Source organism: Klebsiella sp. 141198 (assembly GCF_050600785.1).
GTDB classification, from domain to species: domain Bacteria; phylum Pseudomonadota; class Gammaproteobacteria; order Enterobacterales; family Enterobacteriaceae; genus Klebsiella; species Klebsiella aerogenes.
Genome location: NZ_JAQIRM010000009.1, coordinates 1 through 56,511, shown reverse-complemented (window position 1 = coordinate 56,511; position 56,511 = coordinate 1). Strand labels below are relative to the sequence as shown.

General features: G+C 56.1%; 56 protein-coding genes, 3 pseudogenes and 1 other annotated feature (1 of these 60 only partly in view). Of the genes and pseudogenes, 35 read left to right on the top strand and 24 right to left on the bottom strand.

Features of this window, described 5'->3' with window-relative positions; genetic code table 11:
• A protein-coding gene (gene yieH, locus PGR10_RS23910; protein WP_113374101.1) for a 6-phosphogluconate phosphatase crosses the window boundary here: on the bottom strand, positions 1-510 show its 5' portion. It extends 156 nt beyond the left edge of the window; 510 of the gene's 666 nt are visible here — the first part of the coding sequence; its start codon is at positions 508-510; the stop codon falls past the left edge of the window.
• A 170-nt stretch (positions 511-680) separates the two neighbouring features.
• On the opposite strand from yieH, the gene PGR10_RS23905 reads away from it, so the two are divergent.
• Positions 681-2,018: an NCS2 family permease gene (locus PGR10_RS23905; protein ID WP_015369021.1), complete on the top strand. Its 1,338-nt coding sequence runs from the start codon at positions 681-683 to the stop codon at positions 2,016-2,018.
• 45 nt (positions 2,019-2,063) lie between these two features.
• Here PGR10_RS23905 and PGR10_RS23900 read toward each other — a convergent pair whose 3' ends face one another.
• The 10 genes and pseudogenes from PGR10_RS23900 to PGR10_RS23855 all read right to left on the bottom strand — a co-directional run.
• Positions 2,064-2,630 carry an NADPH-dependent FMN reductase gene (locus tag PGR10_RS23900; protein WP_045378124.1) on the bottom strand — a complete coding sequence of 189 codons (567 nt, stop codon included), beginning with the start codon at positions 2,628-2,630 and terminating at the stop codon, positions 2,064-2,066.
• Positions 2,631-2,667: 37 nt separating this feature from the next.
• A complete protein-coding gene (locus tag PGR10_RS23895) occupies positions 2,668-3,252 on the bottom strand; it encodes a 4'-phosphopantetheinyl transferase family protein (protein ID WP_183269086.1) in 585 nt (194 codons plus the stop codon).
• A gap of 309 nt (positions 3,253-3,561) precedes the next feature.
• On the bottom strand, positions 3,562-4,521 hold the full coding sequence (gene yidZ / locus PGR10_RS23890; RefSeq protein WP_087858870.1) for an HTH-type transcriptional regulator YidZ: 960 nt from the start codon (positions 4,519-4,521) through the stop codon (positions 3,562-3,564).
• Positions 4,490-5,674: an MFS transporter gene (locus PGR10_RS23885; protein ID WP_087858871.1), complete on the bottom strand. Its 1,185-nt coding sequence runs from the start codon at positions 5,672-5,674 to the stop codon at positions 4,490-4,492. The genes yidZ and PGR10_RS23885 overlap by 32 nt, the downstream gene beginning before the upstream one ends.
• A gap of 197 nt (positions 5,675-5,871) precedes the next feature.
• Positions 5,872-7,236, bottom strand: a complete 1,365-nt coding sequence (gene mnmE, locus PGR10_RS23880; RefSeq protein WP_087858872.1) for a tRNA uridine-5-carboxymethylaminomethyl(34) synthesis GTPase MnmE — start codon at positions 7,234-7,236, stop codon at positions 5,872-5,874.
• A gap of 140 nt (positions 7,237-7,376) precedes the next feature.
• The gene (gene yidC, locus PGR10_RS23875; RefSeq protein ID WP_015369027.1) at positions 7,377-9,023 is read right to left on the bottom strand and encodes a membrane protein insertase YidC; all 1,647 of its coding nucleotides are present in this window, start codon (positions 9,021-9,023) and stop codon (positions 7,377-7,379) included.
• A 2-nt stretch (positions 9,024-9,025) separates the two neighbouring features.
• Positions 9,026-9,283 (bottom strand): membrane protein insertion efficiency factor YidD, encoded by a 258-nt coding sequence (gene yidD, locus PGR10_RS23870; protein WP_015703903.1) that lies wholly within the window; start codon positions 9,281-9,283, stop codon positions 9,026-9,028.
• Positions 9,247-9,606: a ribonuclease P protein component gene (rnpA, locus tag PGR10_RS23865; protein WP_015703902.1), complete on the bottom strand. Its 360-nt coding sequence runs from the start codon at positions 9,604-9,606 to the stop codon at positions 9,247-9,249. The genes yidD and rnpA overlap by 37 nt, the downstream gene beginning before the upstream one ends.
• A 15-nt stretch (positions 9,607-9,621) precedes the next feature.
• Positions 9,622-9,762, bottom strand: a complete 141-nt coding sequence (gene rpmH, locus PGR10_RS23860; RefSeq protein ID WP_015369029.1) for a 50S ribosomal protein L34 — start codon at positions 9,760-9,762, stop codon at positions 9,622-9,624.
• A 217-nt stretch (positions 9,763-9,979) separates the two neighbouring features.
• Positions 9,980-10,030 (bottom strand): annotated as a pseudogene (locus PGR10_RS23855) (hypothetical protein); the annotation flags it as partial.
• 351 nt (positions 10,031-10,381) lie between these two features.
• Between PGR10_RS23855 and dnaA the strand changes: the two are divergent.
• The 13 genes from dnaA (at position 10,382) to PGR10_RS23790 (ending at position 26,360) form a co-directional block, all read left to right on the top strand.
• On the top strand, positions 10,382-11,782 hold the full coding sequence (gene dnaA, locus PGR10_RS23850) for a chromosomal replication initiator protein DnaA (protein ID WP_015703901.1): 1,401 nt from the start codon (positions 10,382-10,384) through the stop codon (positions 11,780-11,782).
• 4 nt (positions 11,783-11,786) lie between these two features.
• Positions 11,787-12,887, top strand: a complete 1,101-nt coding sequence (dnaN, locus tag PGR10_RS23845) for a DNA polymerase III subunit beta (protein WP_045378110.1) — start codon at positions 11,787-11,789, stop codon at positions 12,885-12,887.
• Between the two features lie 138 nt (positions 12,888-13,025).
• Entirely contained in the window at positions 13,026-14,099 is a 1,074-nt protein-coding gene (gene recF, locus PGR10_RS23840) for a DNA replication/repair protein RecF (RefSeq protein WP_045378107.1), read from the top strand.
• Positions 14,100-14,127: 28 nt separating this feature from the next.
• Entirely contained in the window at positions 14,128-16,542 is a 2,415-nt protein-coding gene (gene gyrB / locus PGR10_RS23835; protein ID WP_087858873.1) for a DNA topoisomerase (ATP-hydrolyzing) subunit B, read from the top strand.
• A 202-nt stretch (positions 16,543-16,744) separates the two neighbouring features.
• Positions 16,745-17,557, top strand: a complete 813-nt coding sequence (gene yidA, locus PGR10_RS23830; RefSeq protein ID WP_015369035.1) for a sugar-phosphatase — start codon at positions 16,745-16,747, stop codon at positions 17,555-17,557.
• 319 nt (positions 17,558-17,876) lie between these two features.
• Positions 17,877-18,890 carry a hypothetical protein gene (locus tag PGR10_RS23825; RefSeq protein WP_430924224.1) on the top strand — a complete coding sequence of 338 codons (1,014 nt, stop codon included), beginning with the start codon at positions 17,877-17,879 and terminating at the stop codon, positions 18,888-18,890.
• Positions 18,887-20,023, top strand: coding sequence for a BamA/TamA family outer membrane protein (locus PGR10_RS23820; RefSeq protein ID WP_430924223.1), 1,137 nt, complete (start codon positions 18,887-18,889; stop codon positions 20,021-20,023). Before PGR10_RS23825 ends, PGR10_RS23820 begins: the two co-directional genes overlap by 4 nt.
• A 233-nt stretch (positions 20,024-20,256) precedes the next feature.
• A complete protein-coding gene (dgoR, locus tag PGR10_RS23815; RefSeq protein ID WP_015369039.1) occupies positions 20,257-20,946 on the top strand; it encodes a D-galactonate utilization transcriptional regulator DgoR in 690 nt (229 codons plus the stop codon).
• On the top strand, positions 20,943-21,821 hold the full coding sequence (locus tag PGR10_RS23810) for a 2-dehydro-3-deoxygalactonokinase (RefSeq protein ID WP_430924222.1): 879 nt from the start codon (positions 20,943-20,945) through the stop codon (positions 21,819-21,821). The genes dgoR and PGR10_RS23810 overlap by 4 nt, the downstream gene beginning before the upstream one ends.
• Positions 21,805-22,422: a 2-dehydro-3-deoxy-6-phosphogalactonate aldolase gene (locus PGR10_RS23805; protein ID WP_430918427.1), complete on the top strand. Its 618-nt coding sequence runs from the start codon at positions 21,805-21,807 to the stop codon at positions 22,420-22,422. Before PGR10_RS23810 ends, PGR10_RS23805 begins: the two co-directional genes overlap by 17 nt.
• The gene (gene dgoD / locus PGR10_RS23800; RefSeq protein WP_016946147.1) at positions 22,419-23,567 is read left to right on the top strand and encodes a galactonate dehydratase; all 1,149 of its coding nucleotides are present in this window, start codon (positions 22,419-22,421) and stop codon (positions 23,565-23,567) included. The genes PGR10_RS23805 and dgoD overlap by 4 nt, the downstream gene beginning before the upstream one ends.
• Before the next feature lie 177 nt (positions 23,568-23,744).
• On the top strand, positions 23,745-25,082 hold the full coding sequence (locus tag PGR10_RS23795) for an MFS transporter (protein WP_047037691.1): 1,338 nt from the start codon (positions 23,745-23,747) through the stop codon (positions 25,080-25,082).
• A gap of 51 nt (positions 25,083-25,133) precedes the next feature.
• Positions 25,134-26,360: a DUF3748 domain-containing protein gene (locus PGR10_RS23790; protein WP_213794857.1), complete on the top strand. Its 1,227-nt coding sequence runs from the start codon at positions 25,134-25,136 to the stop codon at positions 26,358-26,360.
• Between the two features lies 1 nt (position 26,361).
• Here PGR10_RS23790 and PGR10_RS23785 read toward each other — a convergent pair whose 3' ends face one another.
• Positions 26,362-26,691 (bottom strand): YceK/YidQ family lipoprotein, encoded by a 330-nt coding sequence (locus PGR10_RS23785; protein WP_162750188.1) that lies wholly within the window; start codon positions 26,689-26,691, stop codon positions 26,362-26,364.
• 233 nt (positions 26,692-26,924) lie between these two features.
• Positions 26,925-26,999, top strand: a sequence feature (ROSE (Repression Of Heat Shock gene Expression) occurs in the 5'-region of heat shock genes and acts as an RNA thermometer to modulate expression.).
• On the opposite strand from PGR10_RS23785, the gene ibpA reads away from it, so the two are divergent.
• The 6 genes from ibpA (at position 26,993) to PGR10_RS23755 (ending at position 31,021) form a co-directional block, all read left to right on the top strand.
• A complete protein-coding gene (ibpA, locus tag PGR10_RS23780) occupies positions 26,993-27,406 on the top strand; it encodes a small heat shock chaperone IbpA (RefSeq protein WP_015703892.1) in 414 nt (137 codons plus the stop codon). (Overlaps the previous feature by 7 nt.)
• 116 nt (positions 27,407-27,522) lie before the next feature.
• Entirely contained in the window at positions 27,523-27,951 is a 429-nt protein-coding gene (gene ibpB, locus PGR10_RS23775; protein WP_015369047.1) for a small heat shock chaperone IbpB, read from the top strand.
• A 123-nt stretch (positions 27,952-28,074) separates the two neighbouring features.
• A complete protein-coding gene (locus PGR10_RS23770) occupies positions 28,075-29,736 on the top strand; it encodes a putative transporter (RefSeq protein WP_045395952.1) in 1,662 nt (553 codons plus the stop codon).
• Between the two features lie 100 nt (positions 29,737-29,836).
• Positions 29,837-30,184, top strand: a complete 348-nt coding sequence (locus tag PGR10_RS23765) for a YidH family protein (protein WP_015369053.1) — start codon at positions 29,837-29,839, stop codon at positions 30,182-30,184.
• Complete coding sequence (locus PGR10_RS23760) at positions 30,174-30,536, top strand: DUF202 domain-containing protein (protein WP_015703888.1); 363 nt, start codon at positions 30,174-30,176, stop codon at positions 30,534-30,536. Before PGR10_RS23765 ends, PGR10_RS23760 begins: the two co-directional genes overlap by 11 nt.
• On the top strand, positions 30,533-31,021 hold the full coding sequence (locus PGR10_RS23755) for a hypothetical protein (RefSeq protein ID WP_047044633.1): 489 nt from the start codon (positions 30,533-30,535) through the stop codon (positions 31,019-31,021). The genes PGR10_RS23760 and PGR10_RS23755 overlap by 4 nt, the downstream gene beginning before the upstream one ends.
• On the opposite strand, the gene dsdA is transcribed toward PGR10_RS23755, so the two are convergent.
• Positions 31,018-32,346: a D-serine ammonia-lyase gene (dsdA, locus tag PGR10_RS23750; RefSeq protein WP_271032433.1), complete on the bottom strand. Its 1,329-nt coding sequence runs from the start codon at positions 32,344-32,346 to the stop codon at positions 31,018-31,020. The two genes, PGR10_RS23755 and dsdA, sit on opposite strands and share 4 nt — an antisense overlap.
• 16 nt (positions 32,347-32,362) lie before the next feature.
• The gene (gene dsdX, locus PGR10_RS23745) at positions 32,363-33,700 is read right to left on the bottom strand and encodes a D-serine transporter DsdX (protein WP_045389052.1); all 1,338 of its coding nucleotides are present in this window, start codon (positions 33,698-33,700) and stop codon (positions 32,363-32,365) included.
• A 223-nt stretch (positions 33,701-33,923) separates the two neighbouring features.
• Here dsdX and dsdC point away from each other — a divergent pair, with 223 nt between their 5' ends.
• Complete coding sequence (gene dsdC, locus PGR10_RS23740) at positions 33,924-34,847, top strand: DNA-binding transcriptional regulator DsdC (RefSeq protein WP_430924239.1); 924 nt, start codon at positions 33,924-33,926, stop codon at positions 34,845-34,847.
• A gap of 35 nt (positions 34,848-34,882) precedes the next feature.
• Here the strand turns inward: dsdC and emrD are convergent, their stop codons facing one another.
• The 5 genes and pseudogenes from emrD to PGR10_RS23715 form a co-directional block, all read right to left on the bottom strand.
• On the bottom strand, positions 34,883-36,067 hold the full coding sequence (gene emrD / locus PGR10_RS23735) for a multidrug efflux MFS transporter EmrD (protein ID WP_430924221.1): 1,185 nt from the start codon (positions 36,065-36,067) through the stop codon (positions 34,883-34,885).
• 175 nt (positions 36,068-36,242) lie between these two features.
• On the bottom strand, positions 36,243-37,076 hold the full coding sequence (locus tag PGR10_RS23730; protein WP_430924219.1) for an EamA family transporter: 834 nt from the start codon (positions 37,074-37,076) through the stop codon (positions 36,243-36,245).
• Positions 37,077-37,143: 67 nt separating this feature from the next.
• On the bottom strand, positions 37,144-37,590 hold the full coding sequence (locus PGR10_RS23725) for a GNAT family N-acetyltransferase (RefSeq protein WP_087858886.1): 447 nt from the start codon (positions 37,588-37,590) through the stop codon (positions 37,144-37,146).
• A gap of 89 nt (positions 37,591-37,679) precedes the next feature.
• The gene (tisB, locus tag PGR10_RS23720) at positions 37,680-37,799 is read right to left on the bottom strand and encodes a type I toxin-antitoxin system toxin TisB (protein ID WP_004145059.1); all 120 of its coding nucleotides are present in this window, start codon (positions 37,797-37,799) and stop codon (positions 37,680-37,682) included.
• A gap of 370 nt (positions 37,800-38,169) precedes the next feature.
• A pseudogene (locus PGR10_RS23715) lies at positions 38,170-38,338 on the bottom strand (hypothetical protein).
• Positions 38,339-38,350: 12 nt separating this feature from the next.
• On the opposite strand from PGR10_RS23715, the gene ivbL reads away from it, so the two are divergent.
• The 7 genes from ivbL (at position 38,351) to uhpT (ending at position 45,653) form a co-directional block, all read left to right on the top strand.
• Positions 38,351-38,446 carry an ilvB operon leader peptide IvbL gene (ivbL, locus tag PGR10_RS23710; RefSeq protein ID WP_016162016.1) on the top strand — a complete coding sequence of 32 codons (96 nt, stop codon included), beginning with the start codon at positions 38,351-38,353 and terminating at the stop codon, positions 38,444-38,446.
• Between the two features lie 104 nt (positions 38,447-38,550).
• Positions 38,551-40,239, top strand: a complete 1,689-nt coding sequence (gene ilvB / locus PGR10_RS23705) for an acetolactate synthase large subunit (protein ID WP_430924218.1) — start codon at positions 38,551-38,553, stop codon at positions 40,237-40,239.
• 3 nt (positions 40,240-40,242) lie between these two features.
• The gene (ilvN, locus tag PGR10_RS23700) at positions 40,243-40,530 is read left to right on the top strand and encodes an acetolactate synthase small subunit (protein ID WP_430924217.1); all 288 of its coding nucleotides are present in this window, start codon (positions 40,243-40,245) and stop codon (positions 40,528-40,530) included.
• A 150-nt stretch (positions 40,531-40,680) separates the two neighbouring features.
• Positions 40,681-41,274 carry a transcriptional regulator UhpA gene (uhpA, locus tag PGR10_RS23695; protein ID WP_015369064.1) on the top strand — a complete coding sequence of 198 codons (594 nt, stop codon included), beginning with the start codon at positions 40,681-40,683 and terminating at the stop codon, positions 41,272-41,274.
• A 17-nt stretch (positions 41,275-41,291) separates the two neighbouring features.
• Entirely contained in the window at positions 41,292-42,776 is a 1,485-nt protein-coding gene (uhpB, locus tag PGR10_RS23690; protein ID WP_430924237.1) for a signal transduction histidine-protein kinase/phosphatase UhpB, read from the top strand.
• An 11-nt stretch (positions 42,777-42,787) separates the two neighbouring features.
• On the top strand, positions 42,788-44,116 hold the full coding sequence (locus PGR10_RS23685; RefSeq protein ID WP_308958080.1) for an MFS transporter: 1,329 nt from the start codon (positions 42,788-42,790) through the stop codon (positions 44,114-44,116).
• A gap of 145 nt (positions 44,117-44,261) precedes the next feature.
• A complete protein-coding gene (uhpT, locus tag PGR10_RS23680) occupies positions 44,262-45,653 on the top strand; it encodes a hexose-6-phosphate:phosphate antiporter (RefSeq protein ID WP_015369067.1) in 1,392 nt (463 codons plus the stop codon).
• A gap of 80 nt (positions 45,654-45,733) precedes the next feature.
• On the opposite strand, the gene PGR10_RS23675 is transcribed toward uhpT, so the two are convergent.
• A complete protein-coding gene (locus tag PGR10_RS23675) occupies positions 45,734-46,600 on the bottom strand; it encodes a DUF6708 domain-containing protein (protein ID WP_430924216.1) in 867 nt (288 codons plus the stop codon).
• A gap of 21 nt (positions 46,601-46,621) precedes the next feature.
• Positions 46,622-47,479 (bottom strand): DUF6708 domain-containing protein, encoded by an 858-nt coding sequence (locus tag PGR10_RS23670; protein ID WP_430924215.1) that lies wholly within the window; start codon positions 47,477-47,479, stop codon positions 46,622-46,624.
• Between the two features lie 270 nt (positions 47,480-47,749).
• On the opposite strand from PGR10_RS23670, the gene PGR10_RS23665 reads away from it, so the two are divergent.
• Positions 47,750-48,202: a DUF1198 family protein gene (locus tag PGR10_RS23665; protein ID WP_004901545.1), complete on the top strand. Its 453-nt coding sequence runs from the start codon at positions 47,750-47,752 to the stop codon at positions 48,200-48,202.
• Between the two features lie 211 nt (positions 48,203-48,413).
• Positions 48,414-49,598 carry a purine ribonucleoside efflux pump NepI gene (nepI, locus tag PGR10_RS23660; RefSeq protein ID WP_430924214.1) on the top strand — a complete coding sequence of 395 codons (1,185 nt, stop codon included), beginning with the start codon at positions 48,414-48,416 and terminating at the stop codon, positions 49,596-49,598.
• 5 nt (positions 49,599-49,603) lie between these two features.
• Here the strand turns inward: nepI and phnX are convergent, their stop codons facing one another.
• Positions 49,604-50,413: a phosphonoacetaldehyde hydrolase gene (phnX, locus tag PGR10_RS23655; protein WP_045389061.1), complete on the bottom strand. Its 810-nt coding sequence runs from the start codon at positions 50,411-50,413 to the stop codon at positions 49,604-49,606.
• Between the two features lie 9 nt (positions 50,414-50,422).
• Positions 50,423-51,526, bottom strand: coding sequence for a 2-aminoethylphosphonate--pyruvate transaminase (gene phnW / locus PGR10_RS23650; protein WP_213317683.1), 1,104 nt, complete (start codon positions 51,524-51,526; stop codon positions 50,423-50,425).
• A 141-nt stretch (positions 51,527-51,667) separates the two neighbouring features.
• Between phnW and phnR the strand changes: the two genes are divergently transcribed.
• The 5 genes from phnR to phnV all read left to right on the top strand — a co-directional run bounded on the left by phnR (position 51,668) and on the right by phnV (position 56,357).
• Positions 51,668-52,387, top strand: coding sequence for a phosphonate utilization transcriptional regulator PhnR (gene phnR / locus PGR10_RS23645; protein ID WP_430918415.1), 720 nt, complete (start codon positions 51,668-51,670; stop codon positions 52,385-52,387).
• A gap of 178 nt (positions 52,388-52,565) precedes the next feature.
• On the top strand, positions 52,566-53,579 hold the full coding sequence (phnS, locus tag PGR10_RS23640) for a 2-aminoethylphosphonate ABC transporter substrate-binding protein (protein WP_213794866.1): 1,014 nt from the start codon (positions 52,566-52,568) through the stop codon (positions 53,577-53,579).
• Between the two features lie 5 nt (positions 53,580-53,584).
• Positions 53,585-54,697, top strand: a complete 1,113-nt coding sequence (gene phnT, locus PGR10_RS23635) for a 2-aminoethylphosphonate ABC transport system ATP-binding subunit PhnT (RefSeq protein WP_430924213.1) — start codon at positions 53,585-53,587, stop codon at positions 54,695-54,697.
• On the top strand, positions 54,697-55,557 hold the full coding sequence (gene phnU / locus PGR10_RS23630; protein WP_087858896.1) for a 2-aminoethylphosphonate ABC transporter permease subunit: 861 nt from the start codon (positions 54,697-54,699) through the stop codon (positions 55,555-55,557). The genes phnT and phnU overlap by 1 nt, the downstream gene beginning before the upstream one ends.
• Positions 55,558-55,559: 2 nt before the next feature.
• Complete coding sequence (gene phnV / locus PGR10_RS23625) at positions 55,560-56,357, top strand: 2-aminoethylphosphonate ABC transport system, membrane component PhnV (protein WP_004145044.1); 798 nt, start codon at positions 55,560-55,562, stop codon at positions 56,355-56,357.
• Positions 56,358-56,414: 57 nt separating this feature from the next.
• Here phnV and PGR10_RS23620 read toward each other — a convergent pair.
• Positions 56,415-56,511 (bottom strand): annotated as a pseudogene (locus PGR10_RS23620) (carbohydrate porin); the annotation flags it as partial.

The following is a 56,511-nucleotide window of genomic DNA, read 5'->3' as shown; positions in this document are numbered from 1 at the left end:
CGCGCTGGAATCATCGACCAGAATACAATTTTCGACTTGTACCTGCATGGCCTCTGCCGCATGGAACATCAGCGCCGGGTCGGGTTTCCAGCGCTGAATGTCGTAACCGCTGTACAGCCGGTCTGGGAAGTGGTGCAGCATCTGCGTTCTACCGAGCGAATGTTGCATTTTACTGACCGGGCCATTCGACACCACGCACATGGGGATCTTCACCGCGTCCAGCAGCGCAGCGGCGCCGGGGATGATCTCCAGCTCGCTATCGAACAGACGGGCGACTTCGGCGCGGTACACCGGCTCCAGGGTTTCTTTTTTCAGGTTAACGCCATATTCAGCGTTGATGGTGTCGATAATCTCGTACAGCTTAACGCCTTTGAAGCGCTTAAAAATTTCGGCTAAATCCAGCGTAATACCGAATTCCTGAAACATGTGAACATAGGCGCGTGAGCAAATCACCTCGCTATCGACCAGCGTGCCGTCACAATCGAAAAATACTGCTTGTGGTTGGGTCATACTTTTTCCAGTTTAACAAGTTTAACGTTTTCGTAATGCTCAATGCCGCGACGCAATCGTTGCCGTATAAGCAAAATAAATGAAAAAAATTACCATACAACCGCGCCTGGTGCCGTAATTTGGTATAGGATAGCCTCGAATTTTCCCTCCTTTACGTTCGGAAACCGATAATGAGTCAACAACCAACCAGCCAGTCTTCTGGCCAGGGTCTGCTGGAGCGCGTATTTAAACTGCGCGAGCACGGCACCACGGTGCGCACTGAAGCGATCGCCGGTTTCACCACGTTCCTGACGATGGTCTACATCGTCTTCGTGAACCCACAAATTCTTGGCGTGGCGGGTATGGATACCAGCGCTGTCTTTGTGACCACCTGTCTGATCGCGGCCTTCGGCAGCATCCTGATGGGGCTGTTCGCGAATCTGCCGGTGGCGCTGGCGCCAGCGATGGGTCTGAATGCCTTCTTTGCCTTCGTGGTGGTTCAGGCGATGGGCCTGCCGTGGCAGGTGGGGATGGGCGCGATTTTCTGGGGCGCCGTCGGCCTGCTGCTGCTGACCCTCTTCCGCGTACGCTACTGGATGATTGCCAATATCCCGGTGAGCCTGCGCGTCGGTATCACCAGTGGAATCGGGCTGTTTATCGGCATGATGGGCCTGAAGAACGCTGGCGTTATCGTGGCGAACCAGGACACGTTGGTCAGCATCGGCAACCTGACTTCCCATAGCGTGCTGCTGGGCGTGCTCGGGTTCTTTATTATCGCTATCCTGGCATCGCGTAATATTCATGCCGCCGTTCTGGTCTCTATCGTCGTTACCACCCTGTTGGGCTGGATGCTCGGCGATGTGCACTACACAGGCATCGTCTCCGCGCCGCCGAGCGTAACCTCGGTTGTGGGTCAGGTCGATCTGGCCGGTTCGCTGAACCTTGGCCTGGCGGGCGTGATCTTCTCGTTCATGCTGGTTAACCTGTTCGACTCCTCCGGCACCCTGATTGGCGTCACCGATAAAGCCGGGCTGGCGGATGCGCAGGGTAAATTCCCGCGCATGAAGCAGGCGCTGTTTGTCGATAGCGTGTCGTCCGTCGCCGGCTCCTTTATTGGCACCTCTTCGGTTACGGCCTATATCGAATCCTCCTCCGGTGTTTCCGTTGGCGGGCGTACCGGCCTGACCGCCGTTGTCGTGGGTATCCTGTTCCTGCTGGTCATCTTCCTGTCGCCGCTGGCGGGGATGGTTCCGGCCTATGCTGCCGCCGGGGCGCTGATTTACGTTGGCGTGCTGATGACCTCAAGTCTGGCGCGCGTGAAGTGGGATGACCTGACGGAAGCGGTACCGGCGTTTATCACCGCGGTGATGATGCCGTTCAGCTTCTCGATTACCGAAGGTATCGCCCTGGGCTTTATTTCCTACTGCGTGATGAAGATTGGTACCGGCCGTCTGCGTGAACTCAGCCCGTGCGTGATTATCGTTTCGCTGCTGTTCGTGCTGAAAATTGTCTTTATCGATGCGCATTGATCCGCACACATGATGAGAAAGCCCGGCATCGCTGCCGGGCTTTTTTTATGCTTTAACCCGCTGAATATAATCGCCAAAGGCGGTCAATTGGCCGCGCAGATGGTCCAGCGTGCTCTGATCGACCACTTCCCCTGCCTGCGGATCGACTTTGTTCTGAATCACGCCGCCCATAAACTCCGGCTTGTTCATCACCATCGCATCGAGGAAGACCAGAATCTGGCGCAGATGATACTGACAACGCGCCCCGCCGATAGCGCCCATTGAGCTGGTCTGGATCAGCACCGGCTTACCGGCCAGCGGCTGTTCCGGCAGACGTGAGAGCCAGTCGATGGCGTTCTTCAGGCCGCCGGGTACCGAGTAGTTATATTCCGGGGTAACGATCACCACGCCGTCCGCTTCGCGGATTTGTTTCGCGATCTCCTGCACGCTCTGCGGGAACCCCTCTTCCTGTTGGATATCGGCATCGTACAGCGGAATATCGCCGATCGACGGCAGCGCGGAGATTTCCATGCCCGCAGGCGCAATGCCCGGCAGCGTGCGCGCAACCATGGCATTGAAAGAACCTTTGCGTAGACTTCCGAGTAACGTAACAACTTTCAACGTATCAGACATGAGTGCTCCTTTGCATCATGATGGCCGGCTAAACCGGTCAGTTGAGGGAGAATACTTTTTCTACCGGTAAGCTGGTAAAGCGCATCAGGCGCGCGTCAGTCTCTTTGGCGCGCGTTTGCGCATCAGGCAGGCAGCGCCAGCCCTCTTTACTATCAAATTCCCAGACCTTCAGCGGCCCGATATTCGGGGTGACGGCGATTGACCACACCAGCAGCGTCTCAGCATCGCAGATGGCTTCAATCGATTGGGTGCCAGCGGTACGCAGGCGACCAGACCCCGGCAGCAGTTGTACTCGCACGGGGGCTTCACCGGTGAGCTTCAGCACGCTTCGGCGCAGCGCCACCAGTTGAGCGCGGGCTTCATCCGGATCGTGCTGGATGTTAATCCATAAATTCTCATTGCTATTGAAGACATAGCGATCGGCGGCATGCAGAGGATGGACGCCACGCGAGGCGTGCTGCAGTTCCATATCGAGACCGCAGTCACCTTCGGTCGTCAGCGCTACGCCGACGATATTCCCGGCATAAGAGATGGAAAAGCGGGGAAGGTGGGGATCGCGAAATACGGGCCGTCCACTGGGTTCGCTGATGATTTCCGGCAGCTCGCCGATACCATAAAGCATGAAAAGCAGTTCAGCGAGCAGCGAACGCGAGGCGCGATAGCGGCTCTGTCGGTATTCGGGTAGGTTACGTGCGGATTGATGACATGCCGCCGACAAACGCGTCGATAGCGGCTCCCTGGTGTTGAGTATCCCTCTTGCAAAATGCGTTGCCATTCGTCGCTCCGTGATTAATGGTCAGAGATAAAAATTGTGAATGATATTATCGCTCACAATGAGCAGGTTTTAATGCGGAAATTCTTCCTTGAGAAGGGATAATGTCTGACTTTTACAATTTCTTGCGCAACAACGTGAGGATGATGGGCAATTTCCCTACAGCGTATTGGAATAGAGCTGTTTAAGGGTCTCTCTGAGCCATACGATCTTTGGATTATAGCTATTACGCTTATGCCACAGCAGGGTGAACGGCACGCGCATTTTTTCCAGCAGCTGCGGCTCCAGCGGCAGCGGGCGTGATACCAGCGGCAGATGATGCTGCTGATTATAGTGCTGACAATAGCGCGGCGCGGTGGCTATCATGGTGTGATTCGGCTGCGCCGCCATGAACAGCGACTGTTCAAAGCCGGGCAGAGTCAGCGCGACGGTCCGTTTGTAGCCCAGGTCATGCAGCACATCATCCAGCGCCCAGGTGTCGCTTTGTTCCCAGCAGATATTGATGTGCGGATAGCGCAGGAAAGCCGCCAGGTTCCACTCTTCATTGAGCGCCGGATGATCGGCGCGCAGCCACACCTGCGGCAGGTCGCTAAACAGGACATCAAAATCGATATACCACGGCAGCAGGCTCAACTGTTCGCGCGAACGCGGATGGGTTTCCCGGCCGCAAAAACCGATATCAACCTCGCCGCGAATAATGGCATCCAGCGAGTCGTAATCCCAGTTGCGTAAACGGATCAGCGCCTGTGGATAACGTTGATAAATTTGCTGGGAGAGGGTGTTGAACAGGATCATCAGCAGCGGCGATTCCGCCGCCAGCTCGAACTTCAGGCCGCTTGGCATGGTATGGTGCGGTTTATCGAGGATCTGATTGCCCATCTGCATCCAGTCAGCAAGATCCTGCTCCATGCTGCTCATTAACGGCGTTGGCGCCAGCCCTAGCGGTGTTTTAACAAACAGCGGATCGTCAAACCAGGCGCGTAGCTTGGCCAGTGATTTACTCACCGCAGACGGCGAAACGTTCATCCGTTTCGCCGTGCGGGTGACGCTGCGCTCCTGGGTCAGAAGCTGCAGACATAGCAGTAAGTTAAGATCGAGACTCGACAGGGATTTCTTCATTATCTTGCGTCGCGCGCGCCGGCGAGACGACCAGTATCAGAACAATACTGACTATGCTACAGGCAATGAGTATCCCGATCAGCATATTCATGGCGCTCAGCCCGATGATAGCCGCCAGCCAAATCCACAGCGAAGAACCACAGACCTGAGCGATGCCGAGAGCGGAGCTGGCGACGCCCGCCCGCAACGTGAAAGGCCCCAACGCCTGGCTCATCGCGACGCCAAAGCCAACCGAGAAACCCGCGCAGATCATGCCTAATCCCAGCATGGTGATGGGCTGGCTGGCGGCGAGGCTCAATACCACGCCAGCGACAAGGAACAACGTCTGCGAGGTCAGCATCAGGGTGCGCGGTTTAAACAGCGTCAGGGCAAACGGCGTGGAGAACGACACGGCCATGCTGACCATTGCCATCAGCGCCATCGCCATTGAATAAGTTCCGCGGTCGAAACCCATTTCTTCCATCATCAGTACCGGTGAGACGTTTACGTAGGTCAGAATTGCGGTGACGCTGAGAGTCGTAATGACTATACGGCTGAGGAAAAAACGGTTTAGCAGCGACTCTGCGGCGCCATTGTGCTGTGCGCCTGCCTGAAAATGCGTTGCCGGGCGCGTCTCACGCAGGATAAACACCGACAATAACCCTACCATCACCCCCATGCCTGTCATGGTGTAGAACAGGCTCTGCCACGGATATTTCAACATGATCAGATGGCCAAGTACCGGCGCGAGGACGGGAATAATGCAGGTAATGCCATTAAGCAGCGACAGTACCTTGGCGCGGCGGCGCTCGTCCAGCGTATCGCGCAGAACGGCAAAAGCGACGACGTAGCAGCTTCCCGCGCCGATCCCCTGGATAAAGCGGCCGATCAGAAAATGCGTGCTGTTATGCGCCTGCGAGCACAGTAGCGAGGCCAGTATGAAGGTGATGGCGCCGAAAATCGCGACCGGTTTACGCCCGGATTTATCCGCCGCGCGCCCGGCAAAAAGCATCGCGGTAGCCATGCCGGCTAAATAGACCGAAAAGGCGATATGCAGCTGCGCCTCGCTGGCGCCAAGATCCTGGGCGATACGCGGTAGGCCGACCAGATACATATCAATGCCGGATGGATAGAGCAGTACCAATGCGAAACTGCAGATAAGAAAGCGTGCCATAGGACCCTCGCAATAAGAATGGCGTACAGCATAGTGGCTAGCGCCAGGGAGTACGAGTTGCCATTTGGACAACACTCTTTTCCTGAAAGGAAAAACGGGTTATTGCCTCACAGAGTTGATGTGATTAAGGCAATCAAATAAAAAAAACCGCCATAACAGAACGTTATGGCGGGTTAGTAGATGCTTACCAGTAACGCTTACTTACCGATACAGAAACTGGAGAAGATGCGGCCCAGCAGGTCGTCAGAGGTAAATTCGCCGGTGATTTCGCTTAATGCCTGTTGCGACAGACGCAGCTCCTCCGCCAGCAGCTCCCCGGCCCACGCGCCCAGCAGCTGGGCCTTGCCCTGCTGCAGATGGTTCGCCGCCGCTTCCAGCGCCTGCAGGTGGCGACGACGGGCGAGGAAACCGCCTTCCATGTTGGTATCGAAGCCCATGCTCTGCTTAAGGTGGTTGCGTAGCACCTCGACCCCTTCACCGGTACGCGCCGACAGGCGGATCAGTGAGTGGCCATTTACTTCGCTGAGCCCCAGCGCTTCGCCGGTGACGTCGGCTTTATTACGCACCACGGTAATCGGCAGCTTAGCCGGCAGGCGCTCGATAAAGTCCGGCCAGATCTCCGCCGGGTCAACGGCGCTGGTGGTGGTGCCGTCGACCATAAACAGCACCCGATCCGCCTGTTCAATTTCCTGCCAGGCGCGTTCGATGCCGATGCGCTCCACTTCATCGCTGGCGTCACGCAGGCCTGCGGTATCGATGATATGCAGCGGCATACCGTCGATATGAATATGCTCGCGCAGCACATCGCGGGTGGTGCCGGCGATATCGGTGACGATCGCCGCTTCACGGCCGGCCAGCGCGTTGAGCAGGCTGGATTTACCGGCGTTAGGCCGTCCGGCGATCACCACTTTCATCCCTTCACGCAGCAGGCTGCCCTGACGGGCTTCGGCGCGGACGGCGTCGAGATCGGCGATCACGTCGTTCAGTTGGGCTTCAATTTTACCGTCGGAGAGGAAATCAATTTCTTCATCCGGGAAATCAATCGCCGCTTCCACGTAGATGCGCAGGTGAGTGAGTGCTTCCACAAGATGGTTCACACGCGCGGAGAAGGCCCCTTGCAAGGAGTTCAACGCCGAACGGGCCGCCTGCTCTGAGCTGGCGTCGATAAGATCGGCGATGGCCTCTGCCTGCGCCAGGTCGAGCTTGTCGTTGAGGAACGCGCGCTCGGAAAACTCCCCCGGATTGGCGATGCGAACGCCGGGCAACGTCAGAATACGTTTGAGCAGCAGATCCAGAATGACCGGGCCGCCGTGGCCCTGCAGTTCGAGGACATCTTCGCCGGTAAAGGAGTTCGGCCCCGGAAACCACAGCGCAATCCCCTGATCCAGCGGCGTACCGTCGGCGTCTTTGAACGGCAGATAGTCGGCATAGCGCGGCTTCGGCAGCTTGCCGAGTACCGCCTGCGCGACGTCGCGCGCCTTAAGGCCGGAGATACGCAGGATGCCCACACCCCCGCGTCCCGGTGGGGTTGCCTGGGCGACGATAGTGTCGTTATGGCTCATGATATGTCTCTTCAAATCGCAATAAAAAAAGGCGGTCATTCGACCGCCTTTTGATTGTAGGCCTGATAAGCGTTAGCGCCATCAGGCAACCCGGCGCGCATTGCCGGATGGCGGCTTCGCCTTATCCGGCCTACACCGAATCAGGATTTTTTCTTCTCGCGGCTATGCAGGCCACGCTTCTCCAGACCACGGTAAATCAGCTGCTGCTGAATAATGGTTACCAGGTTGCTGACGATGTAGTACACCACCAGACCAGACGGGAACCACAGGAAGAACACCGTGAAGATGACCGGCATAAAGGTCATGATCTTCTGCTGCATCGGGTCGGTCACGGTGGTCGGCGACATCTTCTGGATGAAGAACATGGTCGCGCCCATGATGATCGGCAGGATGTAGTACGGGTCTTGCGCGGACAGGTCGTGGATCCACAGGATAAACGGCGCATGACGCAGTTCAACCGAGGCGCTCAGCATGTAGTACAGCGCAAGGAAGATTGGCATCTGAATAATCAGCGGGAAGCAGCCACCCAGCGGGTTAACTTTTTCTGCTTTATACAGCGCCATCATTTCCTGGCTTTGACGTTGTTTATCGTCGCCCAGACGCTCGCGCATTGCCTGAATCTTCGGCTGCAGCATACGCATCTTCGCCATGGAGGTGTACTGCGCTTTAGTCAGCGGGTACATGATGCCACGAACGATAAAGGTGATGACGATAATCGAGAAGCCCCAGTTGCCGAGGAAGCCGTGGATGAATTTCAGCAGCTTAAACAGCGGTTGGGAGATGAACCACAGCCAGCCGTAGTCGACGGTCAGATCCAGGTGCGGCGCGACGGCAGCCATTTTATCCTGCAGAGCCGGGCCGACCCACAGCACGCTTTCCAGCTTGTCGGTTTGACCTGGCTGCACCAGTACCGGCTGCGATTTGTAGCCGATAGCGACAACGCCATTACCGAGGTTAGCGGTATAGAAGTTGTTGGTGCCGTTGTTATGCGGAACCCACGCGGTGGTGAAGTACTGCTGCAACATCGCCACCCAACCGTCTTTGGTGCTGACGTTCAGGTTTTCGTTGTCGACGATAGTATCGAATTTATATTTTTCGTATTTCGAATCAGCAGTGGAGTACGCCGCGCCACGGAAGGTGTGCATGGTAGACAGACCGCCGGTTTGCGTATCGCGGCTTGATGGCAGCGCTGCTGTTTGCTTCAGCTGACCGAAGGAGGAGATCTCCAGCGGTTTTTCGCCGACGTTTTTCACGTTGTAGCCAACGTTCACCGCATAATCACCGCGTTTCAGGGTGAAGGTTTTGGTGAAGACGTTGCCCGCTTTGTCGGTGTAGGTCAGCGGAATAACGATTTCGTTCTGGCCGTCAGCCAGTACATACGCATCTTTATCAGCGTTATACAGCGGACGCGGGCCGTTAGCCGGGTTATCCGGGCCGTCACGACCGGTTAAGCCGCTCTGTGCCTGATAGATAAACTGTGGCGTGGTTTCCAGTAACTGGAACGGTTCAGTAGATTTCAGCGCTTTCGGGTAAGCCGGAAGCAGCGCTTGCTCAACATCACCACCGCTGGTGTTGATGGTCAGATCAAGCACATCAGTTTTAACCGTAATCAGTTTCCCCTGGCCACTGGCCGGTACGCCCTGGTCTGCGGCGCTACCCGCTGCTGTGGTCGTAGTCTGCGTGGTCTGCTGCTGGGTTTGCGGATTTTTGTCCTGCTCCCAGGCTTGCCAGATCATGAAAGACACGAACAACAAAGCGATGATAAGAAGATTGCGTTGCGAATCCATCGTTAGTGTTCTCTGGTATCAAATGGTCCAGGCGGGACGGGGTCGTCACCACCAGGGTGTAAAGGGTGGCATTTTAATACGCGTTTCACCGTCAACCAACTGCCTTTTATCACTCCAAACCTGCGCAATGCCTCAATTCCGTATTGAGAACAGGTTGGCGTGAAACGACAGTGCGGCCCGAGTAGCGGACTAATCAGGCGCTGATAGACCCTGATAAGGCCTATCAGGACCCGCGAGCCAGGCGACAATGGCGGCGCCATAATTTTTCCAACGCTTCCGAGAGAGCACGGTTATCGAGGTCGGCAACCCCTTTCTTTGCCACCACCACGAAATCCATTGGCGGGAGTTCATGTTGACGTAAACGGAAGCTTTCACGCGTCAGACGTTTAATCCGATTGCGTTCATGCGCGCGCTTAACGTTTTTCTTGGCGACGGTAAGACCGATGCGGGGATGCCCCAGCGAATTCAGGCGGCCGAGGATGGTGATTTGCGGCGTGCCAGCCCGTTGTGGCTGCTGGAAGACGAAAGTGAAATGACTGGGAGTTAACAAACGTAACTCCCTGGGAAATGCTAGCTTAACCACGCAGGGTTAGCTTTATTACTTGGAAACGGTCAGACGAGCGCGGCCTTTAGCACGACGACGTGCCAGAACCTGACGACCATTTTTATTAGCCATACGAGCACGGAAGCCGTGAGAACGGTTGCGCTTCAGTACAGACGGTTGAAAAGTGCGTTTCATGGCGATTTCTACCTAAACTTGAATAAATTCACTGACTTTTGCGTAGACCCGAACGAACTTCGAACGACTTACGCCTCAGCGTGGGTGATTAAAGAGGCCGGATTGTAATAATTGTACACTCCGGAGTCAATTCTCTTTCCTTATTTCTCGCACCTTGCCGCACAAAAAATAAGCTGAGACGAGTTGCGAAAACGGGCGTTACGCGCCGGGTGGGGGATTATACGGCCTGGCGGGTAAAGCGCAAGGATCGTAAAGGATCTTTGTTAGATCAATTCTATCCAAAACCGGCATAGCTCATTAATTTTTCCAATATGCGGGCGAAATCGTGCCGCACTCTCGCCAGGATCGATTACACTTACCCGGTTTCGATCCTCCTGTGGATAAATCGGGAAGAATCTGTTGAGAAACACAAGATCTCTTTCTCAGTTTAGGCTATGATCCCCGGTCCCGATCGCGATCCACGGATCCGTCCCGGGTAAAACCGCAAATAGCGGTTCGCACGTCACCCCTTTTGCGCAGGGGCTTTTTCGGCTTATGCAGGGTCTTGCGACGTGTGCCAACAATCACGATTGTTTCAGTTTTTCTTTTATATCGATTTTATGTTCGAGTGGAGTCCGCCGTGTCACTTTCGCTTTGGCAGCAGTGTCTTGCCCGATTGCAGGATGAGTTACCAGCCACAGAATTCAGCATGTGGATCCGCCCATTGCAGGCGGAACTGAGCGATAACACGCTGGCACTGTATGCGCCAAACCGTTTTGTGCTCGATTGGGTAAGGGACAAATACCTTAATAATATCAATGGGCTCCTCAATGACTTTTGTGGCGCGGACGCCCCACAACTGCGCTTTGAAGTGGGCGCGAAGCCTGCGGCGCCGTCCCACCAGGGGACGGCCAACGTCGCCACGGCGATCCCGGCCGCTCAGGTGCAAACCGCGCGCGTCGCGCCTGCTGTCGCCCGTCAGGGCTGGGATAACGTTCCGGCGCCGGCAGAGCCAACCTACCGTTCCAACGTCAACGTCAAGCATACGTTTGATAACTTCGTCGAAGGTAAATCTAACCAGCTGGCACGCGCGGCGGCGCGTCAGGTGGCCGATAACCCTGGCGGCGCGTATAACCCGCTGTTCCTTTATGGCGGCACCGGTCTGGGGAAAACCCACCTGTTACACGCTGTCGGCAACGGCATTGTGGCGCGTAAGCCAAATGCTAAAGTGGTTTATATGCACTCCGAGCGTTTCGTGCAGGACATGGTTAAAGCCCTGCAGAACAACGCCATCGAAGAATTTAAACGCTATTACCGCTCCGTTGACGCCCTGCTGATCGATGATATTCAGTTCTTCGCCAATAAAGAGCGTTCACAGGAAGAGTTCTTCCACACCTTCAACGCCTTGCTGGAAGGTAATCAGCAGATCATCCTCACTTCGGATCGTTATCCAAAAGAGATCAACGGCGTAGAGGATCGTCTGAAATCGCGCTTTGGCTGGGGCCTGACGGTGGCGATCGAGCCGCCTGAACTGGAAACCCGTGTTGCGATCCTGATGAAAAAAGCCGATGAAAACGACATCCGCCTGCCGGGCGAAGTCGCGTTCTTTATCGCCAAGCGTCTGCGTTCGAATGTGCGTGAGCTGGAAGGGGCGCTGAACCGCGTCATTGCTAACGCCAACTTTACCGGCCGGGCTATCACTATTGATTTCGTGCGCGAAGCGCTGCGCGATTTACTGGCGCTGCAGGAAAAATTAGTCACCATCGACAATATTCAAAAGACGGTGGCGGAGTATTACAAGATTAAGGTAGCGGACCTGCTGTCCAAACGCCGCTCCCGTTCGGTGGCGCGCCCACGCCAGATGGCGATGGCGCTGGCCAAAGAGCTGACCAACCACAGCCTGCCGGAAATCGGCGATGCGTTTGGCGGCCGCGACCATACCACCGTGCTGCACGCCTGCCGTAAGATTGAGCAGTTGCGTGAAGAAAGCCACGATATTAAAGAAGATTTTTCCAATTTAATCAGAACATTATCCTCGTGACGCTATGAAATTTACCGTAGAACGTGAACATTTATTAAAACCGCTGCAACAGGTGAGCGGTCCGTTAGGTGGTCGTCCGACGCTGCCGATTCTCGGTAACCTGCTGCTTCAGGTCGCGGACGGCACGCTGTCGCTAACCGGTACCGATCTGGAAATGGAAATGGTCGCGCGCGTGTCGCTGATTCAGCCGCACGAAGCGGGCGCCACCACCGTTCCGGCGCGTAAATTCTTTGATATCTGCCGCGGCCTGCCTGAAGGCGCGGAGATCGCCGTGCAGCTTGAAGGCGACCGTATGCTGGTGCGCTCCGGCCGCAGCCGCTTCTCGCTGTCGACCCTGCCAGCCGCCGATTTCCCGAATCTCGACGACTGGCAGAGCGAAGTGGAATTTACCCTGCCGCAGGCGACGATGAAGCGCCTGATTGAAGCCACCCAGTTTTCGATGGCGCACCAGGACGTTCGTTACTACTTAAACGGCATGCTGTTTGAAACCGAAGGTAGCGAACTGCGCACCGTCGCCACCGACGGCCACCGCCTGGCGGTTTGTTCAATGCCGCTGGAAGAGTCGCTGCCGAACCATTCGGTGATTGTGCCGCGTAAAGGGGTGATTGAGCTGATGCGTATGCTCGACGGCGGCGATACGCCGCTGCGCGTGCAGATCGGCAGCAACAATATCCGCGCTCACGTCGGCGATTTTATCTTCACCTCGAAGCTGGTTGATGGCCGTTTCCCGGACTATCGCCGCGTATTGCCGAAAAACCCGGATAAACACCTTGATGCCGGCTGCGACATTCTCAAGCAGGCTTTCGCCCGCGCGGCAATCCTCTCGAATGAGAAATTCCGCGGCGTACGGCTGTACGTCAGCGAGAACCAGTTGAAAATCACCGCTAACAACCCGGAACAGGAAGAGGCGGAAGAGATCCTTGACGTGACCTACGCCGGAACGGAGATGGAGATTGGCTTCAACGTTAGCTATGTGCTGGATGTGCTCAATGCGCTGAAATGCGAGAATGTGCGCATACTGCTGACGGATTCCGTATCGAGCGTGCAGATTGAGGATGCGGCTTCACAATCCGCCGCCTATGTTGTCATGCCTATGCGGCTGTAGAAAATATCGGGCTATCTTGCTTGTTATTCTGGCTCCGGGCAGTGCTCGCAATCCTCACGTACTTTAGTACGCTCCGGTTGCTGCGCGCTGGCCGAAACCAGACTAACTGCGCCGATAACGCCCTGGTTATGAGCTGATATGTCGCTATCCCGACTCCTAATCAAAGATTTCCGCAATATTGAAAATGCGGATCTCGCTTTATCCCCCAGCTTTAACTTCCTGGTTGGCGCAAACGGCAGCGGCAAAACCAGCGTGCTGGAAGCTATCTATACGCTCGGCCACGGCCGTGCGTTTCGCAGTTTGCAAATTGGCCGGGTGATTCGTCACGAGCAGGATTCGTTTGTCCTGCACGGGCGTTTACAGGGCGAAGAGCGCGAAACCGCCATTGGCCTGACCAAAGACAAACAGGGCGACAGCAAGGTGCGTATCGACGGCACCGACGGCCACAAGGTGGCGGAACTGGCGCACCTGATGCCGATGCAGCTAATCACGCCGGAGGGGTTTACTTTACTCAACGGCGGCCCCAAATACAGAAGAGCGTTCATTGATTGGGGATGCTTTCATAACGAAGCCGGATTCTTCACCGCCTGGAGCAACCTGAAGCGCCTGCTGAAACAGCGCAACGCCGCGCTGCGCCAGGTGAGCCGCTATGCGCAACTGCGGCCGTGGGATCTGGAATTAATTCCGCTGGCGGAACAAATCAGCCGCTGGCGTGCCGAATACAGCGCCGCTATTGTCGAAGACATGGCGGATACCTGTCAGCAATTTTTACCGGAATTCACCCTCACCTTCTCTTTCCAGCGCGGCTGGGAAAAAGAAACGGACTACGCCGAGGTGCTGGAGCGGAATTTCGAACGCGACAGAATGTTAACCTACACCGCCCACGGCCCGCATAAAGCGGATTTTCGCATTCGCGCCGATGGGGCGCCGGTGGAAGACACCTTGTCGCGCGGGCAGCTTAAGCTGCTGATGTGCGCCCTACGACTGGCGCAGGGCGAGTTCCTGACCCGCGAAAGCGGGCGGCGCTGCCTGTACCTGATAGATGATTTTGCCTCGGAGCTTGACGATGCCCGGCGCGGGCTGCTTGCCAGCCGCTTAAAAGCCACGCAATCGCAGGTTTTCGTCAGCGCCATCAGCGCTGAACACGTAATGGACATGTCGGACAAAAATTCGAAGATGTTCACCGTGGAAAAGGGTAAAATAACGGATTAACCCAAGATTAAATGAGCGAGAAACGTTGATGTCGAATTCTTATGACTCCTCCAGTATCAAAGTCCTGAAAGGGCTGGATGCGGTGCGTAAGCGCCCGGGTATGTATATCGGCGACACGGATGACGGCACCGGTCTGCACCACATGGTATTCGAGGTTGTGGATAACGCTATCGACGAAGCGCTCGCAGGTTACTGTAAAGACATCGTTGTTACTATCCACAGCGATAACTCCGTCTCCGTACAGGATGACGGTCGCGGCATCCCAACCGGCATTCACCCGGAAGAGGGCGTCTCCGCGGCGGAAGTTATCATGACCGTCCTGCACGCCGGCGGTAAATTCGATGATAACTCCTATAAAGTGTCCGGCGGTCTACACGGCGTAGGCGTCTCGGTGGTTAACGCCCTGTCGCAGAAGCTGGAGCTGGTTATCCAACGCGATAACAAAGTCCACAAACAAATTTATGAGCACGGCGTGCCGCAGGCGCCGCTGGCGGTAACCGGCGAAACAGAAAGCACCGGTACCATGGTGCGTTTCTGGCCAAGCCTGGAAACCTTCACTAACGTCACTGAATTCGAATACGAAATCCTGGCGAAACGTCTGCGCGAGCTGTCGTTCCTGAACTCCGGGGTCTCTATCCGCCTGCGCGATAAGCGCGACGGCAAAGAAGACCATTTCCACTACGAAGGCGGCATCAAGGCGTTTGTTGAGTATCTCAACAAGAACAAAACGCCGATCCACCCGAATATCTTCTATTTCTCCACTGAAAAAGACGGTATCGGCGTTGAAGTGGCGCTGCAGTGGAACGACGGTTTCCAGGAAAACATCTACTGCTTTACCAACAACATTCCGCAGCGTGACGGCGGTACTCACCTGGCGGGCTTCCGCGCGGCGATGACCCGTACCCTGAACGCCTACATGGATAAAGAAGGCTACAGCAAAAAAGCGAAAGTCAGCGCCACCGGCGACGATGCGCGTGAAGGCCTGATTGCCGTGGTTTCCGTGAAGGTGCCGGATCCGAAGTTCTCCTCTCAGACCAAAGACAAGCTGGTCTCCTCTGAGGTGAAATCGGCGGTTGAGCAGCAGATGAACGAACTGCTGAGCGAATACCTGCTGGAAAACCCGTCCGATGCGAAGATCGTGGTCGGCAAAATTATCGACGCCGCGCGTGCGCGTGAAGCCGCGCGTCGCGCCCGTGAAATGACCCGTCGTAAAGGCGCGCTTGACCTGGCAGGCCTGCCGGGCAAACTGGCGGATTGCCAGGAACGCGACCCGGCGCTGTCTGAACTGTACCTCGTGGAAGGGGACTCCGCGGGCGGCTCTGCGAAACAGGGCCGTAACCGTAAGAACCAGGCTATCCTGCCGCTGAAGGGTAAAATCCTTAACGTCGAGAAAGCCCGCTTTGATAAAATGCTCTCTTCTCAGGAAGTGGCCACGCTTATCACCGCGCTGGGCTGCGGCATCGGCCGCGATGAGTACAACCCGGATAAACTGCGTTATCACAGCATCATCATCATGACCGATGCGGACGTCGACGGCTCGCACATTCGTACCCTGCTGTTGACCTTCTTCTATCGTCAGATGCCGGAAATCGTGGAACGCGGCCACGTTTACATTGCTCAGCCGCCGCTGTACAAAGTGAAGAAAGGCAAGCAGGAACAGTACATTAAAGACGACGAAGCGATGGATCAGTACCAGATCTCCATCGCGCTCGACGGCGCGACCCTGCACACCAACGCCAGCGCACCGGCCTTAGCCGGCGAGTCACTGGAAAAACTGGTGGCCGAGTACAACGCGACGCAGAAAATGATTGGCCGCATGGAGCGCCGTTTCCCGAAAGCGATGCTCAAAGAGCTTATCTATCAGCCGACGCTGGCCGAAGCCGATCTGAGCAACGAGCAGACCGTCACCCGCTGGATTAACCAGCTGATCAGCGAGCTGAACGAAAAAGAGCAGCACGGCAGCCAGTGGAAGTTTGATGTTCGTGAAAACAGCGAGCTGCAGCAGTTCGAGCCGATCGTGCGCGTGCGTACCCACGGCGTCGATACCGACTACCCGCTGGATAACGAGTTCATCACCGGCGCGGAATACCGCCGTATCTGCACCCTCGGCGAGAAGCTGCGCGGGCTTATCGAAGACGACGCGTTTATCGAACGCGGCGAGCGCCGCCAGCCGGTAGCCAGCTTCGAACAGGCGCTCGACTGGCTGGTTAAAGAGTCGCGTCGCGGCCTCTCTATCCAGCGTTATAAAGGACTGGGCGAGATGAACCCGGATCAGCTGTGGGAAACCACCATGGATCCGGACAGCCGCCGCATGCTGCGCGTCACCGTGAAGGATGCGATAGCCGCCGACCAGCTGTTCACCACCCTGATGGGCGATGCCGTTGAACCGCGTCGCGCCTTTATCGAAGAGAACGCCCTGAAAGCGGCGAACATCGATATCTAAGCCTGTATTTCCCCGGTGACATGATGTCTATCGGGGCTACGGTTTTGCTAAACCCGGTACGCGTTGCGCTGCCGGGTTTTTCTTTTGCGGCAAAAGGGGAATCCGCCTGCGCAATCCATCCTCGTTTTCTCCCGCTGCGAGAGCTGTTTTTTGAGCGGAATCGCGTTAGCATGAGTGAAGACTCATCTTACCCGGGGATCCCATGGCTATTAAACTGATTGCAATTGATATGGACGGCACGCTGTTGCTGCCTGACCATACCATTTCTCCGGCGGTGAAAACCGCCATCGCGGCAGCGCGCGCCCGCGGCGTTAACGTGGTGCTGACGACCGGCCGCCCCTACGCTGGTGTCCATAGCTACCTGAAAGAGCTGCACATGGAACAGCCGGGCGACTACTGCATCACCTATAACGGCGCGCTGGTTCAGAAAGCCAGCGACGGCAGCACCGTGGCGCAAACGGCGTTAAGCTACGATGATTATCGCTTCCTTGAGCAACTCTCTCGCGACGTTGGCTCGCACTTCCACGCGCTCGATCGTAATACGCTTTATACCGCGAACCGCGATATCAGCTACTACACGGTGCATGAATCCTACGTGGCGACCATTCCGCTGGTATTCTGCGAAGCAGAAAAGATGGACCGTAATATTCAGCTGCTGAAGGTGATGATGATCGATGAGCCTGCCGTTCTCGATCGGGCCATCGCCCGTATTCCGGCGGAAGTGAAAGAGAAGTATACCGTGCTGAAAAGTGCGCCGTACTTCCTCGAAATCCTCGATAAACGCGTCAATAAAGGCACCGGCGTGAAGTCGCTGGCCGATACGCTGGGCATCAAGCCGGAAGAAATTATGGCGATTGGCGATCAGGAAAATGATATCGCGATGATTGAATTCGCCGGCGTCGGCGTGGCGATGGATAACGCCATCCCGACCGTTAAAGAAGCGGCGAATTTCGTCACTAAATCGAACCTTGAAGATGGCGTTGCCTTCGCCATTGAAAAATACGTTTTAGCCTAAGTGCATTCCAGGCCCGGAATTCTCCGAGCCTCAGACTGCTGACAAAGAAGGAAAAAGCGTGGTTTTTCCTTCTTTGTGGTTATCAGCCGAAAATCAATAAATTGATTTTCCATGTTTTTTGTCTGGTGCAATCTGTAAGTGCAACGGTTGCATGAGGTTTGTCATCAATCTCAGGCCCGGAATTCTCCGGGCCTGTCTTCTCTTTTTTCATGAATAGATGTTAATCCGCATTTAAATCCCTTAATCAGAGCAGGGGATTCTATAAGCTACCCGCCCCATTTTATGAATTCTGTTCTTAAGAACTAACATCATATTTCCTATGAATAAAAATCTCTTTTTGATGTTGGTTGCGCTGCCTTTTCTCTCTTTTCAGGCCTGCGCGGCCGCAGAACCAACGACTCAACTTGAACCCGTATACGCCTGGCACGGTAGCGAACCGGCGGATCTGCCCGCGCCTGACAATAGCCAGGCCGCGGCGCCGGAATCGACGTCGGTCTTGCCTTTTTTAGGCGATGAAGCCAGAAAGCACGGCTACGTCCTGCCGCTGCCGTTTGGCGTCGGTGTTAACTATATGGATATGCGGCAAAATATTAATGTCGATAGCATTAATTTTACCGGTTTATCGTTAGGTAATTTTTCACTGGATAACGCCTTCCAGATTGGCGTCGGTAATACGCGGGAAAGCAGTAAAACCGAGACCCTTAAGCTGGATGCCTGGCTGCTGCCGTTTATGAACGTCTATGGCCTGGTTGGACATACTAAAGGCCATTCAATCTCGCAAATCGCCGTCGGTCTGAAAGGGCCGAATGGTAAAGTCGTGCCCATGCCAGGTATGCAGGATCTTGATTTTCGCCTTGATTTTAAAGGCACGACTTACGGCGTTGGCACCACGCTGGTGGGCGGCGTCGGCAACTGGTTCACGGTATTAGACGCCAACTATACGCAGACGCGTTTTGATATTCTCGACGGCAGCATTGATGCTTTTACCTTTTCGCCGCGTTTGGGCTATCGTTTCAATACGCCCTCGGTAGATGCGCTGCATCTGCCCAACGGGAAGCTGAATATCTGGGTTGGCAGCATGTATCAGGATGTGCAGCAGGAATTTAAGGGCAGCCTGAACGATCTGTCGATGCCGTCGACGATGCTGCAAAACATGGTCAATCTGGCTAACAAGAACGGTAACGGTCGCTTTGATGTGAAACAGCATCTGCAGTCGCCGTGGAACGTGCTGGTGGGCGCGCAGTATGAGATGACCCGGAACTTTAATATCACTACGGAGTTTGGTTTTGCCGAACGTAACAGTTTCTTTATCGCCGGCGAGTATCGCTTTTGAGACGACTGTTTAGCGCCATCCTGCTGCTAACATGCCTTGTTATTGGGCAGGCGCAGGCACAGGCGCTCAGCCGCGAAAAAATCGACGGCTGGTTGCAAAACCTTGGCGCCAGCGACAAGTTCGACGCCAGCAAAGGCATCGACTGGGGCGTCATGCCAGGGCCATTTTATACGCCGGAGCTGGGGCTTGGATTGGGTACGGCCGTTGCGGGCATGTATCGCCCGGACCCAAATGACACCATCAGCCAGAACTCCACGCTGACGCTTAGCGGCTACGTTAGCTCCACCGGCGCGTTTGGCCTCAGCGTTAAAAACTATGCTTTTTTCGACAACGATTTGTGGCGGGTATTTGTTGAAGGCTCGATGGCCAACACGCCGACATACTACTGGGGACAAGGTTTTCACGCCGGCGACAAAGACAATGAGAAAGAAAAATATACCGCCCAGGTGCTGACTCTGCGCCCGATGGTCTACCGGCAGCTCGTCGATAATGTCTACCTGGGGGCGGGGTGGTCGCTGGCGGCGCAAAATGCCGATGAGATGGACCATGACGATCTGCCGAAAATAGAAAACACCCCGCAGGGGCCGTCGGTATTCAGCTCCGGCGCCAGTATTGATATCAACTGGGACGATCGCGATTTTGTTCCCAACCCACGCAAGGGCCAGTACGCCGATTTTCGCTATACCCATTATGCGCCGGGACTCGGCAGCGATACGCGTTTTGATGAGTTTCGCCTGCACTATAGCCGTTATCAGGCCCTGAGCGATAAAAGCGTGCTGGCCTGGGAAGCGGATGGCACCTTCACCCAGGGCGATGTGCCGTGGAGCATGATGCCGCTGCTCGGCAGCGATGAACGTATGCGCGGCTACTACCAGGGGCGCTACCGCGATAAAAACGTGGTCAGCTCTCAGCTGGAATACCGTCGTCAGTTGACGTGGCGACACGGCGTTGTTGCCTGGGTCGGCGCGGGCACCATGGGGCCATCCATTGATTCTCTGAATGATGGGCGCTGGCTACCTTCGGCGGGCGTCGGCTACCGCTTTGAATTCAAACCTCGCGTTAATATTCGCCTCGACTACGGTATCGGTAAGGGCAGCAGCGGCTTTTACTTCCAGGTCGGCGAAGCATTCTAACTCTTATTTACCCTCCTTTCCTGCTTTGACGGCTCAATTTGTCGTGGGCACAGGCATTTTTATTTTTATGGATTGTTCTTTTTGTGATCTAAATTGTAGTACAACATAATAATATTGTACTACATTGAGCTCATGGCGACGATGCCTGACATCACGCTAGTAGTACAAAAGTGAGGCGAAATTCAGCAGCGACGGTAAAGTAGAGCACTACACATAGAGCATAAGGACTCTCCATGACTCTCAATAAAACCGATCGCATCGTGATCACGCTGGGCAAACAGATTGTCAGCGGTAAGTACGTACCGGGTTCAGCGCTACCGGCCGAAGCGGAACTGTGTGAAGAGTTTGAAACTTCGCGCAACATCATCCGTGAAGTATTTCGCTCGCTAATGGCGAAGCGGCTGATCGAAATGAAGCGTTATCGCGGCGCGTTTGTCGCTCCGAGAAACCAGTGGAACTACCTCGATACTGAGGTTCTGCAGTGGGTACTGGAAAATGATTATGACCCGCGTCTTATCAGCGCGATGAGTGAAGTGCGCAACCTGGTCGAGCCCGCTATTGCCCGCTGGGCGGCAGAGCGCGCCACCTCGAGCGATCTGGCGGAAATCGAGTCGGCGCTCAATGACATGATCGCCAACAACCAAAACCGGGATGCCTTTAACGAGGCCGATATTCGTTACCACGAAGCGGTGCTGCAGTCAGTACATAACCCGGTTTTGCAGCAGCTTAGCGTGGCGATCAGTTCGCTGCAGCGGGCGGTATTTGAACGGACCTGGATGGGCGATGAAGGCAACATGCCGAAAACCCTCCAGGAACATAAAGCGCTATTTGACGCCATTCGGCATCAGGATAGCGACGCGGCGGAGCAGGCGGCGTTGACGATGATCGCCAGCTCGACACGAAGGCTCAAGGAAATCACATGACGGCTCGCTACATCGCAATAGATTGGGGATCGACGAATTTACGCGCCTGGCTTTATCAGGGCGAAGAATGCCTGGAAAGCAGGCAATCTGAAGCAGGCGTAACGCGCCTGAACGGTCGCTCTCCCGCTGCGGTGTTAGCGGAAATTACTCAAAACTGGCGCGATGGCGCCACACCGGTGGTGATGGCAGGTATGGTTGGCAGCAACGTGGGCTGGAAAATCGCCCCCTATTTGCCGCTTCCTGCCGCTTTCTCGGACATTGGCCAGCAGTTAACTGCCGTTGGCGACAATATCTGGATAATTCCCGGTCTTTGCGTTTCCCGTGACGATAACCATAACGTCATGCGTGGGGAAGAAACGCAACTGCTGGGCGCACGCGCCTTAGCCCCTTCGTCTGTCTACGTGATGCCGGGAACCCACTGCAAGTGGGTACTGGCCGATCGCCTGCAAATTCACGATTTTCGTACCGTTTTGACCGGTGAGTTGCATCATCTGTTGCTTCAGCACTCGCTGGTGGGCGCCGGCTTACCGCCGCAGGAAACGTCCGCTGCCGCATTCGCGGCCGGTCTGCAGCGCGGTATCAACAACCCCGCCGTCCTGCCGCAGCTGTTTGAAGTGCGCGCTTCGCACGTGCTGGGCGCGCTGCCTCGCGAGCAGGTTAGCGAATTTCTTTCCGGTCTGCTGATTGGCGCTGAAGTTGCCACCCTCAGCGACACGTTCGCCGGGCAGCAGGCTATTAGCCTCGTCGCCGGGTCATCGTTAACGTCCCGCTATCAGCAGGCATTCGCCGCCATTGGCCGCGAAGTCACCGCGGTTGCGGGCGATACGGCATTTCAGACAGGAATAAGGAGCATCGCTTATGCAGTGGCAAACTAACCTTCCGCTTATCGCTATCCTGCGCGGTATTACGCCAGACGAGGCGCTGGCTCACGTTGGCGCCGTTATCGACGCCGGTTTCGACGCGGTCGAAATCCCGCTGAACTCGCCGCAGTGGGAGAAAAGTATTCCGCAGGTCGTCGACGCTTACGGCGAGCAGGCGCTTATCGGCGCGGGCACCGTGCTGCAACCGGAGCAGGTCGACAGGCTGGCGGCCATGGGCTGTCGGCTGATCGTGACGCCAAACATTCAGCCGGAAGTGATCCGGCGGGCGGTGGGTTACGGCATGACCGTGTGTCCAGGCTGCGCCACCGCCAGCGAAGCCTTCAACGCGCTGGATGCCGGCGCGCAGGCGCTGAAAATTTTCCCGTCATCGGCTTTTGGCCCGGATTACATCAAAGCGTTAAAAGCCGTGCTGCCGCCGGAGGTTCCGGTCTTTGCCGTCGGCGGCGTGACGCCGGAAAACCTGGCGCAGTGGATTAATGCCGGTTGTGTTGGGGCTGGGCTGGGTAGCGATCTCTATCGTGCCGGGCAGTCGGTTGAACGTACCGCGCAGCAGGCAGTCGCATTCGTAAAAGCGTATCGAGAGGCAGTGAAATGAAAATAACCAATATCACCACGTACCGTTTACCTCCGCGTTGGATGTTCCTGAAGATTGAAACCGATGAAGGCATTGTCGGCTGGGGCGAACCGGTGATTGAAGGGCGCGCCCGCACGGTGGAGGCGGCCGTTCATGAATTTGGCGACTACCTGATTGGCCAGGATCCGGCGCGGATTAACGACCTGTGGCAGGTGATGTACCGCGGCGGCTTTTATCGCGGCGGCCCGATTATGATGAGCGCCATCGCCGGTATTGACCAGGCGCTATGGGATATTAAAGGTAAGGTCCTGAATGCCCCGGTCTGGCAACTGATGGGCGGGCTGGTGCGCGACAAAATTAAAGCCTACAGCTGGGTGGGCGGCGACCGCCCCGCCGAAGTAATTGACGGGATTAAGAAGCTGCGCGGTATTGGTTTCGACACCTTTAAATTAAACGGCTGCGAAGAGATGGGGCTCATCGATAATTCCCGTGCGGTTGATGCGGCGGTGAATACCGTAGCGCAAATCCGCGAAGCGTTTGGCAATGAAATTGAGTTTGGTCTCGATTTTCATGGCCGCGTTAGCGCGCCGATGGCTAAGGTATTAATTAAAGAGCTGGAGCCATATCGCCCATTATTTATTGAGGAGCCGGTATTAGCCGAGCAGGCGGAATATTATCCGCGGCTGGCGGCGCAAACGCATATTCCAATTGCCGCCGGCGAACGTATGTTCTCGCGCTTTGAATTTAAACGGGTACTGGAAGCGGGCGGGGTGGCTATTTTACAGCCCGATTTGTCGCACGCAGGCGGTATTACCGAATGCTATAAAATTGCCGGAATGGCGGAAGCCTATGACGTTGGGCTGGCGCCGCACTGCCCGCTGGGACCGATCGCGCTGGCCGCTTGTCTGCACGTCGATTTCGTTTCACATAACGCGGTTTTCCAGGAACAGAGCATGGGGATCCACTACAACAAAGGCGCAGAACTTCTTGATTTTGTGAAAAATAAAGAAGATTTCAATATGGAAGGCGGCTTCTTTAAACCTCTGATGAAGCCGGGGCTGGGCGTGGAAATTGATGAGGCCCGCGTGATTGAGTTAAGTAAAAATGCGCCGGACTGGCGAAATCCGTTGTGGCGGTATGAGGATGGCTCTGTCGCCGAATGGTAAATGCGCGTCATACTTCGCACTGGTGATGCGTTGGCTGCATTTTCTTACCCTAGTCACATACTATTGTATGCTCCCAGGGATGCGAAAATTTGCCGCCTTTCCCCAGCACGAATTATTTAGCGCATCGCAACATAGTTATTAATAAAAAACAAAAACACCCTCTGTAAATTACCGGGCATGGTGAGCGGCTTCGCTATGCCCAAAATCTGGAGACAGATTGCGATGGATATTTCAGTTACCGCTGTAAAACCCGGGCGTCGCCGTTATTTGACGCTCATCATGATCTTTATTACCGTGGTTATTTGTTATGTTGACCGCGCCAACCTCGCCGTCGCCTCGGCGCATATTCAGGAGGAGTTTGGTATTAGCAAAGCGGAAATGGGCTATGTATTTTCCGCCTTTGCCTGGCTGTATACCCTCTGCCAGATCCCAGGCGGTTGGTTTCTTGACCGCGTAGGATCCAGGCTTACCTACTTTATCGCTATATTTGGCTGGTCCGTCGCGACGTTGCTACAAGGCTTCGCCACCGGCTTAATGTCGCTGATTGGTTTACGCGCCATTACCGGCATCTTCGAAGCGCCAGCTTTCCCGACCAACAACCGCATGGTGACCAGCTGGTTCCCGGAACACGAACGCGCATCTGCCGTTGGGTTTTATACCTCGGGGCAATTTGTGGGTCTGGCCTTCCTCACGCCGCTACTGATCTGGATCCAGGAGCTATTAAGCTGGCACTGGGTATTTATCGTTACCGGCGGTATCGGCATTATCTGGTCGTTAATCTGGTTTAAGGTTTATCAACCGCCGCGCCTGACGAAAAGCATCAGCAAAGCCGAACTCGACTATATCCGCGACGGCGGCGGCCTGGTGGATGGCGATGCGCCGCTGAAGAAAGAGGCGCGTCAACCATTATCCAGAGCGGACTGGAAGCTGGTCTTTCACCGTAAGCTGGTTGGCGTTTACCTTGGGCAGTTCGCGGTTACCTCGACGCTGTGGTTCTTCCTGACCTGGTTCCCGAACTACTTAACCCAGGAAAAAGGCATCACCGCGCTGAAGGCCGGCTTTATGACCACGGTGCCCTTCCTCGCCGCGTTTTTTGGCGTCCTGCTCTCCGGCTGGCTGGCGGATAAGCTGGTGAAAAAAGGCTACTCGCTGGGCGTGGCGCGCAAAACGCCGATTATCTGCGGGCTGCTGATCTCCACCTGCATCATGGGGGCGAACTATACCAACGACCCCGTCTGGATCATGGCGCTGATGGCGCTGGCATTCTTCGGCAACGGTTTTGCGTCTATCACCTGGTCGCTGGTCTCCTCTCTGGCGCCGATGCGCCTGATCGGCCTGACCGGCGGGGTCTTTAACTTCGTTGGCGGACTGGGTGGCATCACCGTCCCGCTGGTGATTGGCTATCTGGCGCAGGATTACGGCTTTGGCCCGGCGCTGGTTTATATCTCCGTAGTGGCGCTGATAGGCGCGCTGTCTTATATCCTGCTGGTCGGCGATGTGAAACGTGTAGGCTAAATTTTGGCGATACGCTACCCTGATGCGTAAGTCTCGCATCAGGGTATCGTCATGAAACAAGTCACTTTTGCTCCCCGTCACCATCAGCTTACCAATATCAATACCTGGACCCCGGACAGCCAGTGGCTGGTTTTCGACGTCCGCCCGTCGGGGGCCTCTTTCACCGGCGAGACCATTGAGCGGGTGAATATCCATAGCGGCGCCGTTGAGACGCTCTATCGCGCCGCTGACGGTGCCTGCGTTGGTGTGGTCACCGTACACCCGACGCAAGATAAATACGTTTTTATTCACGGCCCGGAACACCCGGACGCCAACTGGCATTACGATTTTCATCACCGTCGCGGGGTGGTGAACTGGCAGGGTGAAACCCGCAATCTTGATGCGCTGGATATTACCGCGCCTTATACCCCCGGCGCGCTGCGCGGCGGCAGCCACGTTCATGTCTTCAGCCCAGACGGCCAGTTCGTTAGCTTCACGTATAACGACCACGTACTTCACGAATACGATCCGGCGCTGGATCTGCGCAACGTTGGCGTAGCCGCGCCCTATGGCCCGGTGAGCCCGCAGGGCGCCCATCCCCGCGAATATGCCGGCAGCCACTGGTGCGTGCTGGTGAGCCGTACCACGGCGAACCCATTGCCGGGCAGCGATGAGATCAATCGCGCTTATGAAGAGGGGTGGGTCGGCAATCATGCACTAGCCTTTATCGGCGATACGCTGGCGGAAAACGGCGACAAAGTGCCTGAACTGTTTATTGTGACGCTGCCGCGGGATGAGGCAGGGTGGAAGCGGCAGGGCGATGCGCCGCTGGCCGGAAGTGCAACGACGATGCCCGCGCCGCCGGCAGGTGTCAGCCAGCGTCGTTTGACCTATACCCACCAGCGCCGCTATCCGGGGCTGGTGAATGTACCGCGTCATTGGGTACGAGCCAATCCGCAGGCCACCGAGATCGCCTTTCTGATGCGTGATGACGCAGGCGTTGTACAGCTGTGGCTTATCGCGCCTGCGGGCGGCGAGCCGCGTCAGTTAACGCATACTGCAAAGGGGATTCAGTCGGCGTTTAACTGGCATCCATCGGGCGAGTGGCTGGGATGCGTGGTGGAAAACAAAATCGCGCTCTGCGATGCCCGCAGCGGCGCGGTAAGTTATTTGACGACCGATCGCGAAAATCCGCCGTCCGCGGATGCCGTTGTATTTTCACCGGATGGAAAATACCTGGCGTGGATGGAAGACGTCGACGGTTATCGCCAGTTGTGGATAACCGAAACGCAGCGCTAGCTTAGCGCGAAGGCATTGGCGCTGGCGGGATGACGGAGTTAGTCGCCAGCGTCTCCTGTTCGCTTTTCTCGACGCGCGATTTTACCGAGCTGTCGGTGCGGAACATATCCCACGGCAGAAGTAGCGTGTCCATAACCGCGGTGAACGGCATATCGAGGGCCACCAGCGATTTCACGCCCCAGTTGGTGTCGTCGTCGCCCAGCGTATGGGCGCTGGAGCGCGTGCCTGGGTAGGTTCCTTCCTTGCCGCCGGTATGCGACATCACGCTGGAGCAACCGCCCATACTAATCATCCCGCTGAACAGGACCAGCTTTAACAATCCGCTTTTCATCACTCTTCCGTCATTTTATCGGGGTTACTTCGGTTATAACGAGCCGTCCCGTGAATGCCTAGCGTTATTGCACTGCACTGTGGCGAGTATCGCACTTTGCCTTTTGTGCTTTGCAACCAGTCTAAGCATTCGCCAGCAAACTGCAAAAAAATTTGGCTGAAAAGGGCTTGAAAAGCGTCGGGGCACACCCATTTTAGTAGTGTCACCCAATGAGGATACGCCTGAGGGGTATTCCGGGTCATAACGGCTTGTCCATGATGGAAAGCCATTGAATTCTCGCTGATTTCAGGAGCTATTTACTATGCGTAATTTCGATCTCTCCCCGCTTTATCGTTCTGCTATTGGTTTCGACCGCCTGTTCAACCTGTTAGAAAATAATCAAAGCCAGGGCAACGGCGGCTACCCTCCGTATAACGTTGAATTAGTGGATGAAAACAATTACCGCATCGCGATTGCCGTCGCCGGTTTTGCGGAAAGCGAATTAGAGATAACCGCGCAAGACAATCTTCTGGTGGTGAAAGGCTCCCATGCCGCCGAGCAGAAAGAGCGCACCTACCTGTACCAGGGGATCGCGGAACGCAACTTCGAGCGTAAATTCCAGCTCGCCGATAACATTCATATTCGCGGCGCGAACCTGGTCAACGGCCTGCTGTATATCGATCTGGAACGCGTGATTCCGGAAGCGAACAAACCGCGCCGTATCGAAATTAACTAATTTTCCGCTTCAGGCCGCGCGGCGGCCTGAATAAACAACTTGCTTGCCGTCAGGGAGCAAATGCGAATTCGCTGAATTCGCAGGTACTTACTCGCTTCTCAGAAGGAGAAAACACTATGCGTAACTACGATTTATCCCCACTGCTGCGTCAATGGATCGGTTTTGACAAACTGGCTAATGCCCTGCAAACCGCCGGTGAAAGCCAAACCTTCCCGCCCTATAACATCGAAAAAAGCGACGATAACCATTACCGCATTACCCTCGCGGTAGCCGGGTTCCGTCAGGAAGATTTGGATATTCAGCTGGAAGGTACGCGTCTGACCGTTAAAGGCACGCCGCAGGCCGCTGAAAAAGAGACTAAATGGCTGCACCAGGGGCTGGTGAATCAGGCCTTCAGCTTGAGTTTCACCCTCGCGGATAATATGGAAGTCTCCGGTGCCACCTTTACCAATGGCTTATTGCATATCGACTTAACCCGCCACGAGCCGGAAGTCGCCGCCCCGCAGCGTATCGCTATTAGCGAGCGCCCGGCGCTGAATAGTTAATTCAGCCACATCGCTTTCAAGCCCCGATAACTCGGGGCTTTTTTGTGCGCGGGACTACATACAGTATTCCCGCCTTCAGTCATAATCCCTGTTAATAATAATGTTATTCACAGGGAAAATAGTATGAGTGATATAGCATTGACCGTCAGCGTGTTGGCGCTGGTTGCGGTGGTGGGATTGTGGATCGGCAATGTCAAAATCCGCGGCGTTGGCTTTGGTATCGGCGGCGTGCTGTTTGGCGGCATTATCGTGGGCCACTTCGTGGATCAGGCAGGGATTACGCTGAGCAGCCCGATGCTGCATTTCATCCAGGAATTTGGCCTTATTCTCTTCGTTTATACCATCGGTATTCAGGTCGGTCCGGGCTTTTTTGCCTCGTTACGCGTCTCCGGGCTTAAGCTCAATCTGTTCGCGATCCTTATCGTCGTACTTGGCGGACTGGTGACGGCGATCCTGCATAAGCTGTTCAATATTCCGCTTCCGGTCGTTCTCGGCATCTTCTCTGGGGCGGTCACTAATACGCCCGCGCTTGGCGCCGGGCAGCAAATCCTGCGCGATCTTGGCCTGCCGTTTGATGTCGTCGATCAGATGGGGATGAGTTACGCGATGGCCTACCCGTTTGGTATCTGCGGCATTTTGCTGACCATGTGGCTGGTGCGGCTGTTCTTTCGCATTAATGTGGAAAAAGAGGCGCAGCAGTTTGATGAGAGCAGCGGTAACGGGCACGCTCATCTGCATACCATTAACGTGCGGGTGGAAAACCCGAATCTAAATAATATGGCGATTCAGGATGTGCCAATGCTCAACAGCGACAAAATTATCTGCTCGCGGTTGAAGCGCGATGAGCTATTGATGGTGCCGGCGCCGGGTACGCTTATCCAGCATGGCGATCTGCTGCACCTGGTCGGGCGGCCGGAAGATTTACACAACGCTCAGTTGGTGATTGGTAAAGAAGTGGCGACTTCGCTCTCAACGCGCGGTACCGATCTCAAAGTGGAACGCGTGGTGGTCACTAACGAGAAGGTATTAGGGAAGAAAATCCGCGATCTGCACTTTAAACAACGCTATGACGTAGTGATTTCGCGGCTTAATCGCGCCGGGGTGGAGCTGGTGGCCAGCAGCCATGCCAGCCTGCAGTTTGGCGACATTCTTAACCTGGTTGGACGTCCACAGGCCATTGACGCGGTGGCCAATGAACTCGGCAACGCGCAGCAAAAGCTGCAGCAGGTTCAAATGCTACCGGTGTTTATCGGCATTGGTCTCGGGGTCCTGCTGGGGTCTATTCCGTTGTTTATTCCCGGTTTCCCGGCGGCGTTGAAACTGGGGCTAGCCGGCGGGCCGCTGATTATGGCGCTGATCCTCGGGCGTATCGGCAGCATCGGCAAGCTGTACTGGTTTATGCCGCCGAGCGCCAACCTGGCGCTGCGCGAACTCGGTATCGTGCTGTTTCTGGCGGTGGTGGGGCTGAAATCCGGCGGCGATTTTGTCGACACCCTGCTCCACGGCGAGGGGCTTAGCTGGATAGCCTACGGTATTTTCATCACCGCTATCCCGCTGCTGACGGTGGGTATACTGGCGCGGATACTGGCGAAGATGAACTATCTGACCCTCTGCGGCATGCTGGCCGGCTCAATGACCGACCCGCCGGCGCTGGCCTTCGCCAACAATCTTCACGCCACCAGCGGCGCGGCGGCGCTCTCCTACGCCACGGTTTATCCGCTGGTGATGTTCCTGCGGATAATCACTCCTCAGCTACTGGCCGTGCTGTTCTGGGGGCTGAGTTAGCGAATTCCGAATACCGGCATCCATCGGGTGCCGGTTCTTCTCTCCCGTTCGTGATTTAGGCTATGCTGTGGCCTGTTTGCGTGACGAACAAGGACTGCTGATGAAAATTTCCCGCATTGGCGAAGCGCCGGATTACCGCTTTTCGCTGGCCAATGAACGCACCTTTCTGGCGTGGATCCGTACGGCGCTCGGTTTTCTCGCCGCGGGCGTCGGGCTCGATCAGCTGGCGCCGGATTTTGCCACTCCGCTTATTCGCGAAGTGCTTGCGTTGCTACTATGCCTGTTTGCCGGTGGGCTGGCAGTGTACGGCTATCTGCGCTGGCTGAGCAACGAAAAGGCGATGCGCCTGAAGCAGGATCTCCCCTATACCCGTACGCTACTGGTGATTAGCGTCCTGCTGCTGGCGGTCGTGGCGGCGGTGATGCTGCTGGTGCTGTATGGCGGATAAACGCCGGGCGCGGCGGGAGAGCGATCCCGGTCTGCAGCCGGAGCGCACCTCGCTGGCGTGGTTTCGTACTCTGCTGGGCTACGGGGCGCTGATGGCGCTGGCGATTAAACATAACTGGCATAGCGCCGGGCTGGCGTTCTGGATATCGATTGGCGTACTGGCAGTGGTGGCGATCATTCTCTGGCGCTACACCCGTAGCCGCCATTTAATGGATGTCGGCGAGAGCGATTTTTTGCAGCCGGGAGCAGTTCGTGACAAATTTTTGATCTCCCTCGCAGTGCTTTCGCTGTCATTATTGTTTGCTGTAACGCATCTACGGCAGATCATTTTATTTCTTAAGGATGTGACATGACAGGATGTCGGACAGAATGCCACTCCCTCGCTCACAACGAACCGGCAGTGCAGGAGGTGAAAGTTTATCGCCACCACTGCCAGCAACCGCAGCAGCTATATCGGGAGCTACGCGCACAGGGCGTGCGCGCCGTTCGTTTTATTCCGCAGCTCAGAGCGGAAGATGCCAATGCGTGGGGAAACTTCCTTTGCGCCATTTTCCATATCTGGGCGCGGGAAGATATTGGCCGCATAACGATTACGTTGTTTGAGGAAACTCTGCGTATCTGGTGCGGCGAACCGCTGCGCGAACAACGGCAGGTGGCCGCCAATAGCGCCTGTTTTGTCTGTGCGTGGCGGCGATTATGCGCAGGCGACGACGATCCGCTCTGTGAAGGCTACCGCCAGTTCTATGTCGCCAGCGCTCCCTGTATGCGGGTTATGCGCGATCTGCGTAAACAGCAGCGGTCACCGGGCGAACTGATGCCGCTGCTGCGGGCGATTTAACGCCCCTTCGCCAGATACTGCGCCATCTCTTCTTCCGGCACCATACCGCCGCCGGTCGCCCATACCAGGTGGGTGGCCTGACGTAGCTGTTCGTCGCTCAGTCCTTGTAGCTGATGGTACGCTTTACTGGCGCAGACGCGCTGCGGCCCGGCCATACCGGCCAGCGCGGACGGTTCAAGGCGAATGTTTTCCGCCGTTGCCAGCCAGCCCAGCATGTCGTACATCGTTTGATCGTCGAGGGTATACAGGCCGTCGAGCAGGCGTTCCATCGCCCGGCCAACGAAGCCGGAAGCGCGGCCGACCGCCAGACCATCGGCGGCGGTCAGGTTATCAATCCCTAAATCCTGCACCGCAATCTGGTCATGGAGCCCGGTGTAAATGCCGAGCAGCATGCATGGGGAATGGGTCGGTTCGGCGAACAGACAGTGAACGTGGTCGCCAAACGCCAGTTTCAGGCCGAATGCGACGCCGCCGGGGCCGCCGCCAACGCCGCATGGCAGATAGACAAACAGCGGGTGATCGGCATCGACCACGCGTCCTGACCGGGCAAACTGCGCTTTCAGGCGTTCGCCGGCCACGGCATAGCCGAGGAACAGCGTGCGCGAGTTTTCATCGTCGATGAAAAAGCATTTCGGGTCGGATTCCGCCGCCTTGCGCCCCTGTTCGACCGCCACGCCGTAATCTTCTTCATACTCAACGACCGTTACGCCGTGGCTGCGCAGTTTGGCTTTTTTCCATGCGCGGGCATCGGCAGACATATGTACCGTGACCTTAAAACCAATGCGCGCGCTCATGATGCCGATCGACATACCGAGGTTGCCGGTAGAACCAACGGCGATGCTGTACTGGCTGAAGAACTGCTTGAATTCTGGTGTCAGCAATTTGCGATAATCATCTGAGGTGGTGAGCAGCCCGGCTTCCAGCGCCAGCTTTTCCGCATGGGTCAGCACTTCATAAATGCCGCCGCGCGCCTTAATGGAGCCCGAAATCGGCAGGTGGCTATCTTTTTTCAGTAACAGTTCGCCGTGAATCGGCTGATTGAATTGTTGCTCGAGGAGGCGTTTCATTGCCGGAATGGCAACCACTTCTGATTCGATAATCCCGCCGGTGGCGGCCGTTTCCGGGAAGGCTTCCGCCAGATACGGCGCGAAGCGCTGAAGGCGTTCGTGAGCGTCTTTTACATCTTCGGCGGTCAAGCCGACATAGGGCAACCCTTGCGCCAGCGTCGTGGTCGCCGGGTTAAACCAGGTGGTTTCTTTCAGCGCGATCAGCTCCTGCACAAGCGGGAAAGTCGCGGTTAATTGGGTCAGTTCAGCGTTTTTCATATTACGTCTCGTTCGCTTAGATGATGAAAGAAAGCAGGAAGGTGGCGGCGAGTGCAAGTAAAGAAGCGATAAATGTCGCCGTCGTATAATACTTGAACGTTTCGCTGAGGCTTGCGCCACAGTATTGTTTCACCAGCCAGAACAGGGAATCCGTCACGATCGTGCAGCCAATCGCGCCGGAACCGATGGCAATAGCGATGATCTCCGGACTTACACCGGGATATAGCGGCAGCATCGGCGCGACGATAGCGGTGGCGCCCATCATGGCCACGGTAGCGGAGCCGACGGCGGCGTGAAGGATCAGGGCCACCAGCCAGGCCAGCAGAATCGGATGCATATGCAGATTCGAGAGGATCACCGCCAGGCTATCGGCCAGGCCGCTGGATTTCAAAATCGCGTTGAACGCGCCGCCCGCGCCAATAATCAGCAGAATATTAGCAATCGATCCGAAACCATTTTCAGTATGGGTCAGCAGGACGCCCATCCCCATCTGCCGACGAATACCAAGAATGTAATAAGCGACAAAGACGGCAATAAACATCGCGGTGATGGGGTTGCCGATAAACTCCAGCAGCATATACAGCGTGCCGCCTTTAGCCATATTCAATTCAGCGACGGTTTTCACCAGCATCAGCCCAATCGGCAGCAGCACGGTAAATAGCGTAGCGCCAAGCGAGGGCAGCGTCGATTCTTCGCGTACTTCAAGGTTAGAAAACTCGGTCGGCACCGGTTTAAACGGCAGGCGGTTGCCGAGCAGCTTGAGGAACAATGGGCCGCCTACCAGCGAGGCAATCAGGCCAACCAGCAGGCCGTAGACGATGACCGTGCCGATATCCGCGCCGAGTTTATTCGCCACGAACAGCGCGGCCGGATGCGGCGGCACCACGCAATGCACCGCCATCAGCGCGGTACACAGGGGGATGGCCAGCTTCAGCAGCGAGGTATTGGTTTTTTTGGCAATGGAGAAGGCCAGCGGGATTAGCAGCACCACGCCGACTTCAACAAACAGCGTAATACCGCAGATCAGGCCAACCAGCACCATAATTACGTCCGCCGACAACCAGCGACAGCGCTGTAGCGCCAGGCCGATGCGTTCCGCCGCGCCGGAGACTTCCATCATCTTCCCGAGGATGGTACCGAGACCGATCACCGCCGCCAGGAAGCCAAGCGTACCGCCAATACCGCTCTCAATGGCGTTGACCATATCCAGCGGCCCCATGCCCATCATCGCGCCGACGAAAAAGCTTGCCAGCAGGAGCGCCAGAAACGGATGAAACTTCAGTTTGACGATCGTTAAAACGATTAACACGATACTGATAAATAGCGTGCCTACCACCCAGATTTGAGATTCCATACCCCACCTCGCCGTAAATAACGTGTGGTTATTGAACAGAAAAGCGACATAGGCTGACAAACGATATAAATCGCTTTTCAGATGAGCCAAATTGATGCAAATACGTGATTTGGTTCTTAAATAGCCCGTTAAATGTGTGTTGAGTCACTTTTATTCATCTTTCAGGCGCGCTCCGGCTGCGTTTTTTTTACACTTACCGGCAAAGAAAAGGCGGGGAATCGTGATGGATGTAATGAAAGAGATAGGTAATCGCCTGCTGAACGGCTGGCAGTTGTCAAAGCTGTATACCTTTGAAGTTGCGGCTCGCCATGAGTCGTTTGCACTGGCGGCGGAAGAGCTGTCGCTGACCCCGAGCGCCGTTAGCCATCGCATCAACCAGCTGGAAGAAGAGCTGGGTATTCAGCTATTTATACGTTCGCACCGCAAGGTGGAGTTGACGCGCGAGGGGCGGCGGGTATTCTGGGCGTTGAAATCCTCGCTGGATAGCCTTAATCAGGAGATTCTGGATATTAAAAATCAGGAGCTCTCCGGCACGCTGACGGTGTACTCGCGCCCGTCGATCGCCCAATGCTGGCTGGTGCCGGCGCTGGGCGATTTCACCCGCCGCTACCCATCCATCTCGCTGACTGTGCTCACCGGCAACGATAACGTCAATCTACAGCGTGCGGGTATCGATGTGGCGATCTATTTTGATGATGCGCCGTCATCACAGCTAAGCCATCATTTTCTGATGGATGAAGCGATCGTGCCGGTATGTACGCCGAAATACGCACAGCAGCAGCAGATAATCCGCAATCCAGGCAATCTGCGCTACTGCACGTTACTACATGACCGTCAGGCATGGAGCAATGATTCCGGTACCGATGAGTGGTTCAGTTGGGCGCAGCAATTTGCAATTGAATTGCCGCAATCGTCGGGTATCGGCTTCGATCGTTCTGATTTAGCGGTGATTGCGGCGATGAATCACGTCGGAGTAGCGATGGGGCGTAAACGGCTGGTGCAGAAGCGGTTAGAAAGCGGGGAGCTTATCGCGCCGTTCGGCGAGATGACGCTAAAGTGTCACCAGCACTACTATGTGACGACCCTGCCGGGCCGTCAGTGGCCGAAAATAGACGCTTTTATGGAATGGCTGCACAGCCTGACATAAGGCAAAAGCCGCTATCCGGGGAGCGACAGCGGCGCTTATACCGGCTGCTGGTGGCTGGTAAAGCGCGAGGCCAGAGGCAGCCAGCACAGCAGAATCAACAGCCCCATTAACATCATTAGCAGGCCGAGGCTGCTTTGCCCCGTTTGCGGCATCATCGCCGACAGCCAGGCCAGCACGCCGGAGCCGATATTCTGCAAGCCGCCAACCAGCGCGCCAGCGGTACCGGCGAGGAACGGAAATGGCTCCATCGCGCCGCTGGTAGCCAGCGGGAACAACATACCCGCGCCGAAGAAGAACAGCGCCGCAGGCACCAGCAGTGTCCAGACGGTCATAACGCCGAATAGCCCCGGCAACCACATCATAACTCCCGCCAGCAGGCAGCAGATAACCGACTGCCACATCAGCGTTGAGAAGCGTTTATTCGGACGGCCAGCGAACCACGCGCCGAAGAACGCCGCCGGGATTGGCAGAATAAACAGAATACTGACCGCCATACTGCTCAGGCCGAGGACCGCGCCCATCAGCACGCCGGAACAGGCTTCGAACACCGCAATCCCGGCCAACCCGCCCACCAGCATCAGCAGGTAACAGTTAAAGGCGCCGGTACCGAACAGCGTTTTGTAGCTGGCCAGTAGTTTCGTCCGCGGCGCGCCTTGCGGGCGCGTTTCCGGCATCCATTTCGCCATGCTGAAGGTTACGCCCGCGCACAGCACTAGCAGGAAGGCGTAACAGGCACGCCAGTTCCACAGGGTATCAAGGATACCGCCGAGCAGCGGCGCAATCAGCGGGCTGACCAATATTCCCATATTTAACAAACTGTTGGCGTGACGCAGCTGCGCGCCTTCGTAAAGATCGCGCGGCAGGGTTCGCGCCATCACGCCGCCGACGCCGGTGCCCATCCCCTGCATGGCGCTGGCGGTGATCAATACCGGCAGGCTATGGGTGGTGATGGCAACCAGCGTTGCCAGCATAAAAATAGACATCCCGACAAGGATCACCGGGCGGCGGCCCACGCGGTCGGAGAGCGGGCCGTAGAACAGCTGGGAAATGCCGTACGTCAGGAGATAGGCCGCCATCACGCTTTGTACCGCCCCTTCGCGGACGTTAAGCGATACCGCCATGTCGGCGATAGCCGGAATATAAATGGTCTGCGCCATCTGGCCAACGGCCACCAGCAGTACCAGCATCAACAACAAATTGAAGTTCTTATGCCGTTTCATGTCGATGAATACTTCGTGAGCAATTAGAAATGAAGAATATGTGACTGGCACATCCCTTAAACGATGGAGGAATCTACCACAATAAAATGACAGAACAACTACATAGCACCGATTGTTGGGGAAAATTCAGGCAGGTTTTGTAAACAAGATCGGCAACTAATGTTGCCATTTTAATCTATGAGAGACGCAGCAGGATTGCTCCGGCGGCAATACCGCAGGCCGCAACGATGCGCAGCGCTACCACTTGTTCCTTCAGGACGATAAATGCGATCAGCGCGCCGAACAGAATGGAGGTTTCACGCAGCGCGGCGACCACCGCCAGCGGCGCCTGAGTCATCGCCCATAGCGCCAGGCCGTAGGATCCCATGGTGCCGACGCCGCCGAGGATGCCCTTTTTCCAGTGCTGGCGTAAATAACGGCTGGCTTCGCGCCGCCGTGCCGCCATGGCCCAGCACAGCAGGCAGCAACCGTTCATAAAAAAGGTCCACAGGGTATAGCCGAGCGCCGATCCCGCCAGCCGTACCCCGGTGCCGTCCACCAGCGTATAGCCCGCGATAAAACAGGCGTTGATCAGCGCCAGCATGATGCCTTTACGGGAACTGACGTGGCCGTTAAAGGCCATCGCCAGAATCGCCAGGCAAATGACGCCAATACCCAACCAGGCTAACGGCGATAAGCGATCGCCGAGAAATATCACGCTGATAGCCGCGACCAGCAGCGGTGCGGTGCCGCGCATTAGCGGATAGGTCTGGCTCATATCCGACACCTGATAGGTCTTCGCCACCAGTACCGTATACACCACCTGCAACGCACATGACGCCACCAGATAGGGGGCGCTGGCCAGCGTCGGCTGCGGCGCGAAGGGGAGCATCACCAGGGCAATCAGCGAGGCCGACCCGCTGACGCTTATCGCCGCGTACATTTTATCGCCGCTGGCTTTGACGATAGCGTTCCAGCTGGCGTGCAGCAGTGCAGCGAAAAGCAAAATGCAGAATACGGTGATGGTCATCGCAGGCAGATTCAGCAGTTAAGGTCAGCGGACTGTAACATGCGCCCGCTGCGCCAACCAGCCGCGCTTACAGCGAGCAGAACAGGCGATGCGTAACCCGAGGCTCATCGTATACCGGGCGGAAACCAAAGCGTTCATAAAAGGGCCAGGCCTGCGCCGGGGCATGAGTGTTAAGGAAATCGAACCAGGCGCCGGAATGCGTGATGACTGAGAGCAGCAGCTGCTGGCCAATTCCCTGGCGGCGATGGCTATCGCGAATATAGAGATGGCGAATGCGCCCGGCCCGCGGCTGCTGGCTGAAGGGGTCGACGTTCAGACCGCAGACCCCAACCAACTGGCCACGGACAAACGCGCCCAGCAGCTTTTCACCAGGGGCGTTAAAGCGGTTTTTGCCGCTTTGCCAGTTTTCCGCCAGACGGCGCAGCATATTGAAATGCTGTTCAAGGCTTTCGGTGCGCAGCGCGACGAACCCCGGATCCTCCGGCGTCGTTGCGGCAATTAATAGCGGTGGCATGGTTCCTCCATCAAGTCTTCCCGGAACGCCCGAAGGACGCCTGTAGGGGGGCGGTTTCCCGCCCCCCTCAGGTGCGACCTGAACCTGAATCAGCGGAACTGTTTCAGGACTGCATCAAGTAGTTGCAACACAGCAACCATGAGTTTCAGGATTAAAATAATAATATCCATTCCGCCCATACGCGCGTCTCCTGTGGTTAAGGAGCACAATAAGCTGACGTACCTTTCCGCTGCCTGTTGCCAGCTTATCCCTGTTCTCACAGGGGTTGCGCAGTGGTGGCCGCACGGGCCGGACACGACGCATTGTTGACGTAACACAGTGTGCTCTCTCGGGGTTAAGGCACTGACGGCACCACCCGTTTCAGCCAGGACTTCGTTGCGCCGGTCAAACTTGCGGCCCCCGAATGGCACAAAGTGAACACATCCAGTATAGATAAATACTGTATGTATGAACAGTATTTTTTGGACAAATTCGCACCCGTCGTACATACTCTATGACAGAGAAATTTCGACCTTAAATTGCGCGAATTGCAGCGATCGCGTATACTTTTGTCGTTGACGTAATACAGTGTGCTTACGGCTACCACCCGTAAAAATGCTGATAAAAACCTCGCTCCGGCGGGGTTTTTTGTTTTCTGCCGCTGATGTCGCAAATTGTGATCATTCGCGCAAATTCTCATGGATGAAAATAAATCCATTGTGAAAACGCAAAACCTGTGTTTGTATAAATTCAGCTTATTTTTCGACACAACAGGTCCCTAATGAACGCTGCCATGATGACTTCGACCCTACTAAAAACCGCGCCTGCCGCGGTGGTCGTCGTGTCTGTGGTGGTCGTCGTCGGCAATGCGCCGTAGGGTCCGGAACAACACGAATTCCAAACCCCGCCGGCGCAAACCGAGCGGGGTTTTTTGTTGGCGAGCCCCCCGGTAAAGTCGGCCCAGAATAAAAGGACTGGAGCATGGCAAGTTCGGGCACCACATCAAACACAATGCGCTTTACCGGCGCGCAGCTGGTTGTTCATTTACTGGAACGCCAGGGTATCACTATGGTCAGCGGCATTCCGGGCGGCTCCATTCTGCCTATCTACGATGCTTTAAGCCAAAGCACGCAGATCCGCCACATCCTGGCGCGCCACGAGCAGGGGGCGGGTTTTATCGCTCAGGGGATGGCGCGTACCGAAGGTAAACCCGCAGTCTGTATGGCCTGTAGCGGCCCTGGCGCCACCAACCTGATTACCGCCATCGCCGATGCCCGCCTCGATTCTATTCCACTGGTCTGCATCACCGGACAGGTTCCGGCCTCAATGATCGGCACCGATGCCTTCCAGGAAGTCGATACCTACGGCATCTCTATCCCCATCACCAAGCATAACTACCTGGTGCGCGACATCGCCGAGCTGCCGCAGGTGATGAGCGACGCCTTCCGTATTGCCCAGTCCGGGCGTCCCGGGCCGGTGTGGATAGATATTCCTAAGGATGTGCAGTCGGCAACCATTGAACTGGAAACGCTCCCAGAGCCCGGCGAGCGCGCCCCGGCACCGGCATTCGCGCCTGAAAGCGTGCGTGAAGCGGCGGCAATGATCAACGCGGCGAAACGCCCGGTACTGTATCTGGGGGGCGGCGTAATTAACGCGCCGCAGCCGATTCGGGACCTGGCGGAAAAAGCCAACCTGCCGACCACTATGACCTTAATGGCGCTGGGTATGCTGCCGAAGGCGCATCCTTTGTCGCTGGGGATGCTGGGGATGCACGGCGCGCGCAGCACTAACTTTATTCTGCAAGAAGCTGATTTACTGATTGTTTTAGGGGCTCGTTTTGATGATCGGGCGATTGGCAAGACCGAGCAGTTCTGCCCGAACGCGAAGATTATTCACGTCGATATCGATCGCTCGGAGCTTGGCAAAATTAAGCAACCGCACGTAGCGATTCAGGGCGACGTGGCGGAGGTTTTAGCCCAGCTTATTCCGCAGATTGAGGCGCAGCCGCGTGATGAGTGGCGCCAACTGGTGGCCGATTTACAAAGAGAATTCCCCTGCGCCATTCCGCAGGAAAGCGATCCGCTCTCCCATTACGGCCTGATTAACGCCGTGGCCGCCTGCGTTGATGATGAGGCGATCATCACCACCGATGTGGGTCAGCATCAGATGTGGACGGCGCAGGCCTATCCACTCAACCGTCCCCGCCAGTGGCTGACTTCCGGCGGTCTCGGCACCATGGGCTTCGGCCTGCCGGCTGCCATCGGCGCGGCGCTGGCCAATCCGCAGCGTAAGGTTATTTGTTTCTCCGGTGACGGCAGCCTGATGATGAATATTCAGGAGATGGCCACCGCCGCCGAAAATCAGCTGGATGTAAAAATTATCCTGATGAACAACGAAGCGCTGGGGCTGGTGCACCAGCAGCAGAGCCTGTTCTATCAGCAGGGTGTCTTCGCCGCGACCTATCCGGGGATGATTAACTTTATGCAGATCGCCGCCGGTTTTGATCTGCAAACCTGTGATTTAAATAACGAAGCCGATCCGCAAGCGGCGCTGCAGGCGATTATCGACCGTCCCGGCCCGGCGCTGATCCACGTGCGTATCGACGCGCAGCAGAAAGTGTATCCGATGGTACCGCCGGGTGCGGCCAATACTGAGATGGTGGGGGAATAAGCCATGCAAAAGCAACACGATAACGTCATTCTGGAACTCACCGTCCGCAACCACCCTGGCGTCATGACCCACGTCTGCGGGCTATTTGCCCGCCGTGCGTTTAACGTTGAAGGCATTCTCTGCTTGCCGATCCAGGGCAGCGAGCATAGCCGCATCTGGCTGCTGGTAAATGATGACCAGCGACTGGGGCAGATGATTAGTCAGATTGAAAAGTTGGAAGATGTCACCAATGTGGCGCGTAACCAGTCCGATCCCACCATGTTTAACAAAATTGCGGTGTTCTTCAAATAGTGCTCAAGGCTTGAACGGTAAGGTGCTTATGGTTAAGGTAAGCGCCTTTGCCGGATGGCGCTGCGCTTATCCGGCCTACAGAGAGTGAATCCGTAGGCTGGATAAGGCGTTTACGCCGCCATCCGGCGCTTTCAGGCACCAGGAAACACCATGACTACCATCGCCCTTATTGACGATCATTTGATTGTCCGCTCCGGTTTTGCTCAGCTACTGGGGCTGGAAGCTGATTTTCAGGTTGTCGCTGAATTCGGCTGTGGACGCGAGGCGCTGGCGGGGCTACCGGGGCGCGGTGTACAGGTTTGTATCTGCGATATCTCAATGCCGGATATTTCCGGGCTGGAGCTGTTAAGCCAGTTGCCGAAGGGGATGGCGACCATCATGCTGTCGGTGCACGATAGCCCGGCGCTGATCGAGCAGGCGCTGAACGCCGGCGCGCGCGGCTTCCTGTCGAAACGCTGCAGTCCGGATGAACTGATCGCCGCGGTCCGCACCGTGGCGGCGGGCGGTTGCTATCTCACGCCGGATATCGCCATGAAGCTGGCCGCCGGGCGCCAGGATCCGCTCACCAAACGTGAACGTCAGGTGGCGGAAAAGCTGGCGCAGGGTATGGCGGTGAAAGAGATCGCCGCTGAGCTCGGTCTGTCGCCGAAAACCGTTCACGTTCATCGCGCCAACCTGCTGGAAAAACTGGGCGTCAGCAACGACGTCGAGCTGGCGCGCCGCATGTTCGATAGCTGGCAATGAACACCGTCGTTTCACGATTGCTGTCGGTGATCGGCTGCGCCTTTATCTTCTCAGCCGCCTGGTTCTGCCTGTGGAGTATCAGTCTGCATCTGGTGGAACGCGCGGATTTAGCGGTGCTGCTGTTTCCCTTTGGCCTGCGTTTAGGGCTGATGCTGCAATGCCCGCGTGGCTACTGGCCGGTGCTGCTGGGAGCCGAGTGGCTGCTTATCTTCTGGCTGGCTCAGGAAGTGGCGCTGGCGCACCCGATAATATTGATGACCGGAAGTCTGCTGACCCTGCTGCCGGTGGCATTGATTTCACGCTATCGCCAGCAGCGAGACTGGTTGACATTGTTGCGCCAGGGCGGGGCGCTGATCGCCGCCTCGCTGCTGCAATCGCTGCCGTGGCTGGCGCAAGAAGGCAGTGAGGGACTGACCGCGCTGTTGTTGACGCTGACCGGCGGCCTGACGCTGGCGCCGACCTGCCTGGTTATCTGGCATTATCTGACCAGTACCGTCTGGCGGCCGCTGGGGCCGTCGCTGGTGTCGCAGCCGGTTAACTGGCGTGGCCGGCATCTGATCTGGTACCTGCTGCTGTTTACCGTCAGCCTGTGGCTACAGCTCGGGTTGCCCGCCGAACTATCCCGCTTTACCCCTTTTTGTCTGGCGCTGCCGATTATCGCTCTCGCCTGGCACTACGGCTGGCAGGGGGCGCTGATCGCCACCCTGATGAACGCCATTGCGCTGATTGCCAGCCAGACCTGGCACGATCACCCGGTTGATTTATTGCTTTCACTGCTGGCGCAGAGCCTGACCGGACTGCTGCTGGGCGCGGGGATCCAGCGATTGCGCGAGCTTAACCTGTCGCTACAGAACGAGCTGGCGCGTAATCGGCGGCTGGCGGAACGCCTGCTGGAAACGGAAGAGAGCGTGCGGCGTGAAGTGGCGCGCGAGCTCCACGATGATATTGGCCAGACTATCACGGCAATTCGCACCCAGGCGGGGATCGTGCAGCGTCTGGCGCCAAACAACGCCAGCGTACGGCAGAGCGGCCAGTTGATAGAACAGCTGTCGCTGGGGGTTTACGACTCTGTGCGAAGACTGCTTGGTCGTCTGCGTCCGCGCCAGCTTGACGATCTGCCGCTTGAACAGGCGGTACGTTCGTTGATGCGTGAAATGGAACTGGAAGACCGCGGTATCGTCAGTCATCTCGAATGGCGGATTAACGAGGCGGGGCTGAGCGAAAACCAGCGCGTGACGCTGTTTCGCGTTTGCCAGGAGGGACTGAATAATATCGTCAAGCACGCCAACGCCAGCGCCGTCACCCTCCAGGGCTGGCAGCAGGATGGGCAATTGATGCTGGTGCTGGAAGATGACGGTTGCGGCCTGCCGCCGGGGTCGAATCTGCAAGGCTTCGGCCTGACCGGCATGCGTGAGCGCGTGACAGCGCTGGGCGGTACGTTAACTATCTCCTGCACACACGGTACCCGCGTGTGCGTCAATTTACCGCTGCGTTACGTCTGAGGGGATCGCCGATGTTTGCCTTTTTAAAAGCGCCGCCGGACGCCGCGCCAATTAGCGATAAACGCGAGCTGGACGAGCGTTATCGTTACTGGCGTCGCCATATCCTGCTTACCATCTGGCTTGGCTATGCGCTGTTTTATTTCACCCGCAAAAGCTTTAATGCCGCGGTGCCTGAAATTCTGGCCAGCAATGTACTGACTCGTAGCGATATTGGCCTACTGGCCACGCTGTTTTACATCACTTACGGGCTGTCGAAATTTTTCTCTGGTATCGTCAGCGACCGCTCCGACGCCCGCTATTTTATGGGGCTGGGGCTCATCGCCACCGGGGTGGTGAATATTCTGTTCGGTTTTTCTACCTCGCTGTGGGCTTTCGCACTGTTGTGGGCGCTGAATGCCTTCTTCCAGGGCTGGGGCTCGCCGGTATGCGCCCGGCTGCTGACGGCCTGGTATTCGCGGACCGAACGCGGCGGCTGGTGGGCGCTATGGAATACGGCGCATAACGTCGGCGGCGCGCTGATCCCGATGGTAGTGGGGGCAGCGGCGCTGCATTACGGCTGGCGCGCGGGGATGACGATTGCCGGTTGCCTGGCGATTCTCGCCGGACTGTATCTGTGCTGGCGGCTGCGCGATCGCCCGCAGGCGGTGGGGTTACCCGCCGTAGGCGACTGGCGTCACGATGCGCTGGAAATCGCCCAGCAGCAGGAAGGCGCAGGGCTGACGCGTAAAGAGATACTGACCCGCTACGTGCTGGCCAATCCCTATATCTGGCTGCTGTCGTTGTGCTATGTGCTGGTGTACGTGGTGCGGGCGGCGATTAACGACTGGGGCAATCTGTATATGTCGGAGACGCTTGGCGTCGATCTGGTGACCGCTAACTCGGCGGTGACCATGTTTGAGCTGGGCGGTTTTATCGGCGCGCTGGTGGCGGGGTGGGGCTCGGATAAGCTGTTTAACGGCAATCGCGGGCCGATGAACCTGATTTTCGCCGCCGGAATTTTGCTGTCGGTTGGCGGGCTGTGGCTGATGCCGTTCGCCAGCTACGTCATGCAGGCGGCCTGCTTCTTCACCACCGGGTTCTTCGTTTTCGGCCCGCAGATGCTGATCGGTATGGCGGCGGCGGAATGTTCGCATAAAGAAGCCGCCGGGGCGGCCACCGGGTTTGTCGGCTTGTTCGCTTATCTTGGCGCCTCGCTTTCCGGCTGGCCGCTGGCGCAGGTGATGGATATCTGGCACTGGACCGGATTCTTCGTGGTGATTGCGATTGCCGCCGGCATTTCCGCGCTGCTGCTGCTGCCGTTTTTAAACGCGCAGGCGCCGCGTACCGTCAGCGAAGCGTGATGTAGCTCACCCTTTCGCCGCGAACGGGGCAAAACTAAGAAATTTTCCCGGTTTTACCTGGAAGCCGTCTCAGGCCAGACAGCGCGCGGGTTTTTACAATGCCTGGTTATTACGCAGGCATAAAAAATCAGCTCAGGAGATACCCATGCTGGCCTTTCTGAATCAGGTGCGCAAGCCGACCCTGGATCTGCCGCTCGACGTGCGGCGCAAAATGTGGTTCAAACCTTTCATGCAGTCCTATCTGGTGGTCTTCATCGGCTACCTGACCATGTACCTGATCCGCAAGAACTTTAACATCGCGCAGAACGACATGATCTCCACCTACGGGTTGAGCATGACGCAGCTGGGGATGATTGGCCTGGGCTTCTCCATCACCTACGGCGTGGGCAAGACACTGGTCTCTTATTATGCCGACGGTAAAAACACCAAGCAGTTCCTGCCGTTTATGCTGATCCTCTCCGCCATCTGTATGCTGGGCTTTAGCGCCAGCATGGGGGCGGGTTCAACCAGCCTGTTCCTGATGATCGCCTTCTATGCGCTGAGCGGCTTCTTCCAGAGTACCGGCGGCTCGTGCAGCTATTCCACCATCACCAAGTGGACGCCCAGACGCAAACGCGGCACCTTCCTCGGCTTCTGGAATATCTCCCACAACCTCGGCGGCGCGGGCGCGGCGGGCGTGGCGCTGTTTGGCGCCAACTATCTGTTCGACGGCCACGTGATCGGCATGTTTATCTTCCCGTCGATTATTGCGCTGATCGTCGGCTTTATTGGCCTGCGTTACGGTAGCGACTCTCCGGAATCCTACGGCCTTGGCACGGCGGAAGAGCTGTTTGGCGAAGCGATTAGCGAAGAGGACAAAGAAACCGAAGAAAATGCGATGACCAAGTGGCAGATCTTTGTTGAGTACGTGCTGAAAAACAAAGTGATCTGGCTGCTGTGCTTCTCCAACATCTTCCTCTACGTGGTGCGTATCGGTATCGATCAGTGGTCCACCGTGTATGCTTTCCAGGAGCTGAAGCTGTCTAAAGAGGTGGCGATTCAGGGCTTTACCCTGTTTGAAGTCGGCGCGCTGGTTGGCACGCTACTGTGGGGCTGGTTGTCGGACTTGGCCAACGGCCGCCGCGCGCTGGTGGCCTGCGTCGCGTTGGCGCTGATTATCGCCACCCTCGGGGTTTACCAACATGCCAGCAACCAGTACGTCTATCTGGCCTCGTTGTTTGCGCTGGGCTTCCTGGTGTTTGGTCCGCAGCTGTTGATCGGCGTCGCTGCCGTCGGCTTTGTGCCGAAAAAAGCGATCGGCGCTGCCGATGGAATCAAGGGCACCTTCGCCTATCTGATCGGCGATAGCTTCGCCAAACTGGGTCTCGGGATGATCGCCGACGGCACGCCGGTCTTCGGCCTGACCGGCTGGGCCGGCACCTTTGCGGCGCTGGACGCCGCCGCCATCGGCTGTATCTGCCTGATGGCCATCGTGGCTATCTTCGAAGAGCGTAAAATTCGCCGCGAGAAAAAGAATCGAGTTTTGCAGACTGCCTGATTCACCAGGTATTTGGTAACCTTGCCCGGCCATTGCGCCGGGCTTTTTTATAGGGTTTTCTGGGCGGCAAACGCATTAAATTAGCCGGTGATTTTTTCATATTCTTCTAACGATGGCGCGGTAGATTTTTTAAGCATCACATCAGGCCATTCGACTTTGCGCCCGTAAATGCCCACGTTAGGATTGACGGTCATATCTAACATCTCGTCTTTGAAATCCATATAGCGGTTAATCCAGGTCCAGAGTTTATAGTTATTTAAATATTTAGACTCAATGATAGTTTTTTCTGAAATAAGCGTAAATATATCAGTAATACTTTCATTTTCATAAGCATGTAAGCAAATAAACGATCTCTGATTATAAAAATCATAATAGCCTTTTATAGAACTCCAGGGGAATTCTTTGTATTCTGGTCGGGTCCGTTTATAGAATGGAAAGCGGGTTCTGGCTTTATAGTTGCGGTTTGGTCTTTGAAGTATCTTCATAAAAACATATTCGCAGATATAAACCTTTCCTGTTTTTCGATTAAAACGAATTGGGTAATGTCGTGGAGAAAAGAAGCAGTAATTTACTGCAAAAGACGAGAAATAAGCTATGGCAAATATTGCAATGATGCTAAAATGAATGGTGAGTGTTAGCAGTAATTCACTTTTTTCTTGCCAAAAAAACGCCGCGTAACTTTCAAAATCGAAAATCATATAGTATAAAAATATAATGATTACCAAACATGATAAAATAGTTAAGGGTAATAACATAATGATATAGAAAATGTTCATCCAATAAAATGTTGAATGATTACGCGTGATTTCACAATAATCATCATTAACATAGAATAACTTTCCCGAATGTGTTAGCTTATCTGTATCGCCTGGAGTCTCAGTGATAAGGTTTTTAAGATCCGTATCGGGAATTTGCTTTGCTAAATAGTGGTTTTGGATCGGGAGCATATGCATTCCTTTGCTTATTGACTATGATACCGTTTCGGCGATTTTTTCATATTCTTCTAACGATGACGCGGTAGATTTTTTAAGCATCACCTCAGGCCATTCGACTTTGCGCCCGTAAATGCCCACGTTAGGATTGACGGTCATATCTAGCATCTCGTCTTTGAAATTCATATAGCTACTGATCCACAGCCATAGTTTATAGTTATTCATCAACATCGTTTCAGTTCCTGTATCATCCGAGGTGAGGATGAAGGAGTCAACGATGCTGTGGTTTTCATATACGTGACAGTTTATTATTGCGTTATAATTTAGAGAATAGCTCCCTTTTATATCACTCCAGTCAAATTCCTTGCATTCTGGTTTTGGTTTTTTATAAAAAGGGCTGTGAAGGAAAAATGTATAGGGTTGCCTCTTAATTAAATCAGACAGAGTATACTCGTAAACATAGATTTTTCCTGTTTTACGGTTAAAGCGAATTGGATAATGGCGAGGTGCGAAAAAAGCGTAATTTACGATGGCCGAGAAAATAAAGGATAAGGCTATTGAAAGTAAAATTGCAAAATGAAAAAGGAGTGTGCTATTTAATTCCTGCTCATTTCCCCAAAATGCGTTAATATACCATTCAAAATCAAAAATTATTTCATATAAAAAAACAATGACTCCGATAACTATCACAAGAATAATGGGAGAGAATAACGCAACTAATAAAATGTTAGCGCCATAAGATGATGAGTAGTTACGGGTTATTTCGCAATAATCATCATTTACATAAACGAGTTTACCCGCGTGCGTGAGTTTATCTGTATTACTTCTCGTCTCAGCATTAATTCTGGCAAGACCATCGTTATCGATATGCTTTGCTAAATAGTCGAATTGCATAATATACATTCCATTGCTTGATAAGGGTAGCGAATCCATTAAAGGATAACATGCTTAATTATTACTGTGCAAAAATAGCAATTCATAGATTAAGCTAATTATATTAGTGTTAATATTTGTTTTTAATATATTGTTTCTTTATGCCAGTGTGATTGATTAATTCGTTAAAAGTATAAAGTAACGCGATAAGTCACATTATGGTTCGTCCGACAGTCGACAGCAGGCAAATTCCCATTATGATAGTGAGGCTGCGATTGGATGAGAGGATGCATGATCTGGATAGGACTGGCCACCTTGGTAGTGGTATTTGTTGTGGGATTTCGGGTGCTTACCTCTGATTCACGCCGCGCGATTCGCCGCCTGAGCGAACGCCTTGGCATTACGCCTGTTCCGTTGGAATCGATGATCGATCAGCTGGGAAAAACCGCCGGTAATGAGTATTTGCGTTACCTGGAGCGGCCCAATGAAGCACATCTGCAGAACGCCGCGCAGGTGCTGCTTATCTGGCAGGTCGCGATTGTCGACGCCAGCGAGAAAAACCTGCACTACTGGTATCGCCTGATGCAAAAAGCGCGATTAGCGGCGCCGATTACCGACGCACAGATCCGCCTGGCGCAAGGTTTTCTGCGCGAACTGGACCCGGATGTGAGCGATTTACATAACCTACAGCAGCGCTATAACGATCTGTTTCTCCCGGAAGACGGCGTGCACTGGTTGCACTGATCTCATTGTTATCCGGCCTGTGGTTTACGCACTCGTCACTTGTAGGCCGGATAAGCGTAAGCGCCATCCGGCAGAATGACGAGGTCTGTATTCTCAGGCTACGCTTTTGTATTACGTTATGAAAAGCGAGAAGAGTTGCGAAAACGTTAAGTACGTCACATACAAAATGTTACACTGCGCAGCTTTCCGCCACTTTCTTCGCAGGTAACTCATGAGTCATTCAAATGAAGCCAAACCCCATGCAAGCGATCTCGCGCGGCCAAACTGGTCGGCGGTCTTCGCGGTTGCTTTCTGCGTCGCCTGCCTGATTACCGTCGAGTTTTTGCCGGTTAGTCTGCTGACGCCGATGGCGCTGGATTTAGGCATCTCCGAAGGGATGGCCGGGCAATCGGTGACGACGACGGCATTCGTCGCGATGTTTTCCAGCCTGTTTATCACCACGGTTATCGGCAAAACCGATCGCCGCTACGTGGTTATCCTGTTTTCGCTGCTGCTGACCCTTTCTTGCCTGCTGGTATCGTTTGCCGATAGCTTCACCCTGCTACTGCTGGGGCGCGCCTGTCTGGGCCTGGCGCTCGGCGGTTTCTGGGCGATGTCGGCATCGCTGACCATGCGTCTGGTGCCGATGCGCGTGGTGCCGAAAGCGCTATCGATTATCTTCGGCGCGGTATCAATCGCGCTGGTGATCGCCGCCCCGTTGGGCAGTTTCCTTGGCGGGCTTATCGGCTGGCGCAACGTCTTTAACGGCGCGGCGGTGATGGGCGTGCTGTGTACGCTCTGGGTGCTGAAAGCGCTGCCGTCGCTGCCGGGTGAATCGGCGGCTCAGCAGCAAAATATGTTTGGTCTGCTGAAGCGTCCGGGGGTGATGGCTGGGATGTGCGCCATTTTCATGGTCTTTGCCGGACAGTTCGCCTTCTTTACCTATATTCGACCGGTATACATGACACTCGCCGGTTTTGACGTCGACGGCCTGACGCTGGTGCTGCTGAGCTTTGGTATCGCCAGCTTTATCGGCACCTCGCTCTCCTCGGTGGTGCTGAAGCGCTCGGTCAAAGCGGCGCTGGCGATTTCGCCGCTGGTGCTGACCGCCTGCGCGGCGGCGCTGGTACTGTGGGGAGAAAGCAAAATCGTCGCCTCGACGGTGGCGATTATCTGGGGCTTCGCGTTTGCGCTGATTCCGGTGGGATGGTCAACGTGGATCACCCGTTCTCTCTCCGATCAGGCGGAAAAAGCCGGGTCGATTCAGGTGGCGGTGATCCAGCTTGCCAACACCTGCGGCGCCGCGGTCGGCGGCGTTGCGCTCGACCACTTAGGGCTGCTGTCGCCGCTGGTGTTGTCAGGAATATTAATGCTGTTTACCGGCCTGCTGGTGACGACCAAAGTGAAGGTGAATTAACCCGCTTACGGCCGTTCGCCTTTTGCCAGCCGGGCGTTGATGTCGGCAATCACTTCCGGCAGATCCGCCAGGGTATCAACCACATAGTGAGCCCCGGCGGCATACAGTTTGCCTGCCGCCCGCTCGCGACGGGTGGCGATTTCCTCTTTCGACATCGCCTGGTACTCCTCCCAGGTAGCGCCGAATTCGTTACCGGACACCGCCAGGCCGACGCTCCACATCCCGGCATGTAACCCTTCGCTGATGCCCGGTGCGGCATCATCGACCTTCACGCAGTGGGCCACATCGTCTATGCCCAGGGTAATCACGTTCTGCAGCGCCATCCACGGGCCCGGACGACCGCCGACGGCAAGGTCATCGGTGGCGACCCAGTGGTCCGGGGCGTAGCCCTGGGCGGCAGCGGCTGGTACCAGCTTTTCCATCACCGGGCGCGGATAACCCGAGCAGGAGCCGATCTTCAGGCCCTCGGCGCGAAACGCGGCGATAGTGTCGACAACGCCGGCAATCGGTGCGGAAAAATCGACAACCTTAGCGATTTGCAGCGGCATAAACGCGGCGTAGATCGCATCGATATCGGCGGCAGTCATCGCGCGGCCGAATTTGGCCTGCCAGCGGCTATCGACAGCAGGGAGTTTGCCCAGCGCCTCAATGTGCTGCCACTTGCCAAGCCCCATCGGCACGCGGGCCTCTTCAAGAGTGATCTCAATATCGAAAGCCTGGCGGAAGGCCTCGACGAAAATTTGCGTCGGGGCGAAAGAGCCGAAGTCTACGGTGGTGCCTGCCCAGTCAAGGATCAGTGCGCTAATACGGTTCATGGCGGTTCCTTATTGTTTCCAGTACATGGCGTTATCGATAGCCGCCAGCAGGGCGGTGATATCGGCGTCGTAGACTTCGCCAATGTTGCCGATGCGGAAGCAGTCGCTTTGCGATACTTTGCCCGGATAGATAACGAAGCCCTGATCTTTCAGCTTCTGGTAGAAGGTGTGAAAGCGATACTGCGGCGCATCCGGGGAATAAAAGGCGGTAATGATCGGCGAATGCAGGCTATCGTCGAGCAGCGGCCGGAAGCCGAGCGCGCGCATCCCTGCCACCAGACGGCGTTGATTGTTGCGGTAGCGCTGATGGCGCGCGCTAACGCCGCCCTCCTGCGCCAGCTCTTTAAGCGCCTGGGCAAAGGCCAGCACGGTATGGGTCGGCGAGGTGAAGCGCCACTTGCCGTGGTTATCTTCCATGCAGCGCCACTGGGCATATAGATCCAGTGACAGCGAGCGTGAACGGCCTTTGCAGGCGGCCAGCTCCGCTTCGCGGGCAATCACGAAGGCAAAGCCCGGCACGCCCTGAATACATTTGTTGGCGGAGCTTATCAGGTAATCAATATTCAACGCGGCGATATCCAACGGAATGCCGCCAAAGCTGCTCATCGCATCGACGATATAGCGTTTATCGTACCGTTTCGCCAGTTCGGCCACCTCTTCGATCGGATTCAGCATGCCGGTGGTGGTTTCGCTATGTACCATCGCGATATGGGTGATCGCCGGGTCGTTCTGCAGGATCTGTTCGATCGCCGCCGCATCAGGGCGTGCGACTTCGCCGCAGTCGTAAGGGTGGCAGGCGATGCCCATCAGCTGCGCCATCTCAATCATACGCGCGCCATAGGCGCCATTGCTGACGATCAGCACTTTGCCCTGTCCGCCGATGACGCTGCCGAGCACCGCTTCGACCGCGTAGCTGCCGCTGCCCTGCAGCAGTACCGCTGTATAACCGTCGGCTGGGGTAGCCAGTTGCACCAGCTGCTGGCGAATGGTCTGTACCACGCCGAGATTGTAATCATCATCCCAGGTGCAGCTATCGAACAACATCGCCTCTTTTACCGTACGGGAGGTGGTTAGCGGGCCGGGGGTCAGCAGCAGGTAGTTCCGTGAAGTCATTTGTCTCACCATTTGGTCTATACCAGATTTATATTTATCATGGAGACAAAGCCGGGGCAGGGTCAAAGGAAATGTGGCGCTGCAACAAAAAATTCATCTGGCTATGTATAATGAGCGCACGAAAAGTGGCAGTGAGTAAACATGAAATCACCCTCTGGCGAGATGCCGCAATACCTGATGATTAAAGCGCAGCTGCAGGCGCGTATTCAAAACGGCGCCCTCAAAAGCGGCGACAAGCTGCCTTCCGAGCGCGAGCTGTGCGCGCTGTTCAACACGACCCGGATTACGGTGCGTGAGAGCCTGGCGCAGCTGGAGGCCAGCGGCGTGATTTACCGCGCCGACCGCCGCGGCTGGTTTGTGACGCCGGAGCGTCTATGGCTGGATCCGACGCAAAATACCAACTTCCACAAGCTGTGTCTCGAGCAGGGGCGCGAACCGAAAACGGTGCTGCTTGATGGCCGCCTGGCTGCCGTGCCGCTGGATGTGATGGCGCCGTTGGCGCTGCAGCCCTTCGATCAGGTCTATTTGCTGACCCGGCTGCGCTATGCCGACGGCCGGCCGGTGTGCTACTGCGAAAACCACTGTCTGCCCGCACGGGTGCCTGAACTGCTGCGCCACGATCTTAACGGCAGTCTGACCGAGATTTATCAAACTCAGTACGGCCTGATCTATACCAGTATGCATCTGTCGTTTTATCCCACTTCAATGCCGTCGCAGGCTGCCGAAGCATTGGGGGTGATGGAAGGGCGCCCGGCGCTGCTGCTGCGCCGGCTGAATTACGATCAACACGGGCGTATTCTCGATTACGATATTGAATACTGGCGGCATGACAGCCTGCGGATCGAAGTCGATACCCATTGATTTTATTGGTTAAATTTTTTGATCTCCCCGGGGCGCTTGCGCGTGCCGGGGCTACGCACCTCCCCTCGTTTTAACTCTTTCGACACACTTCTTTCATCGTTTTGTCATAAACCCCCGGTAGCGTGAAGCCAAATCTGGTCTACACCAGAATAACTGACTATCCGATGAGGCTTATACGATGAAACTCTCCCGACTTGCTCTGCTGTCCCTGTTCGCGCTGACCAGCTCTCCGGTTTGGGCGGACGGCGTCGTCACGGTTTATTCCGCCGACGGCCTGCATGACGGCGATAACAGCTGGTATCAGAGCCAGTTCGACGCCTTCACCAAAGCGACGGGCATCAAAGTGCAGTATGTGGAAGGCGGCTCCGGCGCGATCGTCGAACGTCTGGCGAAGGAGCGTACCAATCCGCAGGCTGACGTGCTGGTCACGGTGCCGCCGTTTATCCAGCGCGCCGCGAAAGAGCAATTGCTGGCAACCTTTACCCCGCAGGGTAGCGCGCAGATCCCCGGCGCTAACGACCGCTACGCGCCGCTGGTGAATAACTATCTGACCTTCATCTATAACAGCCAGTTGCTGAAAGCCGCACCGGCCAGCTGGCAGGATTTGCTGGATAGTCGCTTTAAGAACAAGTTGCAGTACTCCACGCCGGGTCAGGCGGGCGACGGTACCGCGGTGATGCTGCAGGCGTTCCATAGCCTCGGCGGTAAAGACGCCGGTTTTGCATATCTGGGTAAGCTACAGGCCAATAATGTCGGCCCATCGGCCTCGACCGGCAAGCTGACGGCGCTGGTCAACAAAGGCGAGCTGTACGTCGCCAACGGCGATTTGCAGATGAACCTGTCGCAGATGGCGCGTAACCCGAACGTTAAAATTTTCTGGCCGGCGGATGACAAAGGCGAGCGCAGCGCGCTGGCGCTGCCCTATACCATCGGGCTTGTGCAGAACGGACCGAACAGCGAAAACGGCAAGAAGCTGATTAATTTCCTGCTGGATAAACCAGCGCAATCCAGCGTTAGCGCGCTCTCCTGGGGCTTACCGGTACGCAGCGACGTGGCGCCGGATGACGCTAACTTTAAGGCGGCGAAAGCGGCGCTCGACGGCGTGAAGAGCTGGGAGCCGAACTGGGACGACGTTGCAGTATCGCTGTCGGCGGATATCGCCCGCTGGCATAAAGTGACCGATAGCGAGTAAGCCTGATGTTGATGAAAACCACCGTCACTCCTTCCCCGTCGCTGGCGGGGACTTCCGGGATCACCCTGGACTCGCTGCGCGTTTCATACCACGGCAACGTGGTCTTAAAACCGCTGTCATTGACCATTGAACCCGGTGAGGTGCTGGCGCTGATAGGCCCTTCCGGTTCCGGGAAAACCACGGTGCTGCGGGCGATTGCCGGTTTTGTGCAACCGGCTGGCGGTCGGATCCTGATTGGCGACACGGACGTCACCCAGCTGCCGCCGTACAAACGCGGGCTGGCGATGGTGGTGCAGAACTACGCGCTGTTCCCGCATATGAAGGTGGAAGATAACGTTGCTTTCGGCCTGCGGGCGCAAAAGCAGCCCAGGGGGCTTATCACCGAGCGGGTGACTGAAGCCTTAAAAATTGTCGGTATGGCGGATTATGCCACCCGCTACCCGCATCAGCTTTCCGGCGGCCAGCAGCAGCGCGTCGCGATAGCCCGTGCGATTGCCGTGCGTCCTCGGGTGCTGTTGCTTGATGAACCGCTGTCGGCGCTGGATGCGCAAATTCGTCATAACATGGTGGAAGAGATTGCCCGCCTGCATCGCGAACTGCCGGAGCTCACCATCCTCTACGTCACCCACGATCAAACCGAAGCGCTGACCCTGGCGGACAAAATCGGCATCATGAAAGACGGTTCGCTGATCGCCCACGGTGAAACGCACGAGCTGTACCACTATCCGCCGAACCGCTTTAGCGCCGAATTCCTCGGCCGCGCCAATATCCTGCAGGCAACGGCGCTGAAAGACAGTACCGAGCCGGGGCTGGTTAGCGTGAGCTGCGGCGGCGGCCTGATTAACGCCTTCAGTCGGGGCGGCCTGCATGGCAACAACAAGCTGTTATGCATTCGCCCGCAGCACATGAGCCTGGCGCCGCGATCGGCAATCAGTAATCGCCTCAACGCTACCCTGACCTCGGTACACTGGCAGGGCGATCTGACGCATCTGCTGTGCGACGTCGCTGGCGAAGCGGTGCGGATCGTCATGACCCACGTAAACCCACTGCCGCGCCCGGGGGACAAGCTGGCGCTCTACTTTGAACCTGGCGATGCGGTTCTGATCGAGGTGCAATAATGGCGCAAACCCTCACGCTTGCGCGTCCGGCGCGAAACCTACGCCCTTACCTGTGGCTGGCGTTGCCGCTGCTGGTGCTGGCGACGCTATTTTTCTATCCGCTACTGCTGATCGCCGAACAGGCGTTACGCGACGCCAGCGGCAACCTGAGCCTCGAGACTTTCTGGCAGGTGATCGACTCTAAGCGCTTTATCAGCGCATTGTTTAATACCTTGCAGATCGCCGTTTTCGCGACGCTCGGCTGCCTGGTGCTCGGCAGCGTGCTGGCGCTGATTCTGGTGTTTATTCCGTTCCCCGGCAGCCAACTGGTGAGCCGGGTCATCGATACGTTTATCGCGCTGCCGACCTTCCTGATTACCCTCGCATTCACCTTTATTTACGGCTCGGCGGGGCTGCTCAACGGCACCCTGATGGCGTTGTTTGCTTTTGAACTGCCGCCGGTAGACTTTCTCTATTCGATTAACGGCGTGATCCTGGCGGAGATCACCGTCTTTACGCCGCTGGTGATGCGCCCGCTAATGGCGGGACTGCGGCAGATAGATAAGAGCCAGCTGGAAGCGGCGAGTATTCTCGGCGCTCACCCGTTACGGGTGATTACCCAGGTTATCTTCCCGGCGGCGCTACCGGCGCTGATGGCGGGCGGCAGCCTTTGCCTGCTGCTGACCACTAACGAGTTCGGTATCGTGCTGTTTATTGGCGCCAAAGGGGTTAATACCCTGCCGATGATGGTCTACAGCAAGGCGATTCTGGAGTCGGATTACAGCGTGGCCTGCATGATTGCGCTGATTAATATTCTGCTGTCGCTGGGGCTGTTTATGCTCTATCGGCTGGCTGCGGCGCGCACTGGCGTAAGGAGTTAACGATGTTGATTTGGTCGCGTAAAGGCCGCGCGGCGGCGGGCGCGCTGGCGGTGACGCTTTTTGCCGGCGTTTTCCTGCTGCCGCTGGCGGTGATTTTACTCTCCAGCCTGAGTAAACAATGGAATGGCCTGCTGCCCACTGGCTTTACCTTTGCCCACTTTGTTAACGCCTTTCGCGGCGCGGCGTGGGATTCGCTGTTTTCGAGCCTGATGGTGGGTTTCTGCGCCAGCCTGTTGGCGCTGCTGTGCGGGATGTGGGCGGCGCTGGCGCTGCGCCAGTATGGCGCGACGCTACAGAAATATCTTGGCCTGGCGTTTTATCTGCCCAGCGCCATCCCCTCGGTTTCCGTCGGGCTGGGCATTCTGGTGGCGTTCAGCCAGGGGCCGCTGCAGATGAACGGCACCTTCTTTATCGTCCTGGCGGCGCACTTTGTGCTGATCTCCGCCTTTACCTTCAGCAACGTAACGACCGGGCTGGCGCGGATTTCCGCCGATATTGAAAACGTCGCCTCAAGCCTGGGCGCTTCGCCGTGGTATCGCCTGCGCCATGTTACGCTACCGCTGATGACGCCGTGGATGATTTCAGCGCTGGCGCTGAGCCTATCGCTGTCGATGGGAGAGTTAGGGGCGACGGTGATGATCTATCCGCCGGGTTGGACGACGCTGCCGGTGACTATTTTCAGCCTCACCGATCGCGGCAATATCGCCGATGGCTCGGCGCTGACCATTGTGTTGGTGGGCGTCACGCTGCTGTTGATGATGAAGCTTGAGCGCATCGCCCGCCGATTAAGCCAGAGATAGGTTGTATCCGGAGTTGTAGCCCGGCTCAGCGTAGCGCCAGCCGGGAATCGGATTGCCTCAGAACCAGGCCTCAAACATACCGCCGATGTTCAGCGAATCCAGCCGCTCGTCGCTGGTGCCGTCTACTTTCGCGGTGTGCTCGTTATTCACCTGG

Bases quoted from the DNA above. Each gene is read 5' to 3' on its own strand.
- PGR10_RS23905 (WP_015369021.1), top strand. From the start codon at position 681: ATGAGTCAACAACCAACCAGCCAGTCTTCTGGCCAGGGTCTGCTGGAG.
- PGR10_RS23900 (WP_045378124.1), bottom strand. From the start codon at position 2,630: ATGTCTGATACGTTGAAAGTTGTTACGTTACTCGGAAGTCTACGCAAA.
- PGR10_RS23895 (WP_183269086.1), bottom strand. From the start codon at position 3,252: ATGCTTTATGGTATCGGCGAGCTGCCGGAAATCATCAGCGAACCCAGT.
- yidZ (WP_087858870.1), bottom strand. From the start codon at position 4,521: ATGAAGAAATCCCTGTCGAGTCTCGATCTTAACTTACTGCTATGTCTG.
- PGR10_RS23885 (WP_087858871.1), bottom strand. From the start codon at position 5,674: ATGGCACGCTTTCTTATCTGCAGTTTCGCATTGGTACTGCTCTATCCA.
- mnmE (WP_087858872.1), bottom strand. From the start codon at position 7,236: ATGAGCCATAACGACACTATCGTCGCCCAGGCAACCCCACCGGGACGC.
- yidC (WP_015369027.1), bottom strand. From the start codon at position 9,023: ATGGATTCGCAACGCAATCTTCTTATCATCGCTTTGTTGTTCGTGTCT.
- yidD (WP_015703903.1), bottom strand. From the start codon at position 9,283: ATGGCGCCGCCATTGTCGCCTGGCTCGCGGGTCCTGATAGGCCTTATC.
- rpmH (WP_015369029.1), bottom strand. From the start codon at position 9,762: ATGAAACGCACTTTTCAACCGTCTGTACTGAAGCGCAACCGTTCTCAC.
- dnaN (WP_045378110.1), top strand. From the start codon at position 11,787: ATGAAATTTACCGTAGAACGTGAACATTTATTAAAACCGCTGCAACAG.
- recF (WP_045378107.1), top strand. From the start codon at position 13,026: ATGTCGCTATCCCGACTCCTAATCAAAGATTTCCGCAATATTGAAAAT.
- gyrB (WP_087858873.1), top strand. From the start codon at position 14,128: ATGTCGAATTCTTATGACTCCTCCAGTATCAAAGTCCTGAAAGGGCTG.
- yidA (WP_015369035.1), top strand. From the start codon at position 16,745: ATGGCTATTAAACTGATTGCAATTGATATGGACGGCACGCTGTTGCTG.
- PGR10_RS23825 (WP_430924224.1), top strand. From the start codon at position 17,877: ATGAATAAAAATCTCTTTTTGATGTTGGTTGCGCTGCCTTTTCTCTCT.
- dgoR (WP_015369039.1), top strand. From the start codon at position 20,257: ATGACTCTCAATAAAACCGATCGCATCGTGATCACGCTGGGCAAACAG.
- PGR10_RS23810 (WP_430924222.1), top strand. From the start codon at position 20,943: ATGACGGCTCGCTACATCGCAATAGATTGGGGATCGACGAATTTACGC.
- PGR10_RS23805 (WP_430918427.1), top strand. From the start codon at position 21,805: ATGCAGTGGCAAACTAACCTTCCGCTTATCGCTATCCTGCGCGGTATT.
- dgoD (WP_016946147.1), top strand. From the start codon at position 22,419: ATGAAAATAACCAATATCACCACGTACCGTTTACCTCCGCGTTGGATG.
- PGR10_RS23795 (WP_047037691.1), top strand. From the start codon at position 23,745: ATGGTGAGCGGCTTCGCTATGCCCAAAATCTGGAGACAGATTGCGATG.
- PGR10_RS23790 (WP_213794857.1), top strand. From the start codon at position 25,134: ATGAAACAAGTCACTTTTGCTCCCCGTCACCATCAGCTTACCAATATC.
- PGR10_RS23785 (WP_162750188.1), bottom strand. From the start codon at position 26,691: ATGAAAAGCGGATTGTTAAAGCTGGTCCTGTTCAGCGGGATGATTAGT.
- ibpA (WP_015703892.1), top strand. From the start codon at position 26,993: ATGCGTAATTTCGATCTCTCCCCGCTTTATCGTTCTGCTATTGGTTTC.
- ibpB (WP_015369047.1), top strand. From the start codon at position 27,523: ATGCGTAACTACGATTTATCCCCACTGCTGCGTCAATGGATCGGTTTT.
- PGR10_RS23770 (WP_045395952.1), top strand. From the start codon at position 28,075: ATGAGTGATATAGCATTGACCGTCAGCGTGTTGGCGCTGGTTGCGGTG.
- PGR10_RS23765 (WP_015369053.1), top strand. From the start codon at position 29,837: ATGAAAATTTCCCGCATTGGCGAAGCGCCGGATTACCGCTTTTCGCTG.
- PGR10_RS23760 (WP_015703888.1), top strand. From the start codon at position 30,174: ATGGCGGATAAACGCCGGGCGCGGCGGGAGAGCGATCCCGGTCTGCAG.
- PGR10_RS23755 (WP_047044633.1), top strand. From the start codon at position 30,533: ATGACAGGATGTCGGACAGAATGCCACTCCCTCGCTCACAACGAACCG.
- dsdA (WP_271032433.1), bottom strand. From the start codon at position 32,346: ATGAAAAACGCTGAACTGACCCAATTAACCGCGACTTTCCCGCTTGTG.
- dsdX (WP_045389052.1), bottom strand. From the start codon at position 33,700: ATGGAATCTCAAATCTGGGTGGTAGGCACGCTATTTATCAGTATCGTG.
- dsdC (WP_430924239.1), top strand. From the start codon at position 33,924: ATGGATGTAATGAAAGAGATAGGTAATCGCCTGCTGAACGGCTGGCAG.
- emrD (WP_430924221.1), bottom strand. From the start codon at position 36,067: ATGAAACGGCATAAGAACTTCAATTTGTTGTTGATGCTGGTACTGCTG.
- PGR10_RS23730 (WP_430924219.1), bottom strand. From the start codon at position 37,076: ATGACCATCACCGTATTCTGCATTTTGCTTTTCGCTGCACTGCTGCAC.
- PGR10_RS23725 (WP_087858886.1), bottom strand. From the start codon at position 37,590: ATGCCACCGCTATTAATTGCCGCAACGACGCCGGAGGATCCGGGGTTC.
- ivbL (WP_016162016.1), top strand. From the start codon at position 38,351: ATGAACGCTGCCATGATGACTTCGACCCTACTAAAAACCGCGCCTGCC.
- ilvB (WP_430924218.1), top strand. From the start codon at position 38,551: ATGGCAAGTTCGGGCACCACATCAAACACAATGCGCTTTACCGGCGCG.
- ilvN (WP_430924217.1), top strand. From the start codon at position 40,243: ATGCAAAAGCAACACGATAACGTCATTCTGGAACTCACCGTCCGCAAC.
- uhpA (WP_015369064.1), top strand. From the start codon at position 40,681: ATGACTACCATCGCCCTTATTGACGATCATTTGATTGTCCGCTCCGGT.
- PGR10_RS23685 (WP_308958080.1), top strand. From the start codon at position 42,788: ATGTTTGCCTTTTTAAAAGCGCCGCCGGACGCCGCGCCAATTAGCGAT.
- uhpT (WP_015369067.1), top strand. From the start codon at position 44,262: ATGCTGGCCTTTCTGAATCAGGTGCGCAAGCCGACCCTGGATCTGCCG.
- PGR10_RS23675 (WP_430924216.1), bottom strand. From the start codon at position 46,600: ATGCTCCCGATCCAAAACCACTATTTAGCAAAGCAAATTCCCGATACG.
- PGR10_RS23670 (WP_430924215.1), bottom strand. From the start codon at position 47,479: ATGCAATTCGACTATTTAGCAAAGCATATCGATAACGATGGTCTTGCC.
- PGR10_RS23665 (WP_004901545.1), top strand. From the start codon at position 47,750: ATGATCTGGATAGGACTGGCCACCTTGGTAGTGGTATTTGTTGTGGGA.
- nepI (WP_430924214.1), top strand. From the start codon at position 48,414: ATGAGTCATTCAAATGAAGCCAAACCCCATGCAAGCGATCTCGCGCGG.
- phnX (WP_045389061.1), bottom strand. From the start codon at position 50,413: ATGAACCGTATTAGCGCACTGATCCTTGACTGGGCAGGCACCACCGTA.
- phnW (WP_213317683.1), bottom strand. From the start codon at position 51,526: ATGACTTCACGGAACTACCTGCTGCTGACCCCCGGCCCGCTAACCACC.
- phnR (WP_430918415.1), top strand. From the start codon at position 51,668: ATGAAATCACCCTCTGGCGAGATGCCGCAATACCTGATGATTAAAGCG.
- phnS (WP_213794866.1), top strand. From the start codon at position 52,566: ATGAAACTCTCCCGACTTGCTCTGCTGTCCCTGTTCGCGCTGACCAGC.
- phnT (WP_430924213.1), top strand. From the start codon at position 53,585: ATGTTGATGAAAACCACCGTCACTCCTTCCCCGTCGCTGGCGGGGACT.
- phnU (WP_087858896.1), top strand. From the start codon at position 54,697: ATGGCGCAAACCCTCACGCTTGCGCGTCCGGCGCGAAACCTACGCCCT.
- phnV (WP_004145044.1), top strand. From the start codon at position 55,560: ATGTTGATTTGGTCGCGTAAAGGCCGCGCGGCGGCGGGCGCGCTGGCG.